At 63.8% G+C, this 55,850-nt stretch carries 52 protein-coding genes (2 of these 52 cut by a window edge); 24 read left to right on the forward strand and 28 right to left on the reverse strand.

Annotated elements, in window-relative coordinates; genetic code table 11:
* The 4 genes from G4D77_RS29760 to G4D77_RS29775 all read left to right on the forward strand — a co-directional run.
* Positions 1 to 255, forward strand: partial view of an NAD(P)/FAD-dependent oxidoreductase gene (locus tag G4D77_RS29760; RefSeq protein ID WP_154834211.1) — the end only. It extends 846 nt beyond the left edge of the window; only the last 255 of its 1,101 coding nucleotides appear in the window; the start codon falls outside the window, past its left edge; it ends in the stop codon at positions 253 to 255.
* A gap of 201 nt (positions 256 to 456) precedes the next feature.
* Positions 457 to 768: a DUF883 domain-containing protein gene (locus tag G4D77_RS29765; RefSeq protein ID WP_016447117.1), complete on the forward strand. Its 312-nt coding sequence runs from the start codon at positions 457 to 459 to the stop codon at positions 766 to 768.
* An 8-nt stretch (positions 769 to 776) separates the two neighbouring features.
* Entirely contained in the window at positions 777 to 1,196 is a 420-nt protein-coding gene (locus G4D77_RS29770) for a phage holin family protein (protein ID WP_016447116.1), read from the forward strand.
* Positions 1,197 to 1,198: 2 nt separating this feature from the next.
* Positions 1,199 to 1,570 carry a hypothetical protein gene (locus G4D77_RS29775; protein ID WP_016447115.1) on the forward strand — a complete coding sequence of 124 codons (372 nt, stop codon included), beginning with the start codon at positions 1,199 to 1,201 and terminating at the stop codon, positions 1,568 to 1,570.
* An 84-nt stretch (positions 1,571 to 1,654) separates the two neighbouring features.
* On the opposite strand, the gene G4D77_RS29780 is transcribed toward G4D77_RS29775, so the two are convergent.
* The gene (locus G4D77_RS29780; protein WP_026062502.1) at positions 1,655 to 2,701 is read right to left on the reverse strand and encodes a quinone-dependent dihydroorotate dehydrogenase; all 1,047 of its coding nucleotides are present in this window, start codon (positions 2,699 to 2,701) and stop codon (positions 1,655 to 1,657) included.
* Between the two features lie 34 nt (positions 2,702 to 2,735).
* On the opposite strand from G4D77_RS29780, the gene rpiA reads away from it, so the two are divergent.
* Positions 2,736 to 3,428, forward strand: coding sequence for a ribose-5-phosphate isomerase RpiA (rpiA, locus tag G4D77_RS29785; protein ID WP_154834212.1), 693 nt, complete (start codon positions 2,736 to 2,738; stop codon positions 3,426 to 3,428).
* Between the two features lie 30 nt (positions 3,429 to 3,458).
* Here rpiA and G4D77_RS29790 read toward each other — a convergent pair whose 3' ends face one another.
* The 6 genes from G4D77_RS29790 to G4D77_RS29815 form a co-directional block, all read right to left on the reverse strand.
* Positions 3,459 to 3,833 (reverse strand): hypothetical protein, encoded by a 375-nt coding sequence (locus tag G4D77_RS29790; RefSeq protein ID WP_223275203.1) that lies wholly within the window; start codon positions 3,831 to 3,833, stop codon positions 3,459 to 3,461.
* A 42-nt stretch (positions 3,834 to 3,875) separates the two neighbouring features.
* Complete coding sequence (locus G4D77_RS29795; protein WP_154834213.1) at positions 3,876 to 4,565, reverse strand: glutaredoxin family protein; 690 nt, start codon at positions 4,563 to 4,565, stop codon at positions 3,876 to 3,878.
* 208 nt (positions 4,566 to 4,773) lie between these two features.
* Positions 4,774 to 6,822 (reverse strand): M3 family metallopeptidase, encoded by a 2,049-nt coding sequence (locus G4D77_RS29800; protein ID WP_154834214.1) that lies wholly within the window; start codon positions 6,820 to 6,822, stop codon positions 4,774 to 4,776.
* A gap of 75 nt (positions 6,823 to 6,897) precedes the next feature.
* The gene (folD, locus tag G4D77_RS29805) at positions 6,898 to 7,752 is read right to left on the reverse strand and encodes a bifunctional methylenetetrahydrofolate dehydrogenase/methenyltetrahydrofolate cyclohydrolase FolD (RefSeq protein ID WP_016451699.1); all 855 of its coding nucleotides are present in this window, start codon (positions 7,750 to 7,752) and stop codon (positions 6,898 to 6,900) included.
* Between the two features lie 89 nt (positions 7,753 to 7,841).
* Positions 7,842 to 8,492, reverse strand: a complete 651-nt coding sequence (locus tag G4D77_RS29810) for a response regulator transcription factor (protein ID WP_012205807.1) — start codon at positions 8,490 to 8,492, stop codon at positions 7,842 to 7,844.
* Complete coding sequence (locus G4D77_RS29815; RefSeq protein WP_016447108.1) at positions 8,489 to 11,062, reverse strand: PAS domain-containing sensor histidine kinase; 2,574 nt, start codon at positions 11,060 to 11,062, stop codon at positions 8,489 to 8,491. The genes G4D77_RS29810 and G4D77_RS29815 overlap by 4 nt, the downstream gene beginning before the upstream one ends.
* Positions 11,063 to 11,382: 320 nt before the next feature.
* Here G4D77_RS29815 and aceE point away from each other — a divergent pair, with 320 nt between their 5' ends.
* The 3 genes from aceE to lpdA are packed head-to-tail and all read left to right on the forward strand — an operon-like array spanning position 11,383 to position 17,653.
* Positions 11,383 to 14,100 (forward strand): pyruvate dehydrogenase (acetyl-transferring), homodimeric type, encoded by a 2,718-nt coding sequence (aceE, locus tag G4D77_RS29820; RefSeq protein ID WP_016447107.1) that lies wholly within the window; start codon positions 11,383 to 11,385, stop codon positions 14,098 to 14,100.
* 19 nt (positions 14,101 to 14,119) lie between these two features.
* The gene (gene aceF / locus G4D77_RS29825; RefSeq protein WP_154834215.1) at positions 14,120 to 15,790 is read left to right on the forward strand and encodes a dihydrolipoyllysine-residue acetyltransferase; all 1,671 of its coding nucleotides are present in this window, start codon (positions 14,120 to 14,122) and stop codon (positions 15,788 to 15,790) included.
* A 15-nt stretch (positions 15,791 to 15,805) separates the two neighbouring features.
* Positions 15,806 to 17,653: a dihydrolipoyl dehydrogenase gene (gene lpdA, locus G4D77_RS29830; protein ID WP_209801899.1), complete on the forward strand. Its 1,848-nt coding sequence runs from the start codon at positions 15,806 to 15,808 to the stop codon at positions 17,651 to 17,653.
* 91 nt (positions 17,654 to 17,744) lie between these two features.
* Here lpdA and G4D77_RS29835 read toward each other — a convergent pair whose 3' ends face one another.
* On the reverse strand, positions 17,745 to 18,674 hold the full coding sequence (locus G4D77_RS29835) for a LysR family transcriptional regulator (protein WP_016451704.1): 930 nt from the start codon (positions 18,672 to 18,674) through the stop codon (positions 17,745 to 17,747).
* Between the two features lie 63 nt (positions 18,675 to 18,737).
* Here G4D77_RS29835 and G4D77_RS29840 point away from each other — a divergent pair, with 63 nt between their 5' ends.
* Positions 18,738 to 19,355 (forward strand): LysE family translocator, encoded by a 618-nt coding sequence (locus G4D77_RS29840; RefSeq protein WP_016451705.1) that lies wholly within the window; start codon positions 18,738 to 18,740, stop codon positions 19,353 to 19,355.
* Between the two features lie 343 nt (positions 19,356 to 19,698).
* On the forward strand, positions 19,699 to 20,937 hold the full coding sequence (locus tag G4D77_RS29845) for an MFS transporter (protein WP_016447102.1): 1,239 nt from the start codon (positions 19,699 to 19,701) through the stop codon (positions 20,935 to 20,937).
* Here the strand turns inward: G4D77_RS29845 and G4D77_RS29850 are convergent, their stop codons facing one another.
* Together G4D77_RS29850 and G4D77_RS29855 are read right to left on the reverse strand one after the other, a co-directional pair.
* The gene (locus tag G4D77_RS29850) at positions 20,938 to 21,963 is read right to left on the reverse strand and encodes an FUSC family protein (RefSeq protein WP_017405853.1); all 1,026 of its coding nucleotides are present in this window, start codon (positions 21,961 to 21,963) and stop codon (positions 20,938 to 20,940) included.
* Positions 21,964 to 22,143: 180 nt separating this feature from the next.
* Positions 22,144 to 22,635, reverse strand: a complete 492-nt coding sequence (locus G4D77_RS29855; protein ID WP_016447100.1) for an EVE domain-containing protein — start codon at positions 22,633 to 22,635, stop codon at positions 22,144 to 22,146.
* A 129-nt stretch (positions 22,636 to 22,764) separates the two neighbouring features.
* Between G4D77_RS29855 and yghU the strand changes: the two genes are divergently transcribed.
* The gene (gene yghU / locus G4D77_RS29860) at positions 22,765 to 23,604 is read left to right on the forward strand and encodes a glutathione-dependent disulfide-bond oxidoreductase (protein WP_016447099.1); all 840 of its coding nucleotides are present in this window, start codon (positions 22,765 to 22,767) and stop codon (positions 23,602 to 23,604) included.
* 7 nt (positions 23,605 to 23,611) lie between these two features.
* On the opposite strand, the gene G4D77_RS29865 is transcribed toward yghU, so the two are convergent.
* The 3 genes from G4D77_RS29865 to G4D77_RS29875 form a co-directional block, all read right to left on the reverse strand.
* On the reverse strand, positions 23,612 to 24,283 hold the full coding sequence (locus tag G4D77_RS29865; RefSeq protein WP_213757825.1) for a hypothetical protein: 672 nt from the start codon (positions 24,281 to 24,283) through the stop codon (positions 23,612 to 23,614).
* Positions 24,284 to 24,358: 75 nt separating this feature from the next.
* Positions 24,359 to 24,616 carry a GlsB/YeaQ/YmgE family stress response membrane protein gene (locus tag G4D77_RS29870; protein WP_154834219.1) on the reverse strand — a complete coding sequence of 86 codons (258 nt, stop codon included), beginning with the start codon at positions 24,614 to 24,616 and terminating at the stop codon, positions 24,359 to 24,361.
* Positions 24,617 to 24,783: 167 nt separating this feature from the next.
* Positions 24,784 to 25,419: a C40 family peptidase gene (locus G4D77_RS29875; RefSeq protein WP_016447097.1), complete on the reverse strand. Its 636-nt coding sequence runs from the start codon at positions 25,417 to 25,419 to the stop codon at positions 24,784 to 24,786.
* A gap of 191 nt (positions 25,420 to 25,610) precedes the next feature.
* On the opposite strand from G4D77_RS29875, the gene G4D77_RS29880 reads away from it, so the two are divergent.
* The 4 genes from G4D77_RS29880 (at position 25,611) to G4D77_RS29895 (ending at position 31,185) form a co-directional block, all read left to right on the forward strand.
* Complete coding sequence (locus G4D77_RS29880; protein ID WP_016447096.1) at positions 25,611 to 26,213, forward strand: isochorismatase family protein; 603 nt, start codon at positions 25,611 to 25,613, stop codon at positions 26,211 to 26,213.
* A 205-nt stretch (positions 26,214 to 26,418) separates the two neighbouring features.
* Positions 26,419 to 28,305: a propionate--CoA ligase gene (locus G4D77_RS29885; protein ID WP_154834220.1), complete on the forward strand. Its 1,887-nt coding sequence runs from the start codon at positions 26,419 to 26,421 to the stop codon at positions 28,303 to 28,305.
* A gap of 150 nt (positions 28,306 to 28,455) precedes the next feature.
* Positions 28,456 to 29,844, forward strand: coding sequence for a phosphomannomutase/phosphoglucomutase (locus G4D77_RS29890; RefSeq protein WP_016447094.1), 1,389 nt, complete (start codon positions 28,456 to 28,458; stop codon positions 29,842 to 29,844).
* Positions 29,845 to 29,859: 15 nt separating this feature from the next.
* Complete coding sequence (locus G4D77_RS29895; RefSeq protein WP_154834221.1) at positions 29,860 to 31,185, forward strand: 3-deoxy-D-manno-octulosonic acid transferase; 1,326 nt, start codon at positions 29,860 to 29,862, stop codon at positions 31,183 to 31,185.
* A gap of 37 nt (positions 31,186 to 31,222) precedes the next feature.
* Here G4D77_RS29895 and G4D77_RS29900 read toward each other — a convergent pair whose 3' ends face one another.
* The 10 genes from G4D77_RS29900 to G4D77_RS29945 all read right to left on the reverse strand — a co-directional run bounded on the left by G4D77_RS29900 (position 31,223) and on the right by G4D77_RS29945 (position 44,051).
* Positions 31,223 to 32,647, reverse strand: a complete 1,425-nt coding sequence (locus G4D77_RS29900; protein WP_154834222.1) for a sensor histidine kinase — start codon at positions 32,645 to 32,647, stop codon at positions 31,223 to 31,225.
* Positions 32,648 to 32,649: 2 nt separating this feature from the next.
* The gene (locus G4D77_RS29905; protein WP_012205784.1) at positions 32,650 to 33,327 is read right to left on the reverse strand and encodes a response regulator; all 678 of its coding nucleotides are present in this window, start codon (positions 33,325 to 33,327) and stop codon (positions 32,650 to 32,652) included.
* 370 nt (positions 33,328 to 33,697) lie between these two features.
* The gene (locus tag G4D77_RS29910) at positions 33,698 to 35,173 is read right to left on the reverse strand and encodes a TolC family outer membrane protein (protein WP_154834223.1); all 1,476 of its coding nucleotides are present in this window, start codon (positions 35,171 to 35,173) and stop codon (positions 33,698 to 33,700) included.
* 90 nt (positions 35,174 to 35,263) lie between these two features.
* On the reverse strand, positions 35,264 to 35,611 hold the full coding sequence (locus G4D77_RS29915) for a rhodanese-like domain-containing protein (protein ID WP_012205782.1): 348 nt from the start codon (positions 35,609 to 35,611) through the stop codon (positions 35,264 to 35,266).
* A gap of 77 nt (positions 35,612 to 35,688) precedes the next feature.
* Positions 35,689 to 36,399 carry a protein-L-isoaspartate O-methyltransferase family protein gene (locus tag G4D77_RS29920; protein ID WP_012205781.1) on the reverse strand — a complete coding sequence of 237 codons (711 nt, stop codon included), beginning with the start codon at positions 36,397 to 36,399 and terminating at the stop codon, positions 35,689 to 35,691.
* A 43-nt stretch (positions 36,400 to 36,442) separates the two neighbouring features.
* Positions 36,443 to 39,670, reverse strand: coding sequence for an efflux RND transporter permease subunit (locus G4D77_RS29925; RefSeq protein WP_154834224.1), 3,228 nt, complete (start codon positions 39,668 to 39,670; stop codon positions 36,443 to 36,445).
* A 2-nt stretch (positions 39,671 to 39,672) separates the two neighbouring features.
* Positions 39,673 to 40,914, reverse strand: a complete 1,242-nt coding sequence (locus tag G4D77_RS29930) for an efflux RND transporter periplasmic adaptor subunit (RefSeq protein WP_154834225.1) — start codon at positions 40,912 to 40,914, stop codon at positions 39,673 to 39,675.
* Complete coding sequence (locus G4D77_RS29935; RefSeq protein WP_154834226.1) at positions 40,911 to 41,609, reverse strand: TetR/AcrR family transcriptional regulator; 699 nt, start codon at positions 41,607 to 41,609, stop codon at positions 40,911 to 40,913. The genes G4D77_RS29930 and G4D77_RS29935 overlap by 4 nt, the downstream gene beginning before the upstream one ends.
* 527 nt (positions 41,610 to 42,136) lie before the next feature.
* On the reverse strand, positions 42,137 to 43,669 hold the full coding sequence (locus G4D77_RS29940; protein WP_213757826.1) for a relaxase family protein: 1,533 nt from the start codon (positions 43,667 to 43,669) through the stop codon (positions 42,137 to 42,139).
* Positions 43,656 to 44,051 carry a plasmid mobilization protein gene (locus tag G4D77_RS29945; protein WP_213757827.1) on the reverse strand — a complete coding sequence of 132 codons (396 nt, stop codon included), beginning with the start codon at positions 44,049 to 44,051 and terminating at the stop codon, positions 43,656 to 43,658. Before G4D77_RS29945 ends, G4D77_RS29940 begins: the two co-directional genes overlap by 14 nt.
* Before the next feature lie 452 nt (positions 44,052 to 44,503).
* Here G4D77_RS29945 and G4D77_RS29950 point away from each other — a divergent pair, with 452 nt between their 5' ends.
* Both G4D77_RS29950 and G4D77_RS29955 read left to right on the forward strand, forming a co-directional pair.
* Positions 44,504 to 44,725 (forward strand): hypothetical protein, encoded by a 222-nt coding sequence (locus G4D77_RS29950; protein ID WP_213757828.1) that lies wholly within the window; start codon positions 44,504 to 44,506, stop codon positions 44,723 to 44,725.
* Positions 44,722 to 44,919, forward strand: a complete 198-nt coding sequence (locus tag G4D77_RS29955) for a hypothetical protein (RefSeq protein ID WP_213757829.1) — start codon at positions 44,722 to 44,724, stop codon at positions 44,917 to 44,919. The genes G4D77_RS29950 and G4D77_RS29955 overlap by 4 nt, the downstream gene beginning before the upstream one ends.
* A gap of 785 nt (positions 44,920 to 45,704) precedes the next feature.
* Here G4D77_RS29955 and G4D77_RS29960 read toward each other — a convergent pair.
* The 3 genes from G4D77_RS29960 to G4D77_RS29970 are packed head-to-tail and all read right to left on the reverse strand — an operon-like array spanning position 45,705 to position 47,824.
* Positions 45,705 to 45,974 carry a hypothetical protein gene (locus tag G4D77_RS29960; protein ID WP_213757830.1) on the reverse strand — a complete coding sequence of 90 codons (270 nt, stop codon included), beginning with the start codon at positions 45,972 to 45,974 and terminating at the stop codon, positions 45,705 to 45,707.
* A 20-nt stretch (positions 45,975 to 45,994) separates the two neighbouring features.
* A complete protein-coding gene (locus G4D77_RS29965; RefSeq protein ID WP_213757831.1) occupies positions 45,995 to 46,411 on the reverse strand; it encodes a hypothetical protein in 417 nt (138 codons plus the stop codon).
* Between the two features lie 48 nt (positions 46,412 to 46,459).
* Positions 46,460 to 47,824 carry a site-specific integrase gene (locus G4D77_RS29970; RefSeq protein WP_213757832.1) on the reverse strand — a complete coding sequence of 455 codons (1,365 nt, stop codon included), beginning with the start codon at positions 47,822 to 47,824 and terminating at the stop codon, positions 46,460 to 46,462.
* Between the two features lie 126 nt (positions 47,825 to 47,950).
* Here G4D77_RS29970 and msrA point away from each other — a divergent pair, with 126 nt between their 5' ends.
* The 5 genes from msrA (at position 47,951) to G4D77_RS29995 (ending at position 52,476) form a co-directional block, all read left to right on the forward strand.
* Positions 47,951 to 48,484 carry a peptide-methionine (S)-S-oxide reductase MsrA gene (msrA, locus tag G4D77_RS29975; RefSeq protein ID WP_213757833.1) on the forward strand — a complete coding sequence of 178 codons (534 nt, stop codon included), beginning with the start codon at positions 47,951 to 47,953 and terminating at the stop codon, positions 48,482 to 48,484.
* A 154-nt stretch (positions 48,485 to 48,638) separates the two neighbouring features.
* The gene (locus tag G4D77_RS29980; protein ID WP_016451718.1) at positions 48,639 to 49,094 is read left to right on the forward strand and encodes a Fur family transcriptional regulator; all 456 of its coding nucleotides are present in this window, start codon (positions 48,639 to 48,641) and stop codon (positions 49,092 to 49,094) included.
* A gap of 48 nt (positions 49,095 to 49,142) precedes the next feature.
* Positions 49,143 to 49,463 carry a hypothetical protein gene (locus tag G4D77_RS29985; protein WP_213757834.1) on the forward strand — a complete coding sequence of 107 codons (321 nt, stop codon included), beginning with the start codon at positions 49,143 to 49,145 and terminating at the stop codon, positions 49,461 to 49,463.
* A 209-nt stretch (positions 49,464 to 49,672) separates the two neighbouring features.
* Positions 49,673 to 50,041: a hypothetical protein gene (locus G4D77_RS29990; RefSeq protein WP_223275282.1), complete on the forward strand. Its 369-nt coding sequence runs from the start codon at positions 49,673 to 49,675 to the stop codon at positions 50,039 to 50,041.
* Positions 50,042 to 50,277: 236 nt separating this feature from the next.
* Positions 50,278 to 52,476, forward strand: a complete 2,199-nt coding sequence (locus G4D77_RS29995) for a TonB-dependent receptor domain-containing protein (RefSeq protein WP_026062337.1) — start codon at positions 50,278 to 50,280, stop codon at positions 52,474 to 52,476.
* 35 nt (positions 52,477 to 52,511) lie between these two features.
* Here G4D77_RS29995 and G4D77_RS30000 read toward each other — a convergent pair whose 3' ends face one another.
* Entirely contained in the window at positions 52,512 to 53,573 is a 1,062-nt protein-coding gene (locus tag G4D77_RS30000; RefSeq protein ID WP_154834229.1) for a tyrosine-type recombinase/integrase, read from the reverse strand.
* 276 nt (positions 53,574 to 53,849) lie between these two features.
* On the opposite strand from G4D77_RS30000, the gene G4D77_RS30005 reads away from it, so the two are divergent.
* Complete coding sequence (locus G4D77_RS30005) at positions 53,850 to 54,803, forward strand: AEC family transporter (protein WP_154834230.1); 954 nt, start codon at positions 53,850 to 53,852, stop codon at positions 54,801 to 54,803.
* Between the two features lie 31 nt (positions 54,804 to 54,834).
* Here the strand turns inward: G4D77_RS30005 and pdxH are convergent, their stop codons facing one another.
* Complete coding sequence (gene pdxH / locus G4D77_RS30010; RefSeq protein WP_017405177.1) at positions 54,835 to 55,482, reverse strand: pyridoxamine 5'-phosphate oxidase; 648 nt, start codon at positions 55,480 to 55,482, stop codon at positions 54,835 to 54,837.
* 52 nt (positions 55,483 to 55,534) lie between these two features.
* Between pdxH and G4D77_RS30015 the strand changes: the two genes are divergently transcribed.
* Positions 55,535 to 55,850: the 5' portion of a nucleotidyltransferase family protein gene (locus tag G4D77_RS30015; protein ID WP_154836359.1), read on the forward strand. It continues 257 nt past the right edge of the window; 316 of the gene's 573 nt are visible here — the first part of the coding sequence; the start codon lies at positions 55,535 to 55,537; its stop codon lies off the right edge, out of view.

A 55,850-nucleotide genomic window follows, 5' to 3' on the forward strand; every position in this document is an offset into this window, starting at 1 on the left:
GATCCAGCGCGCGCCGACGCCTTCTATGCAGAGATCCGCCGGTACTGGCCGGCCCTGGCCGATGGCGCGCTGGTGCCCGGCTACGCTGGCATCCGTCCCAAGATCAGCGGTCCTGGCGAGGCGGCGGCAGACTTCACGATCCAGGGACCGCAGGTCCATGGCGTTGCGGGCGTGGTGCAGTTGCTGGGCATCGAATCGCCGGGGCTGACCAGCTGCCTGGCCATCGGCGCACATGTGGCGAAGTTGCTGGCCTGATGGTCTGCCGGTCCACGACACACGGCCACGGCAGGCCTTGTCTGACAAGGCTCAGGCCCCCTCGCTTCCCGGAAGCCAGGGAACAATTGGATAAGATGCTTGCATGTAACAAGGGCCTGCCCATGTTGCGTGACAGGTATCGGGCGACATGATTGCCTGCTCCCCGCTGTATTTGTTTTCACCTCAATAGAAAGGCTCATCATGACGAAGTCGATCACTGAAACCGTCTCCACCGCGCAAGCCGATCTTGAAAAACTGGTCAGCGACCTGCGTGGCCTGCTGTCTGCCAAGGAGCTGGATGCCGTGCCGGAAATCCACATGCTGCGCCAGCGCATCGATGACGGCATGTCCAATGTGCGTGACTCGGCTGTGCGCGCCGCGCAGGAAGCGGCCCGCCAAGCCAAGGATGCCGCCTATGCGGCGGATCGCTATGCCCACGACGAGCCGTGGCGTGTGGCTGGCGCAGCCCTGGCTGTGGGCGCCTTGCTGGGCTTCATGCTGGGCCGTCGCTGATCAACGGCATGCCTGACCAGAAAAGGATGCCTGTGAACTGGATTTCCCTTCTGGGTTTGGATGCCTGGGTGGCGCGCTGGCGTGCTGCCGTGATCGAGCTGGCCATTGCCGCCGAGGACCGTACCGACCTGGCTCGGCTTGAATGGGTCCAGCACAAGCGCAGCATGCAGACCGTGGTCGTGCTGCTGATCGCGCTGGCCGGACTCAGCGTCGTGGTCATGCTCATGCTGTCCGTGGCGGTGCTGGTGCAGTTCTGGGACACCGAGCACCGCGTGATGGTGGCCTGGCTGCTGTTTGGCGGCTGGCTGGCTATCCTTGCAATTGCCTTGTGGCAGTTGCTTGCGGCCGTACGACGCCTGGCACGCCCTTTCATCCTCACCCGCAACGAGCTGAGCCAGGACTGGCAGGCGCTGAAGAAGAGGCTGTAACCATGGTCAATGCTTCCAACGCTTCCCAATCCCGCGACGAGGTTGCGCCGCCCAGGCCCACGGGCCCCAATGCGGCGCTGTGGCCCACTTCCACCGTGGAGCAGCAGCAGGTGATGCAGCGCATTGCCCAGCAGCGCGAGCGCCTCAGGGCGCGCTCGGCGGCCGTGGCCCAGGCCCGGGCGCTGAGCCGTGCCGCCACACACGTGCGCCCGGATGCACCGCTGATCGAGCGCGTCGCAACGTTTGCGCGTCTGCACCCCGTGGCCGTGGGCGTGGCGGCTGCCGCTGCCTTGGTCATGGGGCCGCGCAAACTGATCCGCATCGGCACCACACTCATGCCTTTGCTGGCACGCCTTCAGCAGCGCAGGGGCTGAGATAAGGCCTTGCAAGGCTTCTTGCACAAAAAACGCCCGGCATGCCGGGCGTTTTCTTTGGTCAGCACGCGGATAACGCGGCAGTCAACGCAGTTGCGCGATGGCCCGTGCGGCCTCTGGTACTAGGCAGGGGCCCCGATAGATCAGGCCGCTGTAGATCTGGACCACATCGGCGCCCGCCCGGATCTTGCTGACCGCATCTTCGCCGCTGAGAATGCCTCCCACGCCGATGATGGGGTAGCGGCTTCCCAGCGCAGAGCGCAGTTGGCGGATGACCTGGTTGCTGGCCTCCAGCACCGGCGCGCCGGAAAGGCCGCCCGTTTCTTCGGCGTGGAGCAGGCCCTTGACGGCATCCCGGCTGATCGTGGTGTTGGTGGCAATCACGCCGTCCATGCCGTGGCGCTGCAGCGTGGTGGCGATGACGCCGACCTGCTCCTCATCCAGGTCGGGTGCGATCTTCACGAACACCGGCGCCCGCTTGCCGTGCTGCGTGGCCAGTCGCTCGCGCCGCTCGGCAATCGCTCCCAGCAAGGCATCCAGCGCTTCGTCGCTTTGCAGGGCACGCAGATTCTTGGTGTTGGGCGAGCTGATGTTCACCGTCACGTAGTCGGCATGCGGGTAGACGCCATCGAGCGCCTTGAGGTAGTCGCTGGTGGCTTCTTCGATGGGCGTGCTGGCGTTCTTGCCGATGTTCAGCCCCAGCAGCATGGGCTTGCCCATGGCGCGGGCCTGTGAGCGCTTGACGTTGCTCAGGAAGGCATCGAGGCCTTCGTTGTTGAAGCCCAGTCGGTTGATCAGTGCATTGCGTTCGGGGATGCGGAACATGCGCGGCTTGGGGTTGCCGGGCTGCGCGCGCGGAGTCACGGTGCCTACCTCGACGAAGCCGAAGCCCATGGCGGCCAGCGCATCGATACAGCGTGCGTTCTTGTCCAGACCTGCAGCCATGCCGACGCGATTGGGGAACCTGAGCCCGGCAAGCTCGACGGGATCACTCACCATGGGTTGGGCCCAGGCCTGCTGCAGGAGCGTGTTCTGCCCCTTTGCCATCAGGTTCATCGTGAGATCGTGGGCGGATTCGGGGTCCATGCCGAAGAGAAAGGGACGGGTCAGGGCGTAGGGGATCAAAGACATGGGGATAATCGAAGGATTACCTGGATTTTCCCTCATGACGACATCTGCTGCCTCTTTTTCCCAAGATGAACTCAAAGCCCTGGTCGGGCAAGCCGCTCTGGCCTACGTAGCGCCCGGCGAAATCGTCGGCGTCGGCACGGGCTCGACGGTCAACAAGTTCATCGATGCGCTGGCCACCATCAAGGACCAGATCCCTGGGGCCGTGTCCAGCTCCGTGGCCAGCACCGAGCGCCTGAAGGCGCTGGGCATCAAGGTGCTGGATGCCAACGAGGTGGACCGCCTGTCGGTATACATCGATGGCGCCGACGAGATCGACGGTCGGGGCTACATGGTCAAGGGAGGGGGCGCGGCACTGACGCGCGAGAAAATCGTTGCGGCGCTGGCCGAGCGCTTTGTCTGCATCGCCGATGCCTCCAAGCGCGTCGAGGTGCTGGGAGACTTTCCGCTGCCGGTGGAGGTGATTCCCATGGCTGCTGCCCAGATTGCCCGGCGTTTCGAGGCCAGGGGTGGCCGGGCCGAGATCCGCATGAAGGACGGCGCTCCTTTGGTGACGGACAACGGCCAGCACATTCTTGATGTGCGCGGCCTGAAGATTGCTGAGCCGCTGGCCTTTGAGTCCGAGGTCAACCAGTGGCCCGGCGTGGTCACCGTGGGCGTTTTTGCGCACCAGAAGGCATCGGTCTGCCTGCTGGGCACGCCTGAAGGCGTGCAGACGCTCGACTACTGAGGCAGGAAGCCGGTCCTGGCCTCTCGGCTGCTAGCCGATGCTCTCGAACACCGCAGCGCCTGCGGTCCAGACGAGCAGGGCCATGCCACCGAGACACAGCGCGCGCAATGAAGCTTGCGTGCGCTGTTTTTTGATGCGCTGAATGAGCCAGGTGACGGCCGCCAGCCCGGCGTAGATGGCAAAGAAGCCAGCCGTCGTCATGTAGTAGGCCAGGCGGTTGAGACCATTGCCCAGGCCTCCGTCATGCATGAACCACAGCGTGATCAGGCAGGGCACCAGCACCAGGCAGGTTAGCCGCAACGGCTCTCGCCACGAAGGCCTTGCCACCAGTACCCACCCGATGAGCGCAGGCAGGCCCACAAGAATGCCCAGCCTGGCCAAGGTCCAGGCCACGTCGGACAGCATGGAATCCACGGCCGGGCTCCTGACGGCGGCGGCAGTGTCTGCCTAGAAGCTCAGGCCTGCGGGGTTGTCGCTGGTGCGTGCACCAGGCGCGGGGGCGGGTATGGGGGCGCGCCTGTTTGCCTGCTCCTCGGCGGTGGGTGCTGCGGCGGGCGCTGATGCGGTCGGTGCGGCAGGCTTGGGTGTGGTCAGGGGCTGCGCGGGTGGCCGCTTGTACTGGGCAGGCAGCTGGGAGCTTGCGGGGTAGCCTGCGGCATCCAGGTACTGCGTCCATTCGCTGGAGGAGAAGCCGGTCAGAAACTGCTTGCCGATGGTGGCAAACGGCAGTCCGGTCTGCCCGCTGAGCTTGTTCAGGGCTGCCGCGTCCGCCTCGGTCTGCACCAGGCGCTCGGCATAGGGGATGCCCCGGGACTGCAGCAACTGACGAGCGCTATCGCAAGGCGTGCAATCGGACGAGGAGTACAGCGTCACTGGAAAGCGGCTCGCAATCTGGCGCAGCGCATAGGGCAGGCCTGCGTTGCTGTCCGAGGCGCCCGCCACTGCCTGGGCGGCGGGCGCTGCCTGCTGCTGTGCGCTTTGGGCGGGGCGGTCCGAGAAGGTGACTTTTCCATCCGGCCCGACGATACGGTAGACCTGCTGTGCGGCGGCTGGCAGCGCGGCGGCAAGGCAGGCGAGGGCGAGGCATGGCATCAGGTGGCGCAGGGCGCCGTGGCCAAGGCTGGGAGAAGACTGCATGGACGATCTCGGTTTCGGAAGAAGGGTTTCGTGCCGGGGCGGCGACCACTCGCCGGATGGATGCCCGCACAGGAGTGCCTGCAAGCATAGCGTGCCATTCATCCTGGGCCATCTTCTGGAGTCGCAGGATGTGGCTGCGCGCATCCGGTGGAGTTGCCGGGCCAGGAAAAAGCGCCCCATCGGGGCGCTGCAGACTTGGTTGCCAGGCTCAGGCCTCGGCCATGCCCTGGTGGCGCAATAGCGCGTCCAGCTGGGGTTCGCGGCCACGGAAGGCCTTGAACGACTCCATCGCCGGGCGGGATCCGCCGGCTTCAAGAATGGCCTCGCGGTAGCGGCGGCCTGTCTCGGGGTTGGGGGTTCCATCGGCCAGCATGGTTTCCTCGAAGGCCGCATAGGCATCCGCCGAGAGGACTTCGGCCCACTTGTAGCTGTAGTAGCCCGCTGCGTAGCCGCCTGCAAAGATGTGGCTGAAGGTATGGGCCGAGCGGCTGTAGGCGGGCGAGGGCAGCACGGCCACTTCGGCGCGAACCTGGGCCAGCAGCGGCATGATGTCGGCCTTCGGATCGTGCTCGGTGTGCAGCAGCATGTCGAACAGCGAGAACTCGATCTGGCGCAGCGTCTGCATGCCCGACTGGAAGTTCTTGGCCGCGATCATCTTGTCGTACAGTGCGCGCGGCAGTGGCTCGCCCGTGTCCACGTGGGCGGTCATGTGCTTGAGCACTTCCCACTCCCAGCAGAAGTTTTCCATGAACTGGCTCGGCAGTTCCACCGCGTCCCATTCCACGCCCGCGATGCCCGAGACATCGCGCTCGTTGACCTGGGTCAGCATGTGGTGCAGGCCATGGCCTGTCTCATGGAACAGCGTGATCACGTCATCGTGCGTGAGCAGGGCCGGCTTGCCGTCAACGCCGGTGGCAAAGTTGCAGACCAGGTGCGCGACCGGCGTCTGCAGCTTGTGGCTGTCGGGGCGCAGCCAGCGGGTGCGTACATCGTCCATCCAGGCGCCGCCGCGCTTGCCCGAACGTGCGGGCTGGTCCAGGTAGAACTGGCCGACCAGTTGGGGGCCTTGCGGCGTGCTGCGCTCGATGCGATAGAACTCGACAGCGGGATGCCACACCGGCGCCACGTCGCGGCGGATGGCCACGTCGAACAGCGTCTCCACGATCTTGAACAGTCCGGCCAGTACCTTGGGGGCGGGGAAATATTGCTTGACCTCTTGCTCGCTGAAGGCATAGCGCGCTTCCTTGAGCTTTTCGGAGATATAGGCCCAGTCCCAGGGCTGGGGATCGGCCAGGCCCAGTTCCTTGCGTGCGAAGCTGCGCAGGTCGGCGACATCCTTTTCGGCATAGGGGCGGGCGCGGTGCGCGAGGTCACGCAGGAAGTCGATCACCTGCTGCGGCGAATGCGCCATCTTGGGAACCAGCGAGATCTCGCCGAAGTTGCGGTAGCCCAGCAGCTGCGCCTCTTCCTTGCGCAGGGCAAGTATTTCGGAAATGTTGGCCGTGTTGTCGAAGCGGCGGGCATCGCCCTCTGCCTGGTCGGAGGCGCGTGTCACATAGGCGCGGTAGAGCTTCTCGCGCAGCGCGCTGCTGGTGGCGAACTGCATCACGGGCAGGTAGCAGGGCATCTTCAGCGTGAGCTTGAAGCCTTGCTTGCCTTCGGCTTCGGCGGCGGCACGGGCGGCCTGGCACACGTCCTGGGGCACACCGTCCAACTCATCGGCCGCGGCGTAGTAGGCAAAGGCATCGGTGGCATCCAGCGCGTTCTCGCTGAACTTCTGCGTGAGTTCGGCCGAGCGTTCCTGAATCTTGGCAAAGCGCAGCTTGGCTTCACCCTGCAGCTCCGCGCCAGACAGCACGAAATTGCGCATGGCATGGTCCCAGGCGGCGCGCTGCTCCACGTTGAGCGTGGCAGGGTCGATGGCCTTGTACTTGGCGTACAGCCGCTCGTCGGCGCCCAGGCGCGTCCAGAACTCGGTGACCTTGGGCAGGGATTCGTTGTAGGCAGCGCGCAGCTCGGGTGTGTCGGCCACGCTGTTGAGGTGGCTGACGGCGCCCCAGGCGGTTCCCAGCTTCTCGGTGGCGACATCGAGCACGGCGGAGATCGAATCCCAGCGCGCGGGGAAGTCAGGTGCCGTGACGGTCTCCAGGGCCTCGCAGGCCCCGGTCAGAAGATGGTCGATGGCCGGGCCGACGTCGGCGGGGCGGATGCGATCGAACAGGGGCAGGTCGGAGGATTCGAGGAGGGGATTGCTCATGCGTGTCAGATGCCGTCGGGTGCATTGAAATCAAGCGGCTCCCCGGGGAGCCGCCCGATGCTTGTCAGCTCCTGGTCAGCCGGCGGCGCGCTCGGCCGCCTCCATGGTGTTGACCAGCAGCATGGTAATCGTCATGGGGCCGACGCCGCCCGGCACGGGGGTGATGAAGCCGGCCACTTCCTTGACGCCGTCAAAGTCCACGTCGCCGCAGAGCTTGCCTTCGTCGTTGCGGTTCATGCCCACGTCGATGACCACGGCGCCAGGCTTGCACATGTCTGCGGTCAGCACATTGCGCTTGCCCACGGCGGCGACCACGATGTCGGCCTGGCGCGTCATGGCGGCCAGGTCCGCCGTGCCGCTGTGGCAGATGGTGACGGTGGCATTGGCGGCCAGCAGCATCATGGCCATGGGCTTGCCGACGATGTTGGAGCGGCCGATGACCACGGCGTGCTTGCCGCGCAGGTCCTTCATGCCGATGGATTCGAGCATCTTCATGCAGCCATAGGGCGTGCAGGCCTTGAAGCCGACTTCGCCCACCATCAGCGCGCCGGCGCTGGCTACGTGAAAGCCATCCACATCCTTGAGCGGCGAGATGTTCTCGATGACCTTGTGGTCGTCGATGTGGGCGGGCAGCGGCAGCTGGACCAGGATGCCGTGGATGTCGGGGTCGTTGTTCAGCGCCTCGACGCGGGCCAGCAGTTCGGCTTCTGTCATCGAGGCGTCGTACTTCTCCAGCACGGAATGAAAGCCTGCGTCCTCGCAGGCCTTGACCTTGTTGCGCACATAGACCTGGGAGGCCGGGTTGTCGCCGACCAGGACCACGGCCAGGCCGGGCGTGGTCCCTCGGGCCTTCAGGGCAGTGGCGCGCTGTGCGACTTCGGCACGCAGTTGGCGGGAGAGGGCGTTGCCGTCGATGAGTTGGGCTGTCATTGCAGTGGATACCAAAATAAAAATGCTGCTAGGGCTTGTTGGTCAAGCGCTAGCAGCCCTTTGAAAAAAGCAGGGGATGGCGTCGGTGCTTATCCTGCGACGGCCGCCTTGGCCGCCGCAGCGGTCTGGCCCTGGCCCAGGGCGATCTTGAGCAGGTCGGCCACGGTGTTGGCGTTGAGCTTTTCCATGATGTTGGCGCGGTGCGCCTCCACGGTCTTGATGCTGATGCCCAGATCGTCGGCGATCTGCTTGTTCAGGCGGCCGGCGACGATGCGCTCGAGCACCTGGGCTTCGCGGCTGGTCAGCTTGGCCAGCAGGGCGTCGCGGCTGGCGGCCTGCTGGTGGCCGGCAAAGGCTTCGCGGGCATGGTCCAGCATGCGCTCGACCAGGTTCAGCAGTTCTTCCTCGTTGAACGGCTTCTGGATGAAGTCCAGTGCGCCCTTCTTCATGGTGTTCACCGCCATGGGCACGTCGCCGTGGCCGGTGATGAAGACGATGGGCAGGGGAGACTTGCGTTCGATCAGTCGGTCCTGCAGTTCCAGGCCGGTCATGCCGCCCATGCGGATGTCGACGATGAGGCAGGCGATTTCGCGTGGGTCGTAGCGCGAGAGGAAGGTCTCGGCCGAGTCGAAGCAGCGCACACGATAGTCCTTGCCCTCCAACAACCATTGCAGCGAATCACGAACCGCTTCGTCGTCATCAACTACGTACACAGTGCCTTTTTTGGGGATCAAGCTCATGCAATCGTCCTTGTTGTGGGTTCAATGGTCGCTGCCGGCGTTGTCGCGTCGCCCGGCGGGGCCAGCGGCAGCCAGAATGAAAATCGGCAGCCGACAACCTCGGAACCATTGTAGAGGTTCTCGGCACGCATACGGCCCTGGTGGGACTCGACAATGCTGCGGCACAGATTCAGGCCCATGCCCATGCCTTCGCTCTTGGTGGTGAAGAAGGCCTCGAAGAGGCGCTCCAGCACCTCGGGCGGCAAGCCCTTGCCGGTGTCCTGCACGTTGAATTCGATGACGCGCTGGTCCTCGATGGTGCGCGGCACCACGCGCAGTTCCACGTTGCGCTGGTGGCTGGGTCGGCCCGATTGCTCGATGGATTCGGCGCCGTTCTTCATGAGGTTGACCAGCACCTGCTCGATGAGGATGGTGTCGGCCATGATGGCCGGCATGCGCTCGGCCACGTGGTAGGTCAGCTGTACATTGCGGCGGCGCAGCTCGATGCCGGCCAGTTCCACCGCCTCGCTGACCATGTCGGTGACCTGGGCCAGGGTGCGGTTGGGTTCGCTGCGCTTGACGAAGGAGCGTATGCGCAAAATGATCTGGCCCGCGCGCTGCGCCTGGTGGGCGGTCTTCTCCAGCGCGAACTTCATCTGCTCCTCGGTCAGCGTGCCTTTTTCGAGGCGCGTGAGCATGCCGCTGCAGTAGTTGCTGATGGCGGTCAGCGGCTGGTTGAGTTCGTGGGCCACGCTGGAGGCCATCTCGCCCATGGTGATCAGGCGGCTGACGGACTGGGCGTGCTCGGCCTGGCGATCGGCCTGCTCCTCGGCCAGGCGGCGCGGCGTGATGTCGGTGGCGATCACCATCTGCGCCAGGCGTCCGTCCACCCAGCTCAGGTAGCGCGAGCGCACTTCCAGCCACTTGCCCAGTTCGGGCAGATAGATCTCGGCGTTCTCGCTGCGTGCGCTGGTCAGCGAGTCGGTGGGCAGGCCCATCAGGCCATCCTCATCGTCCATGCCCTGCGGCTGAGAGCGCACGGGCAGCACGCCGGCCTGGGCGACGAGCTGCAGATGGCCATCGGTCTGCGAGCCGAACCATTGCCGGTACAGCTTGTTGGCGAACAGCAGCTCGGCGCTGCCAAGCGGGGCGACGGACACCGAGGCGTCCAGCGCCTCCAGCACGATGGTGAAGCGCTCGTAGGAGGCCGACAACTGCTCGCGGATGCGGTTGGGCTCGGTGATGTCGGTCATGGACGACATCCAGCCCGTGTGCTGGCCGTGGGCGTCGATCAGCGGCGAGACATACAGGCGCGCGTCGAACTGCGTGCCGTTCTTGCGCTGCACGCGCACCTGAAAGCCCCCGACGATGGTCTTGCCGGACAGCTCCTCGCGCAGCTTGGAGTGCAGGTTGTCATAGTCGTTGTCGGGCCAGTAGGAATAGGGCGGCATCTGGCCGACGAGTTCGGATTCGCTCCATCCCGTCATCTGGCAGAAGGCGGCGTTCACGTAGGTGATGCGGCCTTGCAGGTCCAGCGCGCGCATGCCGGTGAGCACCGAGTTCTCCATGGCGCGGCGGAAATTGGTTTCGGCAACCAGGGCTTCCTGCGCGCGCTGGCGGCGTCGCGTGTGGCGCCAGGTGGCCAGCAGCAGCCATGCCGTCATCGCGCTGAGCGTGCCCACCAGCCAGAACAGGCCGCTGCCCACCACGCCCAGCGAGGTGCGGTAGGCCTGTGCGCGCAGCACCAGACTGTTGCCCACGGGGGCGACCGGAGCCTCGTCCTCATTGGCCACCGTGCGCCAGCGCAGCAGGTCGGTGGCATTTTGCTTGCGCGGCGTCAGCGGTGTGCCGGCCAGAACCTGGCCCCGGCTGTCGAGCATGGTCATGGCATAGCGGGCCATGATTTCGGTGGGCGTGCCGTAGCGCAGCAGGCTGTCCACGGAATACTCGCCCAGCAGCTCGCCGATGTAGCGGCCGTCCTGCGCCAGCGGCACATGCAGCTGCAGCAGCGGCGCGGCCTCGCCCTTGTGGGCCAGGCCTTGCACGTAGATGGGCTGCTGCATCTCGCGCGCGAGCTGGTAGGCCTCCAGGGCGTCACCGGCGCGCAGGACCTCGCGGGGGATGCGCAACTGGTCGCTGCTCACGGTGGGGGCGGACTGGCTGGCCAGAATGCGGCGTTGGGAGTCGATCCAGGTGATGGACTGCAGTTCGGGATACTGGCTGATGAGCGCTTCGGCGCGGCTGGCGAAATCGGACTCGGCCAGATCGTGGTTGCTGATGTCGCGCGCCATGCGCATCAGTTGCTCCTGGCGCTCCAGCAGGCGCAGGCGCACGCGCTGCTGGGCATATTCCACGTCGCGGTGCAACGCTTCCTTCTCGCGGTCGATCTCCTCCATGCGCAGATACCAGAACGACGCGACGATGGCGGCCATGAACATCAGTACGGCGGCCAGCGGGGCGAGTGCCGCAAAGCGGTCCTGGCGCGTGGGGGAAAGACTGCGCCACCAGCTGCGCCACCAGCGCACTGGCGCGGCCACGCCTGCCATGGGGGCAGGGCTGTGCGTGCCGTGCTCGGAAGGGGAGGATTGCATGCGCCCAGTGTAGGGGAGAGTCTGACTGTTTTTAAGGAGTATTGGAGTCGCCACGCAGGCGCTTCGGCGACGTTCTTTGGGGTCTTCACTGTATGTGCGTTTGCAGCAAAATTTCAAATTATGAAATCAAAAAGCACCATTTGAAATTCGAAAAAAGTATGCGACACTCGCCGAGCATTGAGGCAGTGAATCGGTATCTTCAAGTTCGCCAGACAGGGTCTGTGCCGCGCAAGGCGTGGTGAACTACCCGCCTGCGATGGCGCGCTGCGCCGCTCACTGGTTCGACCCCAAGACGCTACCTTCTGCAAGGAGACATTCCCATGACAGCTCAGACTGACCCGCAAGGCAATGCAGGCGTTCCCGCCGGCCTGGACCAACAAGAATCGCGCGAATGGATGGACGCACTGTCGGCCGTCATCGATCGTGAAGGCGCCGAATATGCGCACAAGCTGATCGAGGACCTGCTCGAACATGCACGCCAGAACAGCGTGGACATGCCCTTCTCGGCCAACACCGGCTACGTGAACACCATCGAGGCCTCGCAGGAAGCGCGCTGTCCCGGCAACCTGGAAATCGAAGGCCGCCTGCGCGCCTACATGCGCTGGAACGCCATGGCCATGGTGGTCAAGGCCAACCGCCTGCACCCACCCGAAGGCGGTGACCTGGGTGGCCACATCGGCTCCTTCGCTTCGCTGGCCAACATGTTTGCGGCCGGCTTCAACCACTTCTGGCACGCCGAAAACGAAAACCACGGTGGCGATTGCCTGTACATCCAGGGCCACGTCTCGCCCGGCATCTATGCCCGCGCCTATCTGGAAGGCCGCATCTCCGAAGAGCAGCTGCTGAACTTCCGCCAGGAAGTGGACGGCAAGGGCCTGTCCAGCTACCCGCACCCCAAGCTGATGCCCGAGTTCTGGCAGTTCCCCACGGTGTCCATGGGCCTGGGCCCGCTGATGGCCATCTACCAGGCGCGCTTCCTCAAGTACCTGCACGCCCGCGGCATTGCCGACACCGAAAACCGCAAGGTCTGGGTCTTCTGCGGCGACGGGGAAATGGACGAGGTCGAGTCGCTGGGCGCAATCTCCCTGGCCGCCCGCGAAAAGCTGGACAACCTGATCTTCGTGATCAACTGCAACCTGCAGCGCCTGGACGGTCCGGTGCGCGGCAACGGCAAGATCATCCAGGAACTCGAGGGCGAGTTCCGCGGCTCCGGCTGGAACGTCATCAAGCTGCTGTGGGGCAAGGGCTGGGACGAGCTGCTGGCCAAGGACAAGGACGGCGTGCTCAAGAAGATCATGGCCGAGTGCAACGACGGCGACTACCAGTCGTTCAAGGCCAATGACGGCGCCTACGTGCGCAAGAACTTCTTCGGCCGCGATCCGCGCGCGCTGAAGATGGTCGAGCACATGAGCGACGACGAGATCTGGAACCTGCGCCGCGGCGGCCACGATTCGCAGAAGGTCTATGCGGCCTTCCATGCGGCCAATTCGCACAAGGGCCAGCCCACCGTGCTGCTGGTCAAGACCGTCAAGGGCTTCGGCATGGGCAAGATCGGTGAAGGCAAGAACACCGTTCACCAGACCAAGAAGCTGGGCGACGAGGACATCAAGGCCTTCCGCGACCGCTTCAACATCCCGATTCCCGACAGCCAGATCGCCGACCTGCCTTTCTACAAGCCGGCCGACGACACGCCGGAAATGCGCTACCTGCACGAGCGCCGCAAGGCCCTGGGCGGCTACCTGCCGCACCGCCGCGTCAAGGCCAGCGAGCAGTTCACGGCGCCTGCGCTGGACACCTTCAAGGCCATCCTCGAAGCCACGCCCGAAGGCCGTGAGATCTCGACCACGCAGGCCTATGTGCGTTTCCTGACGCAGCTGCTGCGCGACAAGGAAATCGGCCCACGCGTCGTGCCCATCCTGGTGGACGAGGCACGTACCTTCGGCATGGAAGGCCTGTTCCGCCAGATCGGCATCTACAACCCCGCTGGACAGCAGTACACCCCGGTCGACAAGGACCAGGTGATGTACTACCGCGAGGACAAGGCCGGCCAGATCCTGCAGGAAGGCATCAACGAAGCCGGCGGCATGAGCAGCTGGATCGCGGCAGCCACGAGCTACAGCACGAGCAACCGGATCATGATCCCGTTCTACGTGTACTACTCGATGTTCGGCTTCCAGCGCATCGGTGACCTGGCCTGGGCGGCCGGCGACATGCAGGCGCGCGGCTTCCTGCTGGGCGGCACTTCGGGCCGCACCACGCTGAACGGGGAAGGCCTGCAGCACGAAGACGGCCACAGCCACATCCTGGCCAACACCATTCCCAACTGCGTGAGCTACGACCCGACCTTCGCCCACGAAGTCGCCGTGATCATGCAGGACGGCCTGCGCCGCATGGTGCAGGAGCAGGAAAACGTCTTCTACTACATCACGCTGCTCAACGAGAACTACGCCATGCCCGGCCTCACGCCCGGCACCGAGCAGCAGATCATCAAGGGCATGTACCTGTGCAAGCCCGGCCAGAAGGTGCCGGAAAGCGGCCTGCGCGTGCAGCTGCTGGGATCGGGCACCATCCTGCGCGAATCCTTCTTCGCCCAGGAACTGCTGCTGGCCGACTGGGGCATTGCCGCCGACGTGTGGAGCTGCCCCAGCTTCAACGAACTTACCCGCGACGGCCAGGAAGCCGACCGCTGGAACCTGCTGCATCCGCTGGAAACGCAGAAGGTGCCCTTCGTCACGCAGCAGCTGCAGTCGCACAATGGCCCGGTGATCGCATCCACCGACTACATGAAGGCCTACGCCGAGCAGATCCGTCCCTACATGCCCAAGGGCCGCACCTACAAGGTGCTGGGCACCGACGGCTTCGGCCGTTCGGACTTCCGCCGCAAGCTGCGCGAGCACTTCGAGGTGGACCGCCACTACATCGTGGTCGCCGCACTGCGCGCGCTGGCCGAAGAAGGCAAGATCAACGCCACCACCGTGGCCGAGGCGATCGCCAAGTACGGCATCAAGGCCGACAAGATCAACCCGCTGCACGCCTGAGTAAGAACGGGAGACACCTATGGCATTGGTAGACATTCAAGTTCCGGACATCGGCGATTTCGATGAAGTCGGTGTGATCGAAGTGCTGGTCAAGGCCGGCGACCAGATCAAGGCCGAGCAATCGCTGATCACCGTTGAGTCCGACAAGGCATCGATGGAGATTCCGTCCAGCCACGCCGGCGTGCTCAAGGAGCTGCGCGTGAACCTGGGCGACAAGGTCAAGCAAGGCAGCATCATTGCCGTGATCGAGACCGCAGACGCTGCGGCACCGGCACCGGCACCCGCAGCTGCTGCCCCGGCTCCCGTGGCTGCGCCTGCATCTGCTGCGCCTGCGCCGGCCGCTGCTCCCGCTGCCGCGCCTGCGGCCTCGGGCGCCGCCACGCAGATCGACATCAAGATTCCCGACATCGGCGACTTCAAGGACGTGGCCGTGATCGAGATGCTGGTCAAGGTCGGCGACACCGTGACGGCAGAGCAATCGCTGTTCACCGTCGAATCCGACAAGGCCTCGATGGAAATCCCGTCGCCAGCGGCCGGCACCATCACGGCGCTGACGCTCAAGATCGGCGACACGGTCAATGTGGGCGACGTGGTCGGCCAGATGAGCGTGCAGGGCGCTGCCGCGCCTGCAGCCCAGGCTGCGGCCCCGGCACCGGCAACTGCTGCCCCGGCCGCTGCAGCTCCGGTGGCTGCCGCTGCAGCATCGGCTCCTGCCGCTGCACCTGCACACAACCCCACCGTGGCGCCCACGGGCAAGCTGCCCCATGCATCGCCCTCGGTACGCAAGTTCGCCCGCGAACTGGGTGTGCCGCTGGACGAGGTCAAGGGCTCGGGCAACAAGGGCCGCATCACGGCCGACGACATCCAGGCTTTCACCAAGTCCGTCATGGCCGGTGCCGTGCAGACCAAGGCCCAGGCTGCGGCGGCTCCCAAGGGCAGCTCCGGCGGCGGCGCCGGCCTGGACCTGCTGCCCTGGCCCAAGGTGGACTTCGCCAAGTTCGGCCCGGTCGAGCGCAAGGACCTGTCGCGCATCAAGAAGATCAGCGGCGCCAACCTGTCGCGCAACTGGGTCATGATCCCCCACGTCACCAACAACGACGAGGCCGACATCACCGACCTGGAAGCTTTCCGCGTCTCCACCAACAAGGAGAACGAGAAGAGCGGCGTCAAGGTGACCATGCTGGCCTTCGTGATCAAGGCGGTGGTCGCGGCGCTCAAGAAGTTCCCGGAGTTCAACGCCTCGCTGGACGGCGACACCCTTGTCTACAAGCAGTACTTCCACATCGGCTTCGCGGCAGACACGCCCAATGGCCTGGTGGTGCCCGTGCTGCGCGATGCCGACAAGAAGGGCATCCTGCAGATCAGCCAGGAAATGGGCGAGCTGGCCAAGAAGGCCCGCGACGGCAAGCTCGGCGCTGCCGACATGCAGGGCGGCTGCTTCTCGATCTCGTCGCTGGGCGGCATCGGCGGCACGAACTTCACCCCCATCATCAACGCCCCGGAAGTGGCCATCCTCGGCCTGTCCAAGGGCCAGATGAAGCCCGTGTGGGACGGCAAGCAGTTCGTGCCGCGCCTGACGCTGCCGCTGTCGCTGTCCTATGACCACCGTGTCATCGATGGTGCCTCGGCCGCGCGCTTCAATGCCTTCCTGGGCCAAGTGCTGGCGGACTACCGCCGCATCCTGCTGTAAACGGAGGCCCGACACATGGCAATCATCGACATCAAGGTGCCCGATATCGGCGACTTCGCCGAAGTGGGCGTGATCGAACTGCTGGTCAAGCCCGGCGATACCGTGGCGAAGGACCAGTCCCTGATCACCGTGGAGTCCGACAAGGCCTCCATGGAGATTCCTTCCAGCCACGCCGGCGTGGTCAAGGAACTCAAGGTGCAGCTCGGCGACAAGGTCGCCGAGGGCTCCGTGGTCCTGACGCTGGAGGCTGCCGGCGAGGCGGCCGCTGCGCCCCAGGCTGCCGCTGCGGCTCCTGCAGCCGCCAGCGCCGCGGCACCTGCCGTGCCGGCTCCAGCGGCCCCGGCCCCTGCTCCTGCGGCAGCCAGCTACGCGGGTGGCGTGGCCGACTATGACTGCGACGTGGTCGTGCTCGGCGGTGGCCCTGGCGGCTACTCTGCCGCCTTCCGCGCAGCCGACCTGGGCCTGAACGTGGTCATCGTCGAGCGCTACAAGACCCTCGGCGGCGTCTGCCTGAACGTGGGCTGCATTCCCTCGAAGGCGCTGCTGCACGTGGCGGCCGTCGTGGACGAGGTCAAGCATCTGGAAGTGGCAGGCGTCAAGTTCGGCGCGCCCGAGGTCAACATCGACCAGCTGCGCGGCCACAAGGACAAGGTCATCGGCAAGCTGACCGGTGGCCTGGGCCAGATGGCCAAGATGCGCAAGGTCACCGTGGTGCGCGGCTACGGCAATTTCGTCGGCGCCAATCACCTTGAGGTGGAAGAGACCACGGGCGACGGCCAGGAAAAGACCGGCAGCAAGAAGATCGTGCAGTTCAAGCGCGCCATCATTGCCGCCGGCAGCCAGGCCGTGCACCTGCCCTTCATGCCCAAGGACCCGCGCGTGGTGGACTCCACCGGCGCGCTGGACCTGGCCAGCGTGCCCAAACGCATGCTGATCCTGGGCGGCGGCATCATCGGCCTGGAAATGGGCACCGTCTACTCCACGCTGGGCGCACGCCTGGACGTGGTGGAGATGATGGACGGCCTCATGCAGGGCGCCGACCGCGACCTGGTCAAGGTCTGGCAGAAGATGAACGCGCCGCGCTTCGACAACATCATGGTCAACACCAAGACCGTGGGTGCCGAAGCCACGCCCGAAGGCATCAAGGTCAGCTTCGCGCCCGCCAAGGACGGCATCACCGTGCCCGAGCCCCAGGTCTACGACCTGGTGCTGCAGGCCGTGGGCCGCACGCCCAACGGCAAGAAGATCGCCGCCGAGAAGGCCGGCGTGGCCGTCACGGACCGCGGTTTCATCGAAGTCGACATCCAGATGCGCACCAACGTGCCCCACATCTTCGCCATCGGCGACGTGGTGGGCCAGCCCATGCTGGCGCACAAGGCCGTGCACGAGGCCCATGTGGCCGCCGAAGTCATCGCCGGTGAACTGCAGGGCAACAAGGAGCTGGCCGCCAGCGCCTTCAATGCCCGCGTGATCCCCAGCGTGGCCTACACCGACCCGGAAGTGGCGTGGGTGGGCCTGACCGAGGACCAGGCCAAGGCCCAGGGCATCAAGGTCAAGAAGGGGGTCTTCCCCTGGACGGCATCGGGCCGCGCCATTGCCAATGGCCGCGACGAAGGCGTCACCAAGCTGCTGTTCGACGACAGCCCCGAGGCGCATGGCCATGGCCGCATCCTGGGCGGCGGCATCGTCGGCACGCATGCGGGCGACATGATCGGCGAGATCGCGCTGGCCATTGAAATGGGTGCCGACGCCGTGGACATCGGCAAGACCATCCATCCTCACCCCACGCTGGGCGAGAGCCTGGGCATGGCGGCCGAGGTGGCGCACGGCTCCTGCACGGACCTGCCGCCGCAGCGCAAGTAAGCGCAACGCCCGGCCTTCGGAACGGGCAAGGACACAAAGGCAGCTTCGGCTGCCTTTGTGCTTTTGGGGGTAGTACGGGTCGCAGGCCGGCTCAGGCCTGGGAGCGCAGCCACTGCAGCAACTGGGCGTGCACGCCATTCGGTGCAGGCGGGGCAGGGGACAGCAGGCAATAGCGCGATCCATCCTCCACAAAGCCCATGGGCGCTGCCAGCACGCCGCTGGCAATGTCGTCGCGCACCAGCTGCCAGGGGCCTATGGCCACGCCCATTCCGGCCACGGCAGCCTGGAGCGTGAAATAGAAATGTTCGAACTGCAGCTGCGGTCCCGAGGGCTGGGGCTGGCCGCTGTACTCGGCCCAGGTGGCCCAGGCGCCAGGGCGCGTGCGGCTTTGCAGCAAGGGCGCATCGGCGCGCAGCCTGGGCGTGTGCTCTTGCGCGGGGCGGTCGCACCATTGCGCCAGGCGATCGGGCCGGCAGACCGGGCCTATGCGCTCTGCGAACAGCGTTTCGGCATGGCAGCCTGCGGGAAGGGCGAAATCGTCGCGCCGTATGGCCAGGTCGATCCCGTCCGCAAACGAGAACGGGCCGCCGCCGGCCACCAGGTGCAGTTGCAGCTCGGGATGCATTTGCTGGAACTGTGGCCAGCGTGGAATCAGCCAGCGCATCAGCAAGGTGGGTTCGCAGGACAGCACCCAGCGGCGCGCATGCCGCGCGCGTGCGCGCAACTCCTGCGTCGCCTGGCGCATGCGCTCCAGTCCTTCATGCACGGCCTGTGCGAGATGGCGCCCAGCGTCGGTCAGGAAGACGCGGCGGCTGCGGCGGTCAAACAGGGTCACGCCCAGATCGTCTTCCAGCAGGCGCACGGCCCGGCTGATGGCGCCGTGGGTCAGATGCAACTCTTCAGCTGCCTTGCTGAAGTTCTCCCGTCGGGCGGCTGCTTCGAAGCAGCGCAGGGCCTGCAACGACGGCAGCCGCTTGCTGGGAGTCTGTGAATTGAGTTCACTAACTGTGTCAGAAAACATCGTTATGTATTTTCATGGAAGGCCAATACTATCCCGCGTTGCACTGAGTCGAACGGAGAATGCATGACCGAATGGATAGCTGTAGTCACCATTACCTTGCTGGCCGTGATCAGCCCCGGGGCGGATTTCGCCATGGTCACGCGCAACAGCCTGCTGCGCTCGCGCCGCGCGGGCATGCTCACGGCGCTGGGCATAGGCCTGGGCGTGCTGGTCCATGTCAGCTATACCTTGCTTGGTGTGGGGTTGCTGATGCAGCAGGCCACCTGGCTGTTCGATGTGGTCAAGCTGCTGGGTGCAGCCTATCTGATCTATCTGGGCGTGACCATGCTGCGCAGCCGGCCGGACGGAGAAATGGCCAGCCAGCCGGCTGCCGTACTGTCCGACATGGCGGCGCTGCGCACGGGCTTTCTGACGAATGCGCTCAATCCCAAGACCACGGTGTTTGTGGTGAGCCTGTTCCTGCAGATCGTGGGGCAGGACACATCTCTGGCCACGCAACTGGCGTACGGCGGGTTCATCTCGCTGGCCCATGTGGGTTGGTTTTGCATCGTGGCGCTGTGCTTTTCCGCGCAGCGGGTTCGTGCCCGGCTGCTGGCCGTACGGCACTGGATAGACCGGGCCTTTGGCGGCATGTTGGTGGGCTTCGGTGTGTTGCTGGCCAGTGCCAAGCTGAGGCTGTGATGCCATGAAGGCCTGACAGGAATCGGTGGGGGAGGACGGGCGAAAGGCCGCAGCGCATGCGGCCTCTGCCCGGCATGCAAGGCCTGCGAGGTGCCATGGGGTGCCTCGCAGGCCAAGCTGTTTCTGGGGCAGCGGAAATGCCTGGCCGCGCAGCTGGAGCGCCTCACCTGGGCGTTCCAGTGCCACGGGCTATGTCGAATGCGCTGCCGATGCCCGCTGCCGCAAGCCGGTTGGTGGGCAGATGCCAGGGGCGCTGCTTGCGGGCGCCGCTTGGCCTATGCTTTCGATACTTCACACATCACCCACAGGGCGCACGGCATGTGCCCCCAGGAAACCGCATCCAATGGAAACAACAAGGCAGGGGGTGCATCCCTCATGGATCGTCGTGATGGCCGGCGTCAGCGCGGCCCTGCATGTAGGCAAGCTGCCGCCGGCCGTGCCGGTGCTGCAGCAGCAGCTGGGCGTGTCCCTGCTGCAGGCCGGCTTTCTGCTTTCCACCGTGCAGGTGGCCGGCATGCTGCTGGGCTTGGTGGTGGGCCTGGGGGCTGATCGCTGGGGACTGCGGCGCAGCATGCTGGCGGGCCTGCTGTTGATGGCGGGTGCCAGCGCCCTGGGCGCCATCGCCACGGGTTTTGCACCGTTGCTGGCCCTGCGCGCCGTGGAAGGACTGGGCTTTCTGCTGGTCGCCATGCCGGGGCCAGGGCTGATTCGCCGCTGCGTGGCGCCGCACGATCTGAGCGCGCGCATGGGCTGGTGGGGCACCTACATGCCGCTGGGCAGTGCCATCGGCTTGCTGCTGGGTCCCTGGGTGATGGCCTGGGCTTCCTGGCCGCTGTGGTGGCTGCTTCTGGGGCTGGTCTCTGCCCTGGCTTGCGCCGCCGTGTGGTACGGCGTGCCGGCAGACGGCCCGAAGGCACCCGTTGGCACGTCGGCGGCTGGCGGGGGGTGGCGTCCGCGCCTGGCGCTGACTTTGCGCAGCCCTGGCCCCTGGTGCGTGGCGCTGGGCTTTGCCGTGTATTCGGGACAGTGGATGGCCGTCATCGGCTTTCTTCCCACGGTCTATGCCGAGGCGGGCCTGGGAGCGGCGTTGTCGGGCACGCTGACGGCCGTGGTGGCGCTGGCCAACATGGTGGGCAATGTGGCATCGGGCCGTCTGCTGCAAGGCGGCTGGAGCGCATCGCGAGCGCTGCGCCTGGGCTTCGGCTGCATGGCGTTGTGCGCGCTGCTGGCCTATGTGCAATGGCAAGGCCAGCCGTTGGCACCTTTGTGGCTGCGATTTGCTGCGGTAGTTGTGTTCTCGGCAGCGGGGGGACTGATTCCGGGCACGCTGTTTTCCATGGCCGTGCGGCTTGCCCCCGATGAGTCCACTGTTTCGACCACGGTGGGCTTCATGCAGCAATGGTCCAGCGTGGGCCAGTTTGCAGGGCCGCCTCTGGTCGCGGCCGTGGCAGTGCAGGCGGGCGGATGGCAGTGGACCTGGGTGGTGACGGCGGCCATGTGCGCCATCGGCTGGTGGCTGGCCGGCGCCATTGCCCGCATCAGCGCGGCGCCTGCAAGGCAGCGCGAACGCGCTGCCGCCTGATCACGCGTCGCGCGAACCTGTGAGCGCCTTCAGGGCCTCTTCCATCTGTCGTGCGTGGTCCAGCGCGGGCAGCCAGGCCTCAGGCAGCGGCTGGGTGGGCGCCTGGGGGGCCGAGGCGGCCAACCTGCCCAGGGCGTCGTCGGGCTGCAGGGCCACCACGTTGCCATTGGCGGCCAGTTGCCGGCAGGCTTCGATCAGCCATTCACAGTGCAGGACGATGGCGCGCGGCATGAGGCCGCTGTCATGCGACATTCCGCGCACCAGGCTTTCGCCCAGCAGCAGCGCGCTGGCGTACAGGCGCACGGCATGGCGGTCGTAGCGCGCCGTGACGGTCTGCAGTGCCGCGCCACCCAGGCGTCCGCGCACGGACCAGCGGCTGGCGCTTTGCGCCTCCGCCATGGCGGTGCGCAGCGCGCTCAGCGCATCGCTGCTGCGCGTGAGCTGGCCCAGTGCCACAGTGGCGTCGGGTGTGTCGTGGGTGGCGGTGGCACGCAGCGTGGCATCCAGCCCGTCGGCCAGCTGGCCCAGCAACGCGCTTGCCGAACGTGATACGGCACGCAGCGGATTGGCCGTGAAGATGACCTGGCTGAACATCAGGCCCACGCCTGCGCCGACCAGCACGTCGACCAGCCGGGTTTCGCCCGCCGCGCTGGGCCCCATGCTGAGGACCAGCACCACGGAAACGCCGGCCTGTATCGGAACCACAGGCGGCTGCCCCAGCATGGCGGCCAGCGACAGCGCGACCAACGAGGCCAGGCTCAGTCGCAGCAGGGGAATGGTGTCGGGCAGCAGCCAGGCCAGTTCGCCGACGATGATGCCGATGGCGCAGCCCAGCACCAGGCCCCAGGTTTGCTTGAGATGGCTGGGCAGGCCGGGCGCCAGGCAGACCAGGGCGGTGACGGCGGCAAAGACGGGTCTGGGGTGGCCCAGCAGGTAGTGGGACAGTTCCCAGGCCAGCATGGCGCCCAGCGAGGCGGCGATGGCATCGCGCAGCGCCAGCCGCAGGCGGCCTGGCGCCGCGGCCATGCCGCTCTTGAGTGGTCCAGTGGTTGTTTTTGCTTTTGATTTTCGCCAGCGCACGAAGATGGTCCCTCCAGCTTGCGAAATCCAGGTTCGCAAATGCCCAAAAGCATAGCGGCCGATGCAGGGCAGGAGTGCAGGAAAGAGGCTTCTTGCTTGTAAGAAAGCAGCCCGTGCGAGGCGTGTTCAGCCGTGCCTGAGCAGGCCTTCGATGAAGCTCCATTCCTCGGGCGTGACCGGCGTGATCGACAGCCGATTGCCCTTTTGCAGCACACGCATCTGCGCCAGTTCAGGATGCGCGCGCAGCTCGGCAATCTGCAGCGTGCGTGTCTTGCGCAGCGCCTGCACGTCCAGCGTGAGCCAGCGCGGCTTGTCGGGAGAAGACTTGGGGTCGTAGTAAGGGCTGGCCGGGTCGAACTGCGAGGCGTCGGTGCGCAGATTGCCGGCAATGCGGGCGATGCCGTAGATACCGGGCTCAGCACAGCTGGAATGCCAGTACAGCACCCCGTCGCCGACCTGCATGGCATCACGCATGAAGTTGCGCGCCTGGTAGTTGCGCACCCCGTCCCAGGCAATGGTGGCCTGCGGCGCGGCCAGCGCATGGTCTATGGAGTATTCGTCGGGCTCGTTCTTCATGAGCCAGAACTGGCGGGCGGAGGGTGTGGGGGCTGCAGTCATGCAACGATTGTGGCAAATCCCCGGACGCCGTGGCGGCGTTCTGCGCGCGGCGGCAGGAGTGTGTCAGGGGCTGGACAATGGCCTTCAGCCGGGCGCCTTTCCCATGCCCGCGAACCACAGGAATCCTGCATGTCCGACCGCTCCACCTATGTCCCGCCCGCCGTATGGCAGCCTGCGCCCTCGGGCGGCACCTTCGCCAACATCAACCGCCCGGTCGCCGGGCCGACCCACGACAAGACACTGCCGGTGGGGCAGCAGCCTCTGCAGCTGTATTCGCTGGCCACGCCCAACGGCGTGAAGGTCACCATCATGCTGGAGGAGCTGCTGGCGCTGGGCCATGGCGGCGCCGAGTACGACGCCTGGCTGATCCGCATCAGCGATGGCGACCAGTTCTCCAGCGGCTTTGTCGAGGTCAACCCCAATTCCAAGATTCCCGCGCTGGTGGACCGCAGCGTGGAGCCGCCGGTGCGCGTGTTCGAGTCGGGCTCCATCCTGCTGTACCTGGCCGAGAAGTTTGGCGCGCTGCTGCCTGCCGAGCCCGCTGCACGCACCGAGACGCTGAACTGGCTGTTCTGGCAGATGGGATCGGCGCCTTACCTGGGCGGCGGCTTCGGTCATTTCTATGCCTATGCTCCCGAAAAATTCGAGTACCCGATCAACCGGTTCACCATGGAAACCAAGCGCCAGTTGGACGTGCTCAATCGCCAGCTGGCCGAGCACGCCTTCATTGCGGGAGAGCACTACAGCATTGCCGACATCGCCATCTGGCCCTGGTATGGCGCACTGGTGCTCAACGAGGTGTACGGCGCGGCCGAGTTCCTGGCAGCCCATGAGTACACGCATGTGATGCGCTGGGCCCGCGAGATTGCCCAACGGCCGGCGGTGGTGCGCGGCCGCCGCGTCAATCGCACCTGGGGAGACGAGGCCACCCAGGTGCCGGAGCGCCACCGCGCCTCGGACCTGGGCTGATCGCCATTTACTGGGAGCGGCCCCAGGGGCCGCGGTCCGGCTGGCGCCAAAAGCGCGGGCGCTTGCCGGATGGCTCGGCCCCGGGCTCGCCCTCGCCCTTGCCTTTGCCGTGCTCATGCAATTGCTTGCCGGTCTGCTCGACCTTGCGGGCCGTGCGTTCCAGCTGCGTGGGCAGATGCGAGGGAATGTCGAGCTCCGCCTGCTCGACCACACGAATGCAGTCCTGGATGTGGCGCTCTCCCAGGTAGCGCAGCGTGGCGTAGCCCAGGGCGGCCGCTGCAGCCTGGCCGGCCAGCGGCACGTACTTTGCCGCTTGGGTTGCCGTCATGCGCATGCCGGCAGCGCGTGCCAGGCGCACCACCATGTCGCGCGTGATCAGCTTGCCGATCAGTACCGAGCCGACCATGGCCACGGCCTTTTGCACCTGCTCGCGCTTGCCGGGGTCCAGCCTGTCCAGCTGTTCGGGCGTGAGGCCGAACTCACGGTTGATGCGCGGCAGCAGGCGCGCCAGCAGGGCTGCGTCAACCAGCCAGTCCAGCCCCGGGATCGGCAGGCTGCTGGCTGCGGCTCCCACCAGCGCACGCCGGTGCAGCAGCTTGCGCGCGCTCTCTGCGGCCTGCGCCACATCGTGGCGCGGTGGTGGAGGGGGAGGGGTCTTGTCCGATGTGCGAAAGATCATGCGTGCCAGTGGGTCCGGGGCAGATGTCGATCAGGAGAATGCGCCAGCCGGAGGAGGCGGCTGGCGCCGGTGCGGTCAGCGTGCGCTCTTGCTGCGCACCAGGCTGTAGATGAAGAGGATGACGATGGCGCCAACGATGGAGGCGATCCAGCCAGCGGGCTGCCCGGCTTCATACCAGCCCATGGCGACACCGACATAGCTGGCAAGAAACGATCCTGCCACACCAAGCAGGATGGTCATGATCCAGCCAAGGCTGTCGTCGCCGGGTTTGAGTGCGCGCGCCAGCAGGCCAACGACCAGGCCAACGACGAGGGTGCCAATCAAGGACATCATGCTTTTCTCCGAACTGAAGCTTCCATGCCGCGACTCTAGGGCCCGGCGCATGCCGGCCCTGTCGGACAGCGTCTCAACCTGGGACGAAGGCAGTGCAGTGCCCTGAAAAACAAAACGCCTGCATCTGCAGGCGCCTGGACTGGGGGAGGGCAGACAGCCCGCCGTGGTTACTGCAGCTGGCTTGCCTGCATCTGCATGGCCAAGGCAGCCTTGCTGGCATCCAGGCCCAGGCCGTCGGAGTCCTGCACGCGACGGGCGCCATCGAAGCGGCGGGCCCAGTAGGCGCTTTGCATGCTTTCCACGCGCACCTGTGCACCGGTGCGGGGGGCATGAATGAAGTTGCCGTCGCCGACATAGATGCCGACGTGGCTGAAGGCGCGGCGCATGGTGTTGAAGAACACCAGATCGCCGGGCTTGAGTTCGTTCTTGTCGATTTTTTCCGTGGCCTGTGCCTGCTGGTCAGCGCGACGCGGCAGGACCTTGCCCAGGGTCTCGGAGTAGATGGCACGGACAAAGCCGCTGCAGTCGAAGCCGGTCTCGGCACTGTTGCCGCCGCGACGGTAGGGAACGCCGATGAAGCCCATGGCGGTCACGACCAGGTCGGAGGTCTTTTCGGCGACGCTTTGTCGTGCTTCCTTGACGAAGTCGGAAGTGCGCTCCGCCATGTGGTGGCGGGCTTCGCGCAGCTGCGAGATGAGGCTGCGGTTGACCAGCAGCTGGTTCATATCGTCGTCACGCAGCTCGGGCGGGGCCGCGTGTGCAGTGGCGCTGACGAACAGGAGTGCGATAAGCCATCGGGACATGGGGCGCGAGATTACCACGCAAAAACGTAGGACAAATTCGATAAGACCCCCGAAGGCCCGGGTTTTTGAGCCACCTCAGGAATCGCCGGCGCCCGGCGGTGATGGCCCCCAAGCTGCGACAATAGCGGGCTGTCCTGTTTTCCGATAAGAAGGGCGGCCCGCGCTGCCTCGTATTCCAAGAAAGATCCGCCATGCTGCTTGAAGCCTCCGACTCCCAGCTTGTACTCGTCGATTACCAGGAGCGCCTGATGCCGGCCATCTTCGAGGGCCCGGCAGTCCTGGCCAATGCCGTGAAACTGGCTCGTCTGGCGCATCTGGTGGAAGTGCCGGTGTTCGGCACCGAACAGAACCCCTCGCGCCTGGGTGCCAACGATGCCCAACTGCGCGCGCTGTGCGACAGGACACTGTCCAAGATGCATTTCAGCGCCGTGTCCGAAGGACTGGGCGAGTGGCTGCGTCCGCCGGCACGTCCCCAGGGCGGCAATGCGCGCAGCCTGCCCAAGCACCTGCAAAAGCCCCAGCAGCAGGCGCCCGAGCGCAGCATGGTGGTGATTGCCGGCTGCGAAGCCCATGTCTGCCTGCTGCAGACGGCGCTGGAACTGCTGGAAGACGAGTTCGACGTCTGGGTCGTCACCGATGCCTGCAGCTCGCGCACCGAGCGCAACCGCGATGCTGCCTTCGATCGCCTGGCCGGCGCGGGTGCCGAACTGGTGACCACGGAGATGGTGGCCTTCGAGTGGCTGCGCAGCTGCGAGCACCCGGCCTTCAAGGATCTGCTGGCCCTGGTCAAGTAAGCGGCTGAAGCGATGGTTTTCCGTCGAGGCGCCGGCACGGCGCCTTTTTTTACGCCCGTCGCAAGGCGGGGCCATGAAAGACGAATGGGACGGAGGGGGGGGCGGCCCGGGTCGCTGTGCAGGATTTGTCAGCTTTGGGCAAGCGCATTATGAATAATTATGAATTCAGAAGCCGCCAATCCATGACAACGACAGGAGACAGACAATGGCCCCGCGTTTCGACGATTTCCACCGCCGCTCCATCCAGGAGCGCGATGCCTTCTGGGCCGAGCAGGCCGGCCGCATCGACTGGCATGTGCCGCCCCAGCGCATCTGCGACTATGACAACCCGCCGTTCGCCAAGTGGTTCGTGGGCGGCCAGACCAATCTTTGCCACAACGCCGTGGACCGGCACCTGGCCGAGCGCGCCGACCAGAATGCGCTGATCGCCATCTCCACCGAGACCGGCACCGAGAAGGTCTATACCTACCGCGAACTGCATGCCGAGGTGCAGCGCATGGCCGCCGTGCTGCAGTCGCTGGGCGTGCAAAAGGGCGACCGCGTCCAGATCTACATGCCCATGATTGCCGAGGCGGCCTTTGCCATGCTGGCCTGTGCGCGGCTGGGTGCCATCCATTCGGTGGTGTTCGGCGGCTTTGCGTCGGCGGCGCTGGCCTCGCGCATCGACGATGCCGAGCCCAAGGTCATCATCAGTGCCGACGCGGGCTCGCGCGGCGGGCGCGTCGTGGCCTACAAGCCTTTGCTGGACGAGGCCCTGCAACTGGCCAGCCACAAGCCAGCGGCCGTGCTCATCGTGGACCGTGGCCTGGCGCCTGCGCCCATGCGCGCCGGCCGCGACCACGACTGGACCAGCCTGCGTGCGCTGCACGCCGACGCCCAGGTCGCCTGCACCTGGGTGGAATCCACCGACCCCAGCTACACGCTCTACACCAGCGGCACCACGGGGCGCCCCAAGGGCGTGCAGCGCGACACGGGCGGCTACACGGTGGCGCTTGCCGCCAGCATGCCGCTGATCTTCGGGGCCGAGGCGGGCCAGACCTTTTTCTGCACCAGCGACATCGGCTGGGTCGTGGGGCACAGCTACATCATCTATGGGCCCCTGATCGCGGGCATGGCCACCGTGCTCTACGAGGGCCTGCCCATACGCCCCGACGCGGGCATCTGGTGGAGCATCGTGGAGAAGTACCGGGTCACCCACATGTTCTCGGCGCCCACGGCCATCCGCGTGCTCAAGAAGCACGATGCCGAGTACCTGCACCGCCACGATATCTCCAGCCTCAAGGCGCTGTGGCTGGCCGGCGAGCCGCTGGACGAGCCCACGGCGCAGTGGATCAGCCAGGCCCTGGGCAAGCCCATCATCGACAACTACTGGCAGACCGAGACCGGCTGGCCCATCCTCACGCTGTGCAATGGCGTGGAGCAGCAGACCACGCGCTTCGGCAGCCCGGGCAAGGCCGTCTATGGCTATGACGTCAAGCTGATCGACGAGGCCACGGGCGAGGAACTGCTCGGCGCCGGGCAAAAGGGCGTGCTGGCCATCGAAGGGCCGCTGCCACCGGGCTGCATGCAGACCGTCTGGCGAGACGACCAGCGCTTCATCAACACCTACTGGAAGAGCATTCCGGGCCGCATGATCTACAGCACCTTCGACTGGGGCATACGCGACGAGGACGGCTACTTCTTCATCCTGGGCCGTACGGACGACGTGATCAACGTGGCCGGCCACCGCCTTGGCACGCGCGAGATCGAGGAATGCATCTCCGCCCACCCCCAGGTGGCCGAAGTCGCCGTGGTCGGCGTGGCCGATGCGCTCAAGGGCCAGGCGGCGCTGGCCTTTGCCGTGCCGCGCACGGCGCTGGAAGGCGAGGCCGAGCGCGCGGCGCTGGAGGCCGACGTGATGAAGCTGGTCGATGCGCGCCTGGGCGCCGTGGCCCGGCCCTCTCGCGTGGTCTTCGTCAGTGCGTTGCCCAAGACGCGCAGCGGCAAGCTGCTGCGCCGCGCCATGCAGGCCGTGGCTGAGGGGCGCGACCCGGGCGACCTCAGCACCATGGAAGACCCGGCTGCGCTGGCCCAGGTGCAGCAGCAGCTGTGAGGCAGGGCACGCGCCGCAACCGCTTGCAGCCGGGGTGATGTGCGCCGGCGCCCCTGCCTGCCGCGCCTACAATCGCGCCTTGGGCCGCAGCCGGGCCAGGTCCCCAGGCTGCGGCGCCCTGTTTTCAACCGACGAGAAAGCGTTTTCGACGTGCAGGTCGCATCTTCCATCTTCAAAGCCTATGACATCCGCGGCATCGTGCCGTCCACGCTCAACGAGGAGGTCGCGCTCGGCGTGGGCCGCGCCTTCGGCATGGCGGCCCTGGCGGCCGGCGAGACCGTGGTGGCCGTGGGACGCGATGGCCGCCTGTCGGGACCCTCGCTGTCCGCGGCGCTGATCGCCGGGCTGACCGAGGTCGGCATCGAGGTGATCGACATCGGCCTGGCCACCACGCCCATGCTGTACTACGCAGCCAGCACGCTGGCGCGCTCGGGCATCCAGGTCACGGGCAGCCACAACCCCAAGGACTACAACGGTTTCAAGATGGTGCTGGCCGGCCGCGCCATCTACGGCGAGGAAATCCAGGCCCTGCGCCGCCGCGTCGAAAGCGATGACTGGACGATCACGGGCACCGGCAGCGTGCGCCGCGCCGATGTGCAGGCCGACTACCAAGCGCGCATCGTGGGTGATGTGAAGCTGGCGCGCCCCATCAAGATCGTGGTGGACTGCGGCAACGGCGTGGCCGGTGCCTCGGCGCCCGGCATCTTCCGCGCCCTGGGTTGCGAGGTGATCGAGCTGTTCTCCGAAGTGGACGGTGAATTCCCCAACCACCATCCCGACCCCAGCAAGCCCGAGAACCTGCGCGACGTGATCGAGGCGCTGCGCACCTCGGACGCCGAACTGGGCCTGGCCTTCGATGGTGACGGCGACCGCCTGGGCATCGTCACCAAGGACGGCCAGAACATCTTCCCCGACCGCCAGATGATGCTGTTCGCCAAGGACGTGCTCTCGCGCGTGCCGGGCGGCAGCATCGTCTACGACGTGAAATGCACGCAGCGCCTGGCGCCCGCCATCCGCGAGGCCGGGGGCGAGCCCGTGATGTTCAAGACCGGGCACTCCCTGGTCAAGGCCCGCATGAAGGAACTGGACGCGCCGCTGGGCGGCGAGATGAGCGGCCACATCTTCTTCAAGGAGCGCTGGTATGGCTTCGATGACGGCACCTACGCGGGCTGCCGCCTGCTGGAGATCGTCAGCCGCGAGGCCGACCCCAGCGCCTTGCTCAACGCGCTGCCCACCAGCTTTTCCACCCCGGAACTGAATGTGGCCTGCGCCGAGGGCGAGCCCCATCGCCTGGCCGCCGAACTGCAGGCCCTGGCCGCCGAGACCTTTGCCGCACCGGCCCAGGTCAGCACCATCGACGGCCTGCGCGTGGACTGGGCCGACGGCTTCGGCCTGATCCGCGCCAGCAACACCACGCCCGTGCTGGTGCTGCGCTTCGAGGGCCAGACCCAGGAGGCGCTGTCGCGCATCGAGACGCAGATGCTGGCGCTGCTGGAGCGCGTCAAGCCCGGCGCGCAGGTTGGCGGTGCCGCGCACTGATTTGCGCGCCAGGCGATGACTTCCCGCTCTCCCACGTCCTGGGCGCGCGCGCTGTACAGCGCTGTGACCTGGGCGGCGCAGCCGCTGCTGCGACGCAAGCTGCTGCGCCGCGCCGAGGCCGAGCCCGTCTATGCCGAGCACATTCCCGAGCGCTTTGGCCGCTACCAGCCGGCCACGCTGGGGCAGGACGGACGCGGCCGGTGGATCTGGATTCACGCCGTATCGCTGGGCGAGACGCGCGCTGCCGCCATCTTGCTGACCGCGCTGCGCGAGCGCCTGCCCGGCATGCGCCTGCTGCTGACCCATGGCACGGCCACGGGCCGCACCGAAGGCCGCCGGCTGCTGCAGCCCGGCGACCTGCAGGTCTGGCAGCCCTGGGATACGCCAGCGGCCGTGCGCCGCTTCGTGCAGCAATTCAGGCCCGCGGTCGGCGTGCTCATGGAAACCGAGGTCTGGCCCAATCTGGTCGCCATCTGCCGCGAAGAGGGCGTGCCGCTGGGGCTGGCCAATGCGCGGCTCAGCGACAAATCGCTGGGCCAGGCGCTGCGCGTGGCGCCGCTGGCGCGCCCTACCTATGCCGCCCTGGCCGCCGCCTGGGCACAGACCGAGGACGATGCCCGGCGCCTGCGCCTGCTGGGTGCGCCCGTGCGCGGCGTGCTCGGCAACCTGAAATTCGATGCGCGTCCGGACGCGGCGCTGCTGGAGCGCGCCCGGCAATGGAAGTCCGGCCTGTCCCGCCCTGTGGTGCTGCTGGCCAGCAGCCGGGAGGGCGAGGAGGCCATGCTGCTGTCCGCCCTGCGCACGCTGGGGCCTGTGGGCCGGGCCGTGCAATGGCTGGTCGTGCCGCGCCATCCGCAGCGCTTTGACGAAGTGGCGGCGCTGCTGGCTGGCGGCGGCCTGCATGTCTCGCGCCGCAGCCAGTGGGTGGGTGGCCCGCCCTGCGGGGCTGCGGCGGATGACATCGACATCTGGCTGGGTGATTCGCTGGGCGAGATGGCCCTGTACTACGGCCTGGCCGATGCCACGCTCATGGGCGGCAGCTTTGCGCCGCTGGGTGGACAGAACCTCATCGAGGCCCTGGCCTGCGACTGCCCCGTGGTGCTGGGGCCGCATACCTTCAACTTCAGCGAAGCCTCGGACCTGGCCTGCGAAGCCGGCGCCGCGCTGCGCGCCCCCGACCTGGAGCACGGGCTGCGCCTGGCCGTGGACCTGGCCGGGGACCGCCAGTCCCACGCCCATGCCGTGGCCCAGGCGCGCGGCTTCCTGGACCAGCACCGTGGGGCCGCACGGGCCACGGCGCAGGCGGTGGCCGGGCTGGTGCAGTCCCAACCGTTGCGCTGAGCACTAGGTTTTCGGCTGGCGGTATCCGCAGGTCGGATCAGCCGGCGTCCTGCAGCACGGGCAGGCTGACACTCGCCAGCAGCCCTCCATCCTCCGCACTGAGCAGCTCGATGCTGCCGTCGTGCCGCTCGGTCACGGTCCTGGCGATGGCCAGGCCCAGGCCGCTGCCGCTTTGGCTCTGGTCGGGTACGCGGAAGAAGCGGTCGAAGACACGCTGGCGCCAGGCCTCGGCAATGCCCGGGCCACGGTCGCGCACCTGGAGCACGGCCTGGTCGCCCTGGCGCTGCAGGCGCACGCTGATGGTGGCGTGGGCGGGGCTGTATTTGATGGCGTTGTCCACGAGGTTGTCGATCAGCGAGACCAGGCCTTCGCGTTCGCCCATCACGCTCAGTGGCTCGCTGGCTTCCAGGGCCAGTTCCACCGGGCGGCGGCAGGCCAGGGCGTCGAGTGCGGCGAGCCGGTCTTCCAGCAGCAGGTCCAGGCGCAGCGGCTGCATGGCCATGCCGGGCGCTTCGGTCTCGCTGCGCATGAGCTGCAGCAGCTGGGCCACCATGCGGCTGGCGCGCTGGTTGCTGCGCAGCAGGCTGTCCATGAGTTCCTGCTGGCGCGGTTCGCTGCCAAGGCGCAGCAGGGCCTCGACGTTGACGTGCATGGCGGCCAGCGGCGTGCGCAGTTCGTGGGCTGCATCGGCGATGAGGTTGCGCTCGCGCTCGCTGCTGGAGCGCACGCGGGCCAGCAGGGCGTTGATGTCCTGCACCAGCGGCCGCAGCTCGGCGTGTGGCGGCGCATAGGTGAGCGCGCTGAGGTCGTCGGGGCCGCGTGTGGCCAGCTCGTCACCCACGCGGCGCAGCGGGCGCAGTGCCGCGCGTACCGACCACCAGGCCGGAAAGGCCAGGAAGGGCAGGCTGATCAGCAGCGGCAGCAGGTAGTAGCTGCGGGTGTTGAGTGTGATCAGCAGTTCCTTGAAGGACGGCAGCATCAGCGTGACTTCGGTCTGGCCCGAGGCCGAGCGCAGCGTGCTCATGCGCCAGGTCTGCCCTTCGAAATCTATGTCCTCGACCGTGTCCAGCACGCGGTTGCGCAGCGTGGGCGCCGGCGTGGGCGAGCGGTACAGGAGCTGGCCGCGCTGCCAGACCAGGAGCGTGGGCGTGAAGCGGATGTCGTCGTCTCCGTCGCCGTACTCATGGCGCAGGGCCGTGTCCAGCGCGGCCAGGCTGTGCTGCTGGCGGTCCGGAAGGTCGGCCAGGTCCTCGGCCACAGCCATGACGAGCTCGTAGACAGGCTTGCTGACGAGCAATTCATTGTGGAAGTGGGCCATGTAGATGGCTGCCACCAGCAACGCGGTCCAGATCGCGGTGAGCACGCCCATCTGGGCCAGCAGCATCCGCCGGCCCAGTGTGGGCCGCAGCCAGCGGCGCCATCTCGGGCTGGCCTGGTGCCCCTGCAGGGTGTGCGATGTCATGGTCAGGACAGGGGTGCCATCGGCTGCGAGTCGATGACATAGCCAATGCCGCGCACCGTGCGTATGAAGCCCGGCCCGATCTTGCGGCGCAGGTTGGAGACATGGACCTCCAGCGCATTGCTGCCGTTGGCGCTGCCGCCCGGGATGACTTCCTCCTCGATGCCGCTGCGCGTGACCACGCGGTCCATGCGCCGCAGCAGCAGGGCCAGCAGGTCGAATTCGCAGCGGGACAGCTCGACGTTCTGGCCTGCAACGCTGACACGGCGCGTGGGCTCGTGCAGCGACAGGCCGCGCAGATGCAGCGTGCCGTCGCCCTGCCCATAGCTGCGGCGTGCCAGGGCGCGCACGCGTGACACCAGTTCGACCAGGGCAAAGGGCTTGACCAGATAGTCATCGGCGCCGCTGTCCAGGCCGTGCAGCCGGTCGTGCAGGCTGTCGCGTGCGCTCAGGATCAGCACGGGCAGGCGGCGCCATTCGCGGCGCAGGCGCGTGAGCAGGCTGATGCCGTCGCCATCGGGCAGGCCCAGGTCCAGCAGCACCATCTCGAAGCTTTGCTGCTCCAGAGTGCGCAGCGCATCGGACAGGCGGCGCACCCAGACCACGTCCATGGCGTGATCGCCCAATGCGATGCGCACGCCATTGCCCAGATCCAGATCGTCCTCCACCAGCAGCAGTCTCATCGTGTGTTTCCTGTGCCGCTCCCATGCCGCGGACCGGCGCCTGCGGGAGGGCTGCCGCGAGTATCGGTCAAGGCGGGGACGATGCGCTTCAGCATCCCTTCAGGAAAGCCGGGGCAGGTCTTCAGGCTGGTTTGCCACAGTGGCCCGCTCGACAACTCCCACGAAGGCAAGGCGCGCATGCCAAGACTCTCCCGCTGTTCCTTGCTGAGCCGCCTGGCGGCGCTGTGCGCGCTGGCTGCCTGGATGCTGGTCGTGGCGGGTTTGCGTGCCTCGGCTTTGCCAGAGCACAGGGCTGCGGCGCCAGGCGCGCGGCCCGCGGCGGCCGGGCATCAGCCGGGGGCACTGCCGGCCGTGCGGGCGCTTCAGGGATTCAAGGGGCTGGCGCGCGGAGCGACAGCGCATCGATGGCGCGCAGGTCGTCGTCGCTGAGCGTGCCGGCGGCCTGGCGCAACTTGAGCTGGCCCAGCAGCACCTGGTAGCGCGCCAGGGCCAGGTCGCGCTGGGTCTGGTAGAGCTGGCTTTGCGCGTTGAGCACGTCGATGTTGATGCGCACGCCGACCTCGTAGCCGAGCTTGTTGGCGTCCAGCGCGCTTTGGCTGGACGCCAGCGCGGCCTCCAGCGCCTTGACCTGGGCCTGGCCCGACTGCACGCCGAAGAAGGCCGTGCGCGTGCTCTGCTCCACGTTGCGCTGGGCGTCGTCCAGCTGTGCGCGCGCCTTGTCTTCCAGCGCCAGGGTTTCCTTGATGCGGTTTTGCACGGCAAAGCCGGCGAACAGGGGCAGGTTCATGACCACGCCCACGCTGGCGGCATTGGTCCGGTAGCTGGTGCCGATCTGCGGTGTGACCGAGCCATTGGGATAGCGGTTGACCACGTAGCCGGCCTGCAGGTCCACGGTGGGCTTGTGGCCGGCCTCGGCTTTCTTCGTTTCCAGCTGGGCGATGTCCAGCGCCAGGCGGGCCTGGCGCAGCTGGGGCTGGCCTTGCAGTGCGGTGTCCACCCAGGCCTGGGCGTCGGAGGGCATCAGGGCCGGCAACTGCAGCGGCTGGGCCAGGGGGCGGGGCACTGTGCCCACGGCGCCAACGATCTGGTCCAGCACCAGGCGCTTGACACGCAGGTCGTTCTCGGCGGCGATTTCCTGCGCGCCGGCCAAGTCGAACCGCGCCTGGGCTTCGCGCGAGTCGGTGATGGTGGCCGTGCCGACCTCGAAGTTGCGCTTGGCGAATTCCAGCTGCTGAGCAATGGCTGCCTTCTGTGCCTTGACCACGGCCAGGCTGTCCTGGGCGCCGAGGACATCGAAGTAGGCCTGGGCCACTCGCACCAGCAGGTTCTGCTCGCCGCTGTCCAACTGGGCGCGCGCCACGTCCACGCCGCGCTGGCCCTGGTCGTAGGCGATCTTGTTGGCCGGGCGGTACAGCGGCTGCTGGGCGCTGAGCTGCAGGTTCTGCTGGGGCGAGCGAAAGCTCCCCGGCAGCACGCTGACTTCCACATGCGAGGTGTTGGCACCGGCCTGCAGGCCCACGCTGGGCAACAGGCCCGAGCGTGCCTGCTCGGCGCGGCTGGCGGCGGCCTGGGCGTCGGCCTGCTGGGCCTGCCACTGGGCGTCGTAGCCGCGGGCCTTGGCCACCAGTTCGGACAGGTTCTGGCCCGAGGCCGCAGACGCTGTCAGAGAGGGCAGGGCAGACTGCGGGGCCGCAGGGGCGGGCGCAAGGACGGCTGGGGCAGGAGCCTGTGCCAGGGCCGAGCCCATGCCGGCCGCGCACAGCAGCAAGGCCATGTGGCGCAGGGGCCAGGCGTATGGGCGGGTCAGGGCGGAAGCGACAGGGGCAAGGGGCCGAAGCAGGGGCATAGAGGTCCTCGAATCAAAACACAGTCGTCACGAAGCACCGGGGACGGCGGGTGTACCGCCGTGTCCCGGGTTTCTTTTGCGTGTTGCCGCTCAGTAGCGCGGCACGCCTGGGTCGCGCTCGCGCGACCAGGCATCGATGCCTCCGCTGATATTGGCCACGGTCTCGAAGCCGTTGTTCATCAGGAAGGCAGCGACATGCATGCTGCGTGCGCCGTGATGGCACAGGCAGGCTGTGGGGTGATCCGGATCGAGTTCCTGCAGGCGCGAGGGAATCTCGCCCATGGGGATGCAGCGCAGCTCGAAGCCCTCGGGGCGTACGCTGGCCTGGGCCACTTCCCAGGGCTCGCGCACGTCCAGCACCAGGGGCAGGGCATCGGAGCCGCTGGAGTGCTGGTTCAGCCAATCGTTGAGTTGCGCGGGAGGCACTTGGGGAAGCATCGGAAAGATCCTTGCGGAATGGAGTGGAGTTGCCGCAGCGGCCGAAATCCTCTGGACCCCGGCCGCCGTGGCGGATTTCAGAACGTGAAGCGCGAAGGCTCTTCGAAGTTGGCCAGGCGTGCGGTCACCACGTCCCAAGGCTGGCTGGTTTCGAACTGGTGGCCGTTCTTTTGCACCAGCGTGAAACGCATCATGGGCAGTTGGCCGACGATGGCTGCCAGGCGGCCGCCGTCGTTGAGCTGGGCCAGCAGGGCCTGCGGCACCTGGGCGACCGAGCCGCTGAGCACGATGGCGTCGAACTGGCCCAGAGCGGCCGCTGCCGTGGCGCCATCGGCCAGCTTGACCTCGGCATTGGTGATGCCGGCGCCCAGCAGGTTCTCGCGGGCCATCTCGGCCAGCTCGGGCACGATCTCCAGTGTCACGACTTCCTTGGCCTGGGCCGCCAGCAGGGCGGCCATGTAGCCCGAGCCGGCGCCGATTTCCAGCACGCGGTCGGTGGGCTTGATCTTCAGGTCCTGCAGCATGCGGGACTCGATGCGCGGGGCCAGCATGCACCAGCCCTTGGCGGCGGCTTCCTCGGCCGGGGCGACCAGGGGGATTTCCAGGTCCATGAAGGCCAGGCCGGCATGCTCGGGCGGCACGAAATTCTCGCGGTGCACCTTGCCCAGCAGTGCCAGCACTTCTTCATCAAGCACGTTCCAGGGGCGGATCTGTTGCTCGATCATGTTGTAGCGCGCGTGCGCTTGGGCGCTGTGGTGTTCGGGCAGGCTGTTCAGGGGCAGGCTCATGGGGTATCTCCGGAGAAAGACTTGTCAGGACAAACCTTTGATTCTACGAGTCTCGCGGCGGGGTGGGGGCGCTGGCGGCGCCTTGGCCGGGTGCCGCGTCGTGCCGGTTGCCGTTCCACAGGCGCCGCAGCCACTGGGAGAAGTCGTCAAGGTAGCAATAGACCACGGGCACGACCACCAGGGTCAGCAGCGACGAGGTGACCACGCCGCCGATAACCGACTGGCCCATGGGCGCGCGCTGCTCGGAGCCTTCGCTGAGCGCGAAGGCCAGCGGCACCATGCCGAAGATCATGGCCAGCGTGGTCATCAGAATGGGGCGCAGCCGCACGCGCGCCGCCAGCAGCAGGGCCTGCTCGCGCGGCAGGCCGTCGCGGATCTGGCCGGTGTCCGGGTCGCTGTGCGGCCCGCGCGCGCGGATGGCGAAGTCCACCAGCAAGATGGCGTTCTTGGTGACCAGTCCCATGAGCATGACCACGCCGATGATGGAGAACATGGACAGGGCCGAGCCGAACATCATCAGCGCCAGCACCACGCCGATCAGCGTCAGCGGCAGCGAGGTCATCAGCGCCAGCGGCTGCAGGAAGCTCTTGAACTGGCTGGCCAGGATCATGTAGATGAAGATGATGGCCAGCGCCAGGGCGGACACCGCATAGCCGAACGATTCGTTCATGCTCTTGGTGGCGCCGCTGAACTGCGTGCGGTAGCCGGGCGGCAGGGCGATGTCGGCCAGGGCATTGCGGATGTCGGCCGAGACCTCGCCGCTGGAGCGCAGGTAGACGTTGCCGCTGAAGGCGACCTCGCGCGTCATGTCGCGGCGGTTGATCTGGCTGGGGCCGGTGGCGGGCGTGACGGTGGCCACCTGGTTCAGCCGCACGATGCGCATGCCGCCGTCGCCCGAGGTGGAGGGCAGGGCGAAGGGCAGGCGCTCCAGGTCCTGGGGCGTGCTGCGCGACTCGGGCGCCAGGCGCACCTTGACGTCATAGGTCTGGTCGTCGCTGGCGCGCCAGTTGCCCACGGTCTGGCCGGCCACCCAGGTGCGCAGCGCCGCTGCCATGGAGCCTACCGACAGGCCCAGGTCGGCGGCCGCATCGCGCCGCACGGTGATGTCGATCACGGGCTTGTCGGGCTTGAGGCTGCTGTCCAGGTCCACCAGTCCGGGAATGCCGCGCAGGCGTTCCATCACCACGCGGTTCAGGCGCTCCAGCTCGCCCAGGTCCGGGCCCTGCAGCGAGAATTCGACCTGTTTTTGCCCGCCCACGGGCTCGCGCTGGCCCACATGGGTGACGGTGATGCCGGGCACGCTCTGCAGCTGCTCGCGCAGCACGCCCGACAGTTCATCGCCGCTGCGCTGGCGCAGGTGGCGGTCCAGCAGGCGGATGTAGATGCTGGCGTATATCTTGCCCTGGGCCGTGCCGGTGTTGATGGTGGCCAGCGTGTAGCGGACCTCGGGCAGGGCGCGGATGATGGCATCGACCTGGCGGGCCTTGGCCTCCGTGGCCTCGATGGACGAGCCCACGGGCGTGTTGAAGCTCACCGTGGTTTCCGAGAAGTCGGCCTTGGGCACGAATTCCGTGCCCAGCAGCGGCACCAGGAAGATGCTGGCCACGAAGATGGCCAGCGCCGCCGCCAGCGTGGTGATCTTGTGGCGCAGCGCCCAGCCCAGCACGTCCTGGTAGAAGTGGGACAGCGAGTCGGTGGCGCGCTCGAACCAGGCCGTGACCCGGCCCAGCGTGCGGTCGTAGAGGCTGCGGCCGCGCTGCTCGCCATGGGCGTGGATGGTCGGGTCATGCCAGACGCTGGAGAGCATGGGGTCCAGCGTGAAGCTCACGAACATGGAGATCATCACGGCCGCCACGATGGTGATGCCGAATTCGTGGAAGAACTTGCCGATGATGCCGCCCATGAAGCCGATGGGCAGGAACACCGCCACGATGGACAGCGTGGTGGCCAGCACGGCCAGGCCGATCTCCTGCGTGCCGTCCAGCGCGGCGGCATGCGCGTCCTTGCCCATCTGCACGTGGCGCACGATGTTCTCGCGCACCACGATGGCGTCGTCGATCAGCAGGCCCACGCACAGCGACAGCGCCATCAGCGTGATCATGTTGATCGAGAAGCCGAACCAGTACATGAACAAAAAGGTGCCGATCAGCGCAATCGGCAGCGTCAGCCCCGTGATCACCGTGGAGCGCCAGGAGTTCAGGAACAGGAAGACGATGAGCACCGTCAGTGCCGCGCCCTCGATCAGCGTCTGGCGCACGTTGTTGACGGCCACGCGGATGGGGCGGGCGCTGTCGGCAATCGGCTCCAGCCGCACGCCTGCCGGCACTTCGGCGGCGATCTCGCGCAGCGTGGCGTTCAGGCCGTCCACGACTTCGATGGTGTTCTCGTCCTGGGCCTTCTGCACGGACAGCAGCAGGGTGCGGCTGCTGTTGTACAGGGCCACGGTCTCCAGTTCGCCCGCGCCGTCCTGCACGCGCGCCAGCTGGCCCAGCCGCACGGGAGCGCCGCCGCGCTGGGCGACGATGATGCGCTCGAAGTCCTGCGGGCGCTTCATGCGTGCGTCGATCTGCACCACGCGCTCCTGCTCGCGCGAGCGGATGGCGCCCAGCGGCAGGTCCTGGTTCTCGCTGCGCACGGCGTTCACGATCTGGTCGGGCGTGATGGCATAGGCTTCCAGCGCCTCGGGCTGCAGGTAGATGTTGATCTCGCGCGGGGTGGCGCCCACCAGGTTGACGGCGCCCACGCCGCGCACGTTCTCCAGCCGCTTCTTGAGGACCTGGTCGGCCCAGCTGGTCAGCGCGACGGCGTCGGGCGCCTTGGCTCCGGCATCGGCCTGGGGCAGCACGGCCACGGACCAGATGGGCGAGCTGGCCGGATCGAAGCGCAGCACGCGCGGCTCCTTGACCTCGTCGCGCAGGGTGGGGCGCACCGAGGCCACCTTCTCGCGCACGTCTTCGGCAGCGCGGCGGCCATCGACATGCAATTGGAATTCGATGATGACGACGCTGGTGCTCTCATAGCTGCGCGAGGTCAGTGCGTTGATGCCGGCAATGGAGTTGACGCCTTCCTCGATCTTCTTGGTGACCTCGGACTCCACGATCTCGGGCGAGGCGCCCGGATAGTCCACCGTGACCACGACCACGGGGAAGTCCACATTCGGGAACTGGTCCACCTTGAGTCGCTGGTAGGAAAACACACCCAGCACCATGAGGGCCAGCATGAGCATGGTGGCGAACACAGGGTTGGCCAGGCTGACGCGCGTGAACCACATGGTCAGCGGGCTCCGGGGGCTGGCGCAGCCTGGGGCTGCGGGGCCTGCTGCATTTGCTGCATCTGCACCGCCGTGCCTGCGCGCAGGCCGCCCACACTGCCGGCCAGTACCCTGTCACCGGCCTGCAGGCCGCTGGACACGGCGATCCAGGTGGCGCCATCCTGCGCGCTCTGGCTGCCCAGCGTGACCGGGCGGTGCTGCACGCGCAGCAGGCTCTTGTCCGCATCGGACTCGCCCGCAGGCTGCAGCAGCTGCACATAGGGCTGGGGCTGGTCGGTGCGCACGGCGGTCAGGGGCACGGCCAACTGTTCGGTCTGCCCCGTGACAATGCTGCCCTGCAGGTACAGGCCCGGGCGCACGATGGGGATGGATCTGCCGGCGGCGCCTGCGTTGACCGGTGCAGCCTGCACACGCAGATAGACGGCCACGCTGCGCGAACCTGCCTGGGCGCTGGGGTTGATTCGCACCACGCGCGCGGGCACGGCGGCCACATCGTCGCCCGCGCCCTGGACCTGCAACTGGGCTTGCTGGCCGACCTGCACGCGCACCGAATCGGCGGGCGCCAGCTGGGCCACGACTTCGAGGTCGGACGGATCGACGATCTCCAGCACCCGCGTTTCCACGCCCACGCGCTCGCCGTCCTGCACCAGGCGCTGCGCGACCTGGCCGTCCATGGGACTGCGCAGCACGCTGTCGGTCACGCTCTTGCGGGCCACATCGGCGGCGGCCTGGGCGGCGGCCAGGTTGGCGCGTGCGGCGTCGAGGTTGGATTGGGAGGTGGCCAGCGCCGTGGTCGAGATGAAGCCTTGCGTGACCAGGGCCTGGTTGTTGTCGTGCTGGCGCTGGGATAGCTGCAGCTGCGCCTGGGCCGCGTCGGCCTGCTGGCGGGTCTGGCGCCAGCGGGCCTCGACCTCGGTGGCGTCCACGCGGGCCAGTTCCTGGCCCTTGCGCACGCTGTCGCCCTCGCGCACCTGCAGGCCGCGCAGCTCGCCGGCCACATAGGCCTTGACCACGGCGCTGCGCACGGCCTGCACCACGCCGCTGACTGGCACGGTCAATTGCAGCTGGCGCGGCTGCAACTGCACCACTTCCTGCGGACCCACGCGCACCGGCATCTCGCGCGGCTGGGTGGCTGCGGCGATGGCGCTTTGCTTGCTGTGCCGGGTGGATGCGGCGCGCCATACGCTGGCGCCGATGGCGATCAATAAGGCCAGGCAGATCAGCCAGCCGGTGCGACGCTTCATGGTGTGGGCGGGGAGGAGGGTGGCGTGGTGGCTGCAAGGGGCTGGCACATGCCATGCAGCAGGTAGTCGATCTGGGATTCCAGAAACCGCTCGGGATCGAAGTCGCCATGGGGCAGGCAGCCGCCCAGCGAATGCTTCCAGATCATCAGAAACATCATCGGGGCGACCACGCAGTGCACGGACAGGTCCAGATCCATGGGCCGGAACTCGCCGCGCTCGACGCCGCGCTGCAGGATGCGCCGGATCAGCTCATGGCCTGGAAGAACCACTTCCTGGTGGTAGAACTGAGACAGCTCGGGAAAATTGCCCGCCTCGCTGAGCATGAGCTTGGTGATGCCCGACGCCTTGGTGCTGCCGATGCGTTCCCACCAGGACTTGAAGCAGTAGCGCAGCAGATCGGTTGAAGGTGCGCAGTAGTTGTCGAGCTCTTCGCTCCACTCGCCGAAGCGGCCCGCGATGCTGTGGCGCACCACGGCCTTGAAAAGCTCCTGCTTGCTCGCGAAATAGAGGAACAGCGTGCCCTTGGAGACCCCGGCGCGGGCGGCGACTTCTTCGACGCGGGTGGCGGCGTAGCCCTTTTCCACGAAGAGGTCGAGTGCCGCTTCCAGCAACTCGCCGGGACGCTCCTGCTTGCGGCGGCTGCGCTTTCCGGAAGGCTCGGCGGGGGCGGGTGAAGAGGCGGGGGAGTCGGTCACGGAAAATTAATGACTGATGGGTTAGTTATCGTAACCGCAGAACCGTTCGTCGTCACCTGGCTTGTGCATGGGCTAACCTGTAGGTGCAACGGCCCGCATGCATTGCGTGTGGTCATTTTTTCGATTTCTTCACAGAAAAGGCGCATATGGCGACTGAAACCATTTATCTGGGCGGCGGCTGTTTCTGGTGTCTATAAACCTAGTTATGTAGTTTTATAGCAACAATTATCTTGTAAGTAGTTGATTTATAAGACTATAGATTTTTGGTTGATTTTCATTGGTTGTTCTATTGGTTGATCATTCGGGGTGCTGTCCCCTTGGCTGGTGCCGGTCCCCAAGGACCTCATGAGTTAGAAGGACACAGACGAGCTGGTCCAGTCTCATGGTAGGTAGACCTGCACTACGTGGAAAAAACTGTTCTACGACCGTTTAAACGTGTTCTGTGTGGGTGTTCAGTCAACCTGCTCTAAAAAGAATGGAAGTCAAATGACTTCCATTTTTTTTGGAGTAGGTGCCCTCGGCAGAGATCAAACAAACTTGGGTTTGCTGAAACCATTGTTATTTTTGAAGCGATTAGCATATTGATTGATCAACTCTGCTTCTGCTGCTTGTTCTTGTTGTGCCTTCAAAACGGCAATTTCTTGTTCAAGCTGTGCAATCTTCTGTTTGAGTGACTGAATTTGAATCATGTCGGACAACTTGAATTGATTCAGGCCACCGATTTGCAATTCCAATGTTAACTTGAAAAATAATATTTGGTGCACTTGAACAGAGATTAATGCGGCTCTTGATCCAGTTGCAATATGACTGAATGCAGAAATAGAAGGTTCATTATTATGATTGGCAGATTTTTTCTGATTCTGCTGATCGGTCTTCAAAATAATTGGATCACTGGGCTTCTTGATTTCTGATTTTATGTTGTCCAGCTTTTCAAACGACTCCTGTTTCTTTAATGTCTGTTTGATTTCCTTGTTGACCTCTTCTGTCATTCTTTTCATTGCGGCTGCGGCATCTTCTGGTTCAGTTTGAGGTTTTTGCTGATTCTGTTGCTGTGGTTGCTGGAAATTTTTTGAAGGTCCAGATTTTTTAGGCTTCATTGACTTTGGGCCAAAATTACGAACCTTCTTTTCTTTCTTCTGAAACTGCTTCTTGAAAAATTCAAGGCGAGTTTGTTTCAAGCGATCAATCTTCTCCTTGTTATTATTGAATTGATCCTGAGTGAGTTCATTATTTTTTGACTGCTGAAATTCTTTAGACTGTTCTTTCAATTTATTATAGTCGGCACCTTCTTCAAAAACTGATCCTTTCAAACGGATCGCCTTTTGTTCACCTTCAGGCTTGAATGAAATATAGTTCTCGCCAACTCTGGTGACTTCACCTTGTTCCTTAAGCAGATCAATAATATCTTGGCGATTGTTGATCTCGTTATTTTCAATGGCAGACTTGAAAACCTCTTCCAAGTTATCTCTAATTTCTTTATGGGTCTTGGCTTGTTGACAGATTTGAGAAGTGGCCTCTTTCAATGGAATAATTTTCTGTTCAAATTTTGAACGAGAAATTTTTAACGGATCTGCTGTAACTTGTTCATAACCAAGTAAGTGATTTGTATTTTGAACCCATGCATCATTGAACTCATGTTGAAGTGTTCCAGGTGGAAAAGGGTTCAATTGTTTTCCTGTTGTGAGTTCGGTGGTTGCTAAAAAATAATTTAATTCAAGATTACCTTTATCATAATGAGAAACCCAGGCAATGGAATAATTCTTATCTTTTTCAAGTCCAGGTAAGAAGGTGGCTTCAAAGTCTTTCATGATCGCCAGTTGCTGTTTTAAGTTAGGTTTTTCTGTATCACGAAATGAAAGACAACCAGTCGCATACTTATGTGCTCTGGTGGTCATGTTGGCGATTTTGGCTACATTATTAGGATCACCTTCAAGAATTTCAGGAGCAACAGAACGAATTTTTCCGGTGTGATCCTTGTCACTTAAAATATAGTTTGCTGCCTTTTGGGGATCACCTTTCCCATGCTTCATTCGGACATGGAGCATTTCATTCTCCGTCATTCAAATTGGAAATATTCTCCAATTCAGTTCTGATCTTTTCAAGTTCTGCGATCAGAGTCTTGGCAGTAATGAAGTCATATTTTGAGTTCAACTGTTTTGCAATCTGATTGAAATTTGATCCAATTTTTCCAAGTGCTCCAGCAACTTGAAGTCGATCAAGGTTGGTCTGTTTTGTATTATTAAGGTGAATTTCGACAATGTCATCCTCACCAAAAATGCAAGCACGAGCAAAACGAGCCATTGAGTTATGCTGTCCACTCTGGTGCCATTTTTCGATCAGAGCTTCATATTCTATTTCTGATAATTTAATTTCAAAGCGAGTATTTCTCTTGAACTTGTGATCGTCATTTGTTCTTCCTGGGTGCTGTTTGAGTTCTGCCATAATTTGTCTCCGTATGTATTCGCAAGGGTCATAGGGCGGAGCCCTATCAAGGGATTTTTCTAGGACATAGGCTATGAAATAGCCGTATTGTCCGTATAGAAAAATTGGCCTTGCTTTATGTATATTTCTATCTTACGAAATAGCAATTAAATGTCCACGATCTTGGGTGGAAGTCGATAGCGAAGACAATGGAAGTAATTGAATAGATCTCTAATCTCGAATCGATTCGAGAGTGCTTCAATCATGTTGAAGTGATTTTTCCGTTTTCTTTGGTGGGTTTAAATGAATGCGAAGACATTTAAAGACTGGCGAAGACAAGGGAAATAAAACACGTTACGAAGCTAGGAAGTCCAGCGAAGACAAATGAATATAAGGTCTTCAAGTCGATAGCTTTGGTTGATTGCTTTCCGTTTTTTACTCCGTAATATGGTTGTATAACCATAGGAGATAAAATGAAAAACAATCTAATAAAAACCAGTCACTATCTCGATTCTGAATCTGTTCAGCAATTGAAAGCTCTTGCTGAGATTAACACTCGATCACTTGGTTGGACTGTTCGCAAGTGTGTGGAGTTTGGATTAAAAAATTCTGAGAAGATTAACTTCCATGAGCCAATAAAATTTGCTGAACCGATTCCACCTGAGTGGAGTGATTTCTTTGGGGAGCAAAAATGAGTTGGTTTCCAGAAGCAAAATATCAGAAGGAGTATTTCGATATTTGCTACGAATACGATCAGATCCACCAGAAAAATCCTGATATGAGTGAAAAAGAAAAATTTCGTGTGCTGAATGAGTTCACTGATAAATTAACTATGCTCATGCTCATATATAGATATGAAAAACTTCAAGCAGAGCGATCACAAAAGTGAAAATGGACCAGCTCGTCTGGGTCCTTCTGGAACAAAAAAGCCACTCATTGAGTGGCTTTTTATTTGGACTGTGGAAATTTTTCGCCGTTTCCAATTTTGTTTTATTTCATAAAACCTCTAACGAGATCATTTCTGCTGTTGTACTCTTAACATATTTTGTTGGTGTACTATTAATATATTTTGTACGGATAATGGTTGTACAGTCTTTTTCCTTCTTATCCGTTCCCGTTGGTCACTACTAAGAAGGAAAAAGACTCCCTTACCATTTTGAAAACGGTAGGTTGCCTATTCCTTCATGTGTCAGCCACATATCGGACCAGAAGATAGTTAATCACCTCTGGTTAGTCCATTCACCGTATTAACACAGCTTAATCATGGTTGGACCTTAAGACTCTCATTGGGGCTCTGATTAAATCTCATTCTAGCCTCCTTCACTATAATAATAGTGTCGTTACCTATCACTCAATGCCTTTTCCAGTTACCAGGCTGCTATTAAATCAGCCTGATTATTTTTACCTGTGCCTGTTTTGTGATCATTCACGTTAGCAATTTTTCGAATCGTTCACTAGACCGTTAATGCAAAAATTGCCCTTGTTTTACCAACAAGAGCAATTAATCGGAATTCGGTTATTGACAATCGTAAAAAATCAAATATGATTTAACTGTATGTTGGTAGTATACCTATACGATAATTTGAGAGAATGTCAAGGGTATGCTGTTAGAAACCGGGTGGTGCCGAATCTAACAAAATAAAAAACCAGTCTTTGTGACTGGTTTTTTATTTTTTAGTCTTTTAGGACTTCGTATTTCCAGCGGAAATAGCTATAGAGATATTCCCCAGAGCCTTCTCGATCCGTGAGTTTTGCTCTGATCTTGAACTTGGTTCCAACTGGATAATTTTTCGAAAGTTCTTTTGAGCATTCAACATGCAGAGTTGTTGGAAGTCCTTGTCCTTCAACAGGGCGGATATGCACACTTCCATGAAGCCCAGAGGTGGCTAATGGTTTAAAACTTTCCACAACTACCATGCGATATGGTTCGTCTGGTTTTGACATTGGGATTCTTCGTTGTAGGTTTATTCAACATATTTTCCGTGAATCTTCTGTCGCTGTCTTTCGCCAGTTCTTAAAAATATAGTCATACCAGCGACCCGAAGGAAGGGTTCTCCATTATTTTTATTTTGTTTCAAGTGCATATCAATAAACATTGGTAAATTATTTATCGCATTAATAATTACTTTTAGGTCTTGTGCATGTCTTGGAGCAGTTGGTGTTCCTTGCTCTACTAATGCCTTCTTTTTGTTGGCTAATTGATTGAAAAACTCCATACAATCTTCTAGCAATTCCTGTCGATTGACGGCTAGTGAATGATAGGAAGGGTCGGAGCCATCTGGCATTTCTATTCCGAAAAGGTAACAGCCAATACGATCACCGCTTGTTTCTCCAACTTGCAGCGGTGCTTTTTGTCTATTAAACATACTGAATAATCCCATACCAATTTCTCCTTTGGTGTTAATGGTGTTTGGTTGGATATATTTGCTTTATGTCGCAAGTGCTAGAAGAAGTTGAAGAAGCTCTTCTTTTTCCTCATTATTGATAGTTGTCAGCCTCTGTTTTTCCTTCAACTGGTTCAGCCTTTTGATATTATTAACATCATCCAAAATTGGGCTGAAATAGTGCTTGTTAGTAATGTCTGGATTGTCATGTCCAAAGGTTCTCAATGCACCTTGTTGGGTGTCTGTGGACATGAGCCTTGTCCTAACATGAAGCTCGTCAAATTTACGAACTGACGAAAAACCAAGAATATTTGCCACTAGCAAAGAATTGTCATTTGCTCTGGACAAGGTTCTTGAAATTGCAGTTTTTCGGAAATCATGAAATCTCAAATCGAATCCATGCTTCTTCACTTGTGCATGAAAGATTCGATCAAAACCCATAATCGTATAATTAAAGAAATTGCCTTTCTCATTCTTTGGCTTGAGTGTGGCAATGTATTCCTGTGCTTCTTTTGTTAGGTAGACTTTTCGTGGTTTACCTGACTTGGTGTGAATGAGTTGAATATAATTTTCTTTAACCTGATCTTTTGTGAGTGTAATGACCTCACTTCTCCGCATTGAAGTGAGTAAAGACAGGTTGCAAATTTCATAGAGTTCTGGATTGGAGTATTGCTTGAATGCTGTGAAGATTTTTTCAAGCATTTGATCAGAAATAAATCCTTCACGTTTTAAGGAATTATTTTTCAGCAAATCCCGATCATATTCACGACATGGATTTCGAAGCTCAACAATAGAGTCCAATTCAGAAAAATATTTTGCTTTGTTGAAGACATTGGAAATCTGTGTGATTTCTCGTTGAATTGAAATTGGCTTCAATCCAAGTCGCTTCCTTGACTTGATATAGTTATTAATGTCAATGGGGGTGATTTTGCGAATGTCGTATTTTCCGAAGAATTTATAAACTGGATCTTCAGGATTGCCGACACCCATGTCTACTTTTTCTTGATAGGTGAGGGATCTATCAAGAATGGAAGTTCCAAGAATAATATTGAAAAAAGCCGCCGTGCTTGCATGGTTTCTTTTTTGAAGCTCTGTTTCTCGTGGTTTGGTATCAATGTAATCACGAATGTAGAGCTTCACAAAATGCTCAAAGCTAAAATCATTCCGATTTTCTTTGTCAGCACGATATTTTTCTTCTTCTGTTTGCTCAATGGAATAAATTAACTTTTTGCCTTGGACGGTTTTTGAGAGTGCCAAATACTCTTTGGCTTCATTTAAGTTGTCAAAAACTCTACTCCGTTGACCTTTGAAGTTCTTCCTTGTAATCCGCACGCGATATGCACTCTTGACAGTGCCGTCTTTTAATGTCCAACTAATTTCTTGAATGCCTCGCGGTGTGGTGCTGGTCATCAGGAACCTCTAAAATTTGGCTGTTCTATTGGCACATTTTACAGCGATCAACCAAATTTTGGTAGTGGTTGCTTCGGTTCCTAAAATGCTGTGAACCCTTACGCGACAAGGACTTAGGAGAGAAAAATGACAGAAACTATTGTGCTTGGTGGAGGTTGTTTTTGGTGCACCGAAGCCGTTTTCGACCGCGTGCGCGGCGTGAGCGACGTGCAAAGCGGCTACGCCAATGGCGATCTGGACGATCCCAGCTACGAAGACATATGCACCGGGCAGACCGGCCATGCCGAGGTCATCCGCGTGCAGTTCGATCCTGCCGTGATCCCGCTGCGCGACCTGCTCACCGTGTTCTTCGGCACGCACGACCCGACCACGCTCAACCGCCAGGGCAACGACGTGGGCACGCAGTACCGCAGCGCGATCTACACCACGAATGACCATCAGGCGGAGGTCGCACGTACGCTGATCTCCGAGCTGGCCCAGGCGGGCGCGTATGACGCTCCCATCGTGACCGAGGTCCAGCCCCTGGCCAGCTACTGGCCCGCAGAGGACTATCACCAGGACTACTTCCTGAACCATCCCAGCCAGGGCTACTGCGCCTTCGTGGTGGGGCCCAAGGTGCAGAAATTCCGGGGTGCCTTTGCGCGCTGGGTCAAGCAATGAGCCCAGGTGGGCGGGTTGTTTAAGCGGTTGTGATTTGCGGGCATAATGCAACTCGGTTGCGATAACGGTGTCCTGTCGCGCTCTGCAGCCCGCTCTTGCATTGCCCATGTCATCGCCGACTCCCTCCCCCTCCCCCTTGCTCTTGCCTTGCGGCATGCGTTCGACCCGCGCCACGCGGGCCGTGCTGGCGCTGTGGGAGGCGCGCGCCGATGCGCTGTTGAGCGAGGCGGATGTGGAAGCCGCCCTGCATGCCCAGGGCGTGCAGGTCAACCGCGTCACCGTCTACCGGCTGCTGGACCGGCTGGCCGCAGCCGGCGTGTTGCGCCGCAGCGTGGATGCGGCACGCGTGGCCCGGTACGGCAGGCCCCTTCAGGGCGCGGCCTGCGAAGGCGACGCCGCTGCGCACTTCGAGTGTGCGGATTGCCACAGCGCCTTTCGTCTGGGCGGCGAGGCAGGCGGGGGCGGTGAGCAACTGCAGGCCGCCTTGCTGCAATTGCGGCAGGCGCTGGCAGCCAGCGGCCTGCAGGGCCAGGCCATCGATGTGTCGGTGACGGGGCGGTGCCAGGACTGCAGCGGCACCGGGCACTCCCGGAATGATCCGTCCGTGTGAGGTGGCCGTCTTCCCCTTTTTCTCTTGCATAGCCCTTCAGGATCTCGCATGACTTTTTCCCCCTTCCGTTCCGTTTCCCTGATCCTGGCCGCTGTCTTTCTGGCCGCTGCGGCCCAGGCGCACGATCACGGCCAAGACCATGACCATGCCAAGACCCCGGCGGACGCCAAGGCACAGGGTGGCCCGGTGCAACTGGATGCCCATGCCCGTGCCGACATGGAGCGCCACCGCTCGATGGCCAAGGCCCACGAGGCCACCGCACAGTGTCTGGCGGCAGGGCGTGACCATGCGCAATGCCACAAGCAGCTGCAGGCCGACTGCAAGGGCCTGGCGCTGGGCAAGTTCTGCGGCATGCGCCATGCGCATTGAGCGCGGCATTGCCCGCCGTGCACTGCTGTGAGCAGTCGCCCGTCTTTGTGACGGGATGCTGGAACCTGCCCCGCCAATTGGCGCATACACTCTGCGCTGCCTGATCCGCTCCTGATTCATCCATGCCCTTCAAACTCCCGAGTCGCCACTCGCCTGCGCCCGCCTCACGGCTTGCGTTGCGCGGTGCCGTGCCGAATCGGGGTTGGCTTTTGGCCTGGTTGCTGGTCTGGTCCATCGCACTGGCGCCGTTGCTGGGCCAGATGCACCGTGTGGTGCATGCTGGCGGCCTGGCCTCGGCCACGGCCCATGGCCCGGTCGAGGTGGTGGCCACCTCCTGCGCTGCACCCGTCGACTGGGTGCATGCGCTGTTCTCGGGCCACGGCCCGGCGGACTGCCAACTGCTGGACCAGTTGCACGAAGGCATGGCGGGGCCACCGCCCGCCGTGGCGCTGCCGCCTTTCTGGGGCGAACAGGCCGAGCCCGCCCAGCCGCCCATCGTGCGCGATGGCCGCGTGCTGGCGGCTTTCTTCGATGCGCGTGGTCCCCCGCATCCCATCACTGCCCGCCTGGCGGCTTGAACCTTGGGCGGCGGCGCTGCATGCGCCCGCCCATTGAAGCTGTTTGCGCGCGCCTTCCTGCATTGCACGCAAGAGGCGCTGTGCCCAGGTTGGACAGATCCTGAATGCATATCCGATCGGATGGCTGCGTGCGCCTGCATGGCGCACCCCGGTTGTCCGTTTCCGACGCCATTTTTTGCAGCGCCCGCATTCCCACGTCCCCGGGCCGTGGCCGGCCGCTGCCGGGAAGACCAGTGATGAGAGTGACAACAAAGCAATACCACCAGGACGCCAAGGTGCAGGGGGAGAGGATGAAGCTGCGCCCGCTGCTGCAGCAACTGCTGCTGGCGGGCGTGCTCGGCCCCGCGATGGCAGGGCTGGCCATGGCAGCAGAGCCTGCGGAGGCTGGAGTCGCCGCCGCGCCCGGAACTGCCACCGGCGCCCAGGCGGATGCCCCGCGCAGCGACACGCCTGTGCTCAACGAGGTGACGGTCAAGGCCAGCGGCCTGGGCCTGACCTCGGCCGATATGTCCACGCCAGCCACGGTGCTGGAAGGCGATGTGCTGACGCTGCGCCAGGCCGCCACGCTGGGCGAGACGCTGGACGGCGAGCCCGGCATCCACGCCAGCCATTTCGGTGCGGGCGCAAGCCGCCCCATCATCCGCGGCATGGACGGCCCGCGCGTGCAGATCCTCAGCGATGGCTCGGAGCTGCATGACGCCTCCACCATCAGCCCCGACCATGCCGTGGCCAGCGAGCCCATGCTGGCCACGCAGATCGAAGTGCTGCGCGGCCCTTCGGCGCTGATCTACGGCGGCGGCGGTGCCATGGGCGGCGTGGTCAACATCCTGGACGACAAGATCCCCACGTCCATTCCCAAGAACGGCATCACGGGCTCGGCCCAGCTGCGCGGCAGCACGGGCGCGGGCGAGACGGCCGGCGCGTTCTCGCTGACGGGCGGCGCCGGCCAGCTGGCCATCCACGCCGAGGGCATGGCGCGCGATGCCGGCGACTACCGCGTGGGCAGCGGCTGGGCGCCCAACGGCCAGTCGCAGGGGCGCGTGGGCGGCAGCTTCAACCGCACGGATACGGGCAGCCTGGGCCTGTCCTGGATCGGCACGCAAGGCTACCTGGGCCTGGCCTACACGCGCCAGACCGCGCGCTATGGCCTGCCGGGCCACAACCACAGCTTCGAGGGCTGCCACACCCATGGCGACCATCTGCACTGCGGCGGCCATGACCACGGCGACGAGGACGGACATGACCATGGCGACGAAGAACACGATCACGACCATGGCAGCGTGCCGGTGGTCGACCTCAACAGCGAGCGCTGGGATCTGCGCGGCGAATGGCGCAATCCGACGGCAGGCATTGCGGCGTTGCGCGTGCGCGGCGGCTGGACCGACTACCGCCATGACGAGATCGAGGACGGCCAGGTCTCGACCACCTTCAAGAACCGCGCCCATGACCTGCGCGTGGAGGCCGAGCTGGAGCCCATCGCCGGCTGGCGCGGCGTCATCGGCCTGCAGACCGTGCAGCGCAAATTCAGTGCCGAGGGTGAGGAGGCCTATGTGCAGCCCACCGAAACCCGCCGCAACAGCATCTACCTGCTGGAGGAATACCGCTGGCAGGACTGGCGCTGGCAGGCTGCGCTGCGCCATGAGCGCCAGACCGTGGACGCCCAGCAAAGCGCCATCTCTCGCAGCCACAGCGGCACATCGTTCTCGCTGGGCTCGGTGTGGAAGTTCACCCCGGGCTACAGCCTGTCGGCCTCGCTGACGCAGGGCAACCGCCTGCCCACGGCCGAGGAGCTGTATGCCAATGGCCTGCACATGGCCACATCCACCTATGAGCGCGGCAATCCCGACCTCAAGCGTGAACGCTCCCAGGCACTGGACATAGGCCTGCGCAAGACCTCGGGGGACACCACGTTCAGCGTCAATGCCTTCCACCATCGCGTCAAGGGCTACATCTACGGAGCCACGCTGGACGAGCATGACGGCCTGCAACTGCTGCAGTACACCCAGGCCGACGCACGCTTCACCGGCGTGGAGGGCCAGGTGCGCCAGAAGCTGTCGCGCCAGTGGGGCGTGACCCTGTTCGGTGACGCCGTGCGTGCGCGGCTGGAAGACGGCTCCGCCTTGCCGCGCATTCCCGCGGCGCGCGTAGGCCTGCGCGTGGACACCTTCTACAAGGGCTGGGATGCCCAGGCCGAGTGGGTGCAGGTGCTGCGCCAGAACCGTGTCACCGCCTACGAGACCGAGACGGACGGCTACGGCATGCTCAACCTCTCGGCCAGCTACACGCTGCGCACCTCGGGTGGCACGCCCTGGCAGTTCTTCATCAAGGGCAACAACCTGACCAACCGCCTGGCCTTCGCCCACACCTCGTTCATCAAGAACGCTGCGCCGCTGATGGGGCGCAATATCACCGTGGGCGTCAAGGTGTCGTTCTAAGGCGGGTTGCCCGCGCTGCGCTCCCGCGCCGTCTGCTACAGGTAATGCTGCAGATGGCGCAGGGCGCGTGTGCTGTCGACGCCTATCCACTGCACCACTTCGGTCTCGGCACGGCCCGCGCGCAACCACTGCACGATGGCCGTGTTGCGCAGCACCTGCGGCCCGACCCGATGCAGCGGCGCCTTCTGGGCAGAAGCGGGCTGGGCCGCATGGGCACGCTGTATCAGCTGCGAGGCCACATGGAACAGCACGCGCACCGACAGCGGCTGCCCCTCGCGCGAATAAAAGACCGTGGCATCGGGTTGAACGGCCTCCGGCCCGCGCTGGCCGGCGCTGAAACCTTTCCAGTCCTGCAGCGCCTTCACCACCGTTTCCGACAGATCCAGCGTGCGCTGCTGCGCGGCGCGTGCGCCATCGATATGCAATTGACAGGGGAGGCCATCGCCTGGTCCTGCGCATTGCACATCGCGCCAGCACAGGCCGCGCACCTCCTCGGGCGCCAGCGCCAGTTCGTACAGCAGCAGCAAGATGGCGCGGTCGCGCGCTGACTGAAAGCCATCTGCCACCGGAATGTGGCGGGGCAGGGCATTCCACAGCGGAGCGGGAAGGCAATGGCCCTGGCCGTCTTCGGCAGGGGGGCGCTCCTGCGGAGCCAACCCTGCGGCGGGATTGGCGCTGACCCAGCCGTGGTCCAGCGCATGGTCGTAGATGCGTTCCAGCAGGCGCCAGTAGCGCCTGCGCGTGACCTCGCTGATGCGGCGGCCGGGCTGGTGGCCCGACAACTGGCCTTCGCGCGGGCGCAGGAAATTCTGGACATCCACGGCGGTGGCCTGTTGCCAGGCGCGGGCCTTTGCGTTGACTTTGCCTTTCGGCGTGGTGGGGGAGGGGGAACTTTCTTTGGCTGGGATGCCCGCATCGCCCAGGCTGCGCAGCCAGGCACGCCATACCTTTTCGTAGCCGCTGTCGGGCGCCGTGTCCAGGGCATCCCAGCCCTTGGTGCCCTCGGTTTCCAGCCAATGCCGGAACAGGGCCAGTCCGTCGGGGACAGTGGACGGCGGCTTGCCGGCAGCGGGTGCCTGGGATGGTGATGAAGTCATGGGCGTCTAGAGCAAAACGAATCAACCAATAGGGATGTTCAATGTAACTTACATGAAGTTGAGTGGCAACCTTGTTATCGGCTGATGAATGTCAGTGGCGACAAGTCGCCAGAAAAGGGGGCTGTTCGGCATGAATCTGAGCCTTGGCACGTCCGTGGAGGCTGGCCGGGCCTTCGAGGCCCGGGACGACGCCTGAACGAGGCAGGGCCGGGTCTGCGGCGCATAATCTGCGCGCGCCGCAAGCCTGCGCAGGCGCAGCTTCCCGGTCCTGCTTCAGTGAACTCTCCCGTCTTTGCCTCCCTCATCCCTGTCATTCTTTGCATAGGAGCAGGCTTTCTTGCCGCCCGGCTGGCCTGGGTGCGTGCCACAGCCATCAAGGATTTGTCCAACCTTGTGTTTCTGGTGCTTACGCCGGCGCTGCTGTTTCGCACCATGGGTGCGGTGCGGGTACAGGAGCTGGACTTTCAGCCCGTGGCCCTGTATTTCCTGGCGACTGCGCTGATCTTCGTGGTGTCCATGGTGCTGGGCGGTTTTTCCACGCGCTCGGCCGCGCGGGGGCTGGCCAATATGTTCAGCAACACCGTCATGATCGGCGTGCCGCTGGTGGGGCTGGTCTACGGGGAGGAAGGGCTTGTCACGTTGTTCACCCTGGTCTCGCTGCATGCGCTGATCCTGCTGACCGCAGCCACCATCGTGTTCGAGCTGGCCGAGGCCCACGAACGCCAGCGCTGCGGCCAAAGCGCACCGCGCCCCATGTGGCGCACGGTGCTGCAGGCCGTGCGCAACGGCATCGTGCATCCTGTGCCGCTGCCCATACTCGCTGGCTTGCTGTTCGCTCAGACTGGGCTGGTGCTGCCCGAAGCGGTGGACCGGTCCCTGCAGGTCCTGGGCCAGGCGCTGGGCCCCATGGCGCTGCTGTTGGTCGGCGTGACACTGGCCTACACCAGGGTGGGCCAGAACTTGCGAGAGGCTGCTGGCATCGCGCTGGTCAAGAACCTGGTGCATCCGCTGCTGATGCTTGCGCTGGCCTGGGCCTTCGGTCTGGGCGGCCTGCCGGTGGTCGTGATGTTCACGGCGGCTGCATTGCCCGTGGGGGCCAACGTGTTCCTGTTCACGCAGCGCTATGGCGTGATGCAGGAGGAGGTGTCCGCCAGCATCGCGGTGTCCACTGCGCTGGCCTTGCTTACCGTGCCGCTGATGCTGTGGCTGGCCCAGCGCCTGCCGGGCTGATGGGTTTCAGCAGCGCCAGCAATCGAGGGGATCAGGGCGCCAGGCGCTGGCGCAGCCAGGTTCCAGCTTCAAGCTGGTAGCAAAGGCGGTCGTGCAACCGGCTCTTGCGGCCTTGCCAGAATTCCCAGCGCTCGGGCACCAGCCTGAATCCACCCCAATGCGGCGGGCGTGGCGGGTTCAGCAGGAACTGCGCGCCGTACTTGGCCGCATTGGCCACCAGTACGCTGCGCCCGCTGATGACCTGGCTTTGCGGGCTGGCCCAGGCGCCAATGCGAGAGTCCAGCGGGCGGCTGTTGAAGTAGGCGTCGCTTTCGGCCTCGCTGACCTTTTCCACCCGACCTTCGATGCGCACCACGCGCTCCAGCTCCACCCAGTGAAACTGCAGCGCGGCAAAGGGGTTGCCCGCCAGTTGCTGGCCCTTGCGGCTGTCGTAGTTCGTGTACCAGACCAGGCCGCGCTCGTCATAGCCCTTGATGAGCACGATGCGCGTGCTGGGCCGCAGGTCGCCGCCCACGGTGGCCAGCGTCATGGCATTGGGCTCGGGCACCTGGGCGCTCAGGGCTTCCTGCAGCCATTGGTCAAACTGCTGCAGCGGATCGGCCAGGGAGGCCGATTCGCTGAGTTCCGCGCGCTCGTAGCTTTTGCGCAGATCGGCGATCGAGGTGGAAATGCTGCTCATGGCCTGCATTGTGCCTGCGCCCGACCTCCCATTTGCTGCGCTAGAGTTGCGCATGCTCAGAGACTTCAAAGGCCGCCCCTGCGTGATCATCCTCGCCTCGGGCCGTGGCGAGCGTTTCCGCGCGTCGGGCGGCGCCATGCACAAGCTCGCCGCGCCGCTGGGCGGCAGCACCGTGCTGGAACACACACTGGCCGCCGTCCGCGCCAGCGGACTGCCCTGGCATCTGGAAGATGCGGGCCACCCCGGAATGGGCGATTCGCTGTCTGCGGCCGTGCGTGCCACAGCCGATGCGCCAGGCTGGCTGGTCTTGCCGGCCGATCTGCCGCTGGTGAGTCCACAGACCTTGCTGAAAGTGGCCGATGCATTGC

This window comes from Delftia sp. WY8 (assembly GCF_018437695.1).
Classification (GTDB): Bacteria; Pseudomonadota; Gammaproteobacteria; order Burkholderiales; family Burkholderiaceae_C; genus Comamonas; species Comamonas tsuruhatensis.

Bases quoted from the DNA above. Each gene is read 5' to 3' on its own strand.
- G4D77_RS29950 (WP_213757828.1), top strand. From the start codon at position 44,504: ATGAAAAACAATCTAATAAAAACCAGTCACTATCTCGATTCTGAATCT.
- G4D77_RS29930 (WP_154834225.1), bottom strand. From the start codon at position 40,914: ATGAAGCGTCGCACCGGCTGGCTGATCTGCCTGGCCTTATTGATCGCC.
- G4D77_RS29765 (WP_016447117.1), top strand. From the start codon at position 457: ATGACGAAGTCGATCACTGAAACCGTCTCCACCGCGCAAGCCGATCTT.
- G4D77_RS29780 (WP_026062502.1), bottom strand. From the start codon at position 2,701: ATGTCTTTGATCCCCTACGCCCTGACCCGTCCCTTTCTCTTCGGCATG.
- G4D77_RS29940 (WP_213757826.1), bottom strand. From the start codon at position 43,669: ATGACGGAGAATGAAATGCTCCATGTCCGAATGAAGCATGGGAAAGGT.
- G4D77_RS29870 (WP_154834219.1), bottom strand. From the start codon at position 24,616: ATGATGTCCTTGATTGGCACCCTCGTCGTTGGCCTGGTCGTTGGCCTG.
- G4D77_RS30000 (WP_154834229.1), bottom strand. From the start codon at position 53,573: ATGACTTCATCACCATCCCAGGCACCCGCTGCCGGCAAGCCGCCGTCC.
- G4D77_RS29815 (WP_016447108.1), bottom strand. From the start codon at position 11,062: ATGCAATCCTCCCCTTCCGAGCACGGCACGCACAGCCCTGCCCCCATG.
- G4D77_RS29865 (WP_213757825.1), bottom strand. From the start codon at position 24,283: ATGATCTTTCGCACATCGGACAAGACCCCTCCCCCTCCACCACCGCGC.
- msrA (WP_213757833.1), top strand. From the start codon at position 47,951: ATGACAGAAACTATTGTGCTTGGTGGAGGTTGTTTTTGGTGCACCGAA.
- G4D77_RS29885 (WP_154834220.1), top strand. From the start codon at position 26,419: ATGGCCCCGCGTTTCGACGATTTCCACCGCCGCTCCATCCAGGAGCGC.
- G4D77_RS29855 (WP_016447100.1), bottom strand. From the start codon at position 22,635: ATGACTGCAGCCCCCACACCCTCCGCCCGCCAGTTCTGGCTCATGAAG.
- G4D77_RS29960 (WP_213757830.1), bottom strand. From the start codon at position 45,974: ATGTCAAAACCAGACGAACCATATCGCATGGTAGTTGTGGAAAGTTTT.
- G4D77_RS29795 (WP_154834213.1), bottom strand. From the start codon at position 4,565: ATGCAGTCTTCTCCCAGCCTTGGCCACGGCGCCCTGCGCCACCTGATG.
- G4D77_RS29810 (WP_012205807.1), bottom strand. From the start codon at position 8,492: ATGAGCTTGATCCCCAAAAAAGGCACTGTGTACGTAGTTGATGACGAC.
- G4D77_RS29920 (WP_012205781.1), bottom strand. From the start codon at position 36,399: ATGAGCCTGCCCCTGAACAGCCTGCCCGAACACCACAGCGCCCAAGCG.
- G4D77_RS29790 (WP_223275203.1), bottom strand. From the start codon at position 3,833: ATGCTGTCCGACGTGGCCTGGACCTTGGCCAGGCTGGGCATTCTTGTG.
- G4D77_RS29840 (WP_016451705.1), top strand. From the start codon at position 18,738: ATGACCGAATGGATAGCTGTAGTCACCATTACCTTGCTGGCCGTGATC.
- rpiA (WP_154834212.1), top strand. From the start codon at position 2,736: ATGACGACATCTGCTGCCTCTTTTTCCCAAGATGAACTCAAAGCCCTG.
- G4D77_RS29945 (WP_213757827.1), bottom strand. From the start codon at position 44,051: ATGGCAGAACTCAAACAGCACCCAGGAAGAACAAATGACGATCACAAG.
- G4D77_RS29985 (WP_213757834.1), top strand. From the start codon at position 49,143: ATGACTTTTTCCCCCTTCCGTTCCGTTTCCCTGATCCTGGCCGCTGTC.
- aceF (WP_154834215.1), top strand. From the start codon at position 14,120: ATGGCATTGGTAGACATTCAAGTTCCGGACATCGGCGATTTCGATGAA.
- G4D77_RS29910 (WP_154834223.1), bottom strand. From the start codon at position 35,173: ATGCCCCTGCTTCGGCCCCTTGCCCCTGTCGCTTCCGCCCTGACCCGC.
- G4D77_RS29900 (WP_154834222.1), bottom strand. From the start codon at position 32,647: ATGACATCGCACACCCTGCAGGGGCACCAGGCCAGCCCGAGATGGCGC.
- G4D77_RS29880 (WP_016447096.1), top strand. From the start codon at position 25,611: ATGCTGCTTGAAGCCTCCGACTCCCAGCTTGTACTCGTCGATTACCAG.
- G4D77_RS29800 (WP_154834214.1), bottom strand. From the start codon at position 6,822: ATGAGCAATCCCCTCCTCGAATCCTCCGACCTGCCCCTGTTCGATCGC.
- G4D77_RS29965 (WP_213757831.1), bottom strand. From the start codon at position 46,411: ATGGGATTATTCAGTATGTTTAATAGACAAAAAGCACCGCTGCAAGTT.
- G4D77_RS29875 (WP_016447097.1), bottom strand. From the start codon at position 25,419: ATGTCCCGATGGCTTATCGCACTCCTGTTCGTCAGCGCCACTGCACAC.
- G4D77_RS29955 (WP_213757829.1), top strand. From the start codon at position 44,722: ATGAGTTGGTTTCCAGAAGCAAAATATCAGAAGGAGTATTTCGATATT.
- folD (WP_016451699.1), bottom strand. From the start codon at position 7,752: ATGACAGCCCAACTCATCGACGGCAACGCCCTCTCCCGCCAACTGCGT.
- G4D77_RS29845 (WP_016447102.1), top strand. From the start codon at position 19,699: ATGGAAACAACAAGGCAGGGGGTGCATCCCTCATGGATCGTCGTGATG.
- G4D77_RS29850 (WP_017405853.1), bottom strand. From the start codon at position 21,963: ATGGCCGCGGCGCCAGGCCGCCTGCGGCTGGCGCTGCGCGATGCCATC.
- G4D77_RS29895 (WP_154834221.1), top strand. From the start codon at position 29,860: ATGACTTCCCGCTCTCCCACGTCCTGGGCGCGCGCGCTGTACAGCGCT.
- lpdA (WP_209801899.1), top strand. From the start codon at position 15,806: ATGGCAATCATCGACATCAAGGTGCCCGATATCGGCGACTTCGCCGAA.
- G4D77_RS29925 (WP_154834224.1), bottom strand. From the start codon at position 39,670: ATGTGGTTCACGCGCGTCAGCCTGGCCAACCCTGTGTTCGCCACCATG.
- aceE (WP_016447107.1), top strand. From the start codon at position 11,383: ATGACAGCTCAGACTGACCCGCAAGGCAATGCAGGCGTTCCCGCCGGC.
- G4D77_RS29995 (WP_026062337.1), top strand. From the start codon at position 50,278: ATGAGAGTGACAACAAAGCAATACCACCAGGACGCCAAGGTGCAGGGG.
- pdxH (WP_017405177.1), bottom strand. From the start codon at position 55,482: ATGAGCAGCATTTCCACCTCGATCGCCGATCTGCGCAAAAGCTACGAG.
- G4D77_RS29775 (WP_016447115.1), top strand. From the start codon at position 1,199: ATGGTCAATGCTTCCAACGCTTCCCAATCCCGCGACGAGGTTGCGCCG.
- G4D77_RS29915 (WP_012205782.1), bottom strand. From the start codon at position 35,611: ATGCTTCCCCAAGTGCCTCCCGCGCAACTCAACGATTGGCTGAACCAG.
- G4D77_RS29905 (WP_012205784.1), bottom strand. From the start codon at position 33,327: ATGAGACTGCTGCTGGTGGAGGACGATCTGGATCTGGGCAATGGCGTG.
- G4D77_RS29770 (WP_016447116.1), top strand. From the start codon at position 777: ATGCCTGACCAGAAAAGGATGCCTGTGAACTGGATTTCCCTTCTGGGT.
- G4D77_RS29970 (WP_213757832.1), bottom strand. From the start codon at position 47,824: ATGACCAGCACCACACCGCGAGGCATTCAAGAAATTAGTTGGACATTA.
- G4D77_RS29835 (WP_016451704.1), bottom strand. From the start codon at position 18,674: ATGTTTTCTGACACAGTTAGTGAACTCAATTCACAGACTCCCAGCAAG.
- G4D77_RS29980 (WP_016451718.1), top strand. From the start codon at position 48,639: ATGCGTTCGACCCGCGCCACGCGGGCCGTGCTGGCGCTGTGGGAGGCG.
- yghU (WP_016447099.1), top strand. From the start codon at position 22,765: ATGTCCGACCGCTCCACCTATGTCCCGCCCGCCGTATGGCAGCCTGCG.